Origin of the sequence: Amycolatopsis sp. NPDC051373 (assembly GCF_040689465.1) — a bacterium.
Taxonomy (GTDB): domain Bacteria; phylum Actinomycetota; class Actinomycetes; order Mycobacteriales; family Pseudonocardiaceae; genus Amycolatopsis.
The window spans coordinates 1-55,419 of the sequence record NZ_JBFBAE010000014.1 but is presented as its reverse complement, the minus strand read 5'-3'; the positions used below and the strand labels follow the sequence as shown (position 1 = coordinate 55,419).

General features: G+C 70.1%; 53 protein-coding genes and 1 tRNA gene. 26 read left to right on the top strand and 28 right to left on the bottom strand.

All coding sequences use genetic code 11. The annotated features are described in order from the left end of the window. Positions 1-14 precede the first annotated feature (14 nt). Positions 15-980 carry a helix-turn-helix domain-containing protein gene (locus AB0383_RS26180; RefSeq protein ID WP_364184405.1) on the top strand — a complete coding sequence of 322 codons (966 nt, stop codon included), beginning with the start codon at positions 15-17 and terminating at the stop codon, positions 978-980. Here AB0383_RS26180 and AB0383_RS26175 read toward each other — a convergent pair whose 3' ends face one another. Continuing rightward, complete coding sequence (locus AB0383_RS26175; RefSeq protein ID WP_364184403.1) at positions 981-1,565, bottom strand: TetR/AcrR family transcriptional regulator; 585 nt, start codon at positions 1,563-1,565, stop codon at positions 981-983. It lies immediately after the preceding gene. Between the two features lie 68 nt (positions 1,566-1,633). On the opposite strand from AB0383_RS26175, the gene AB0383_RS26170 reads away from it, so the two are divergent. Next, entirely contained in the window at positions 1,634-2,140 is a 507-nt protein-coding gene (locus AB0383_RS26170; RefSeq protein WP_364184400.1) for a GNAT family N-acetyltransferase, read from the top strand. Positions 2,141-2,285: 145 nt separating this feature from the next. Beyond that, positions 2,286-3,551 carry a lytic murein transglycosylase gene (locus AB0383_RS26165; RefSeq protein ID WP_364184397.1) on the top strand — a complete coding sequence of 422 codons (1,266 nt, stop codon included), beginning with the start codon at positions 2,286-2,288 and terminating at the stop codon, positions 3,549-3,551. A gap of 37 nt (positions 3,552-3,588) precedes the next feature. Here AB0383_RS26165 and AB0383_RS26160 read toward each other — a convergent pair whose 3' ends face one another. Then, positions 3,589-3,987 carry a helix-turn-helix domain-containing protein gene (locus AB0383_RS26160; protein WP_364184394.1) on the bottom strand — a complete coding sequence of 133 codons (399 nt, stop codon included), beginning with the start codon at positions 3,985-3,987 and terminating at the stop codon, positions 3,589-3,591. A 114-nt stretch (positions 3,988-4,101) separates the two neighbouring features. Between AB0383_RS26160 and AB0383_RS26155 the strand changes: the two genes are divergently transcribed. Together AB0383_RS26155 and AB0383_RS26150 are read left to right on the top strand one after the other, a co-directional pair. Continuing rightward, the gene (locus AB0383_RS26155) at positions 4,102-4,953 is read left to right on the top strand and encodes an SDR family oxidoreductase (RefSeq protein WP_364184391.1); all 852 of its coding nucleotides are present in this window, start codon (positions 4,102-4,104) and stop codon (positions 4,951-4,953) included. Between the two features lie 206 nt (positions 4,954-5,159). Continuing rightward, positions 5,160-6,068, top strand: coding sequence for an SDR family NAD(P)-dependent oxidoreductase (locus AB0383_RS26150; RefSeq protein WP_364184388.1), 909 nt, complete (start codon positions 5,160-5,162; stop codon positions 6,066-6,068). Here AB0383_RS26150 and AB0383_RS26145 read toward each other — a convergent pair whose 3' ends face one another. Then, the gene (locus AB0383_RS26145) at positions 6,069-6,656 is read right to left on the bottom strand and encodes a TetR/AcrR family transcriptional regulator (RefSeq protein ID WP_364184385.1); all 588 of its coding nucleotides are present in this window, start codon (positions 6,654-6,656) and stop codon (positions 6,069-6,071) included. Positions 6,657-6,706: 50 nt separating this feature from the next. On the opposite strand from AB0383_RS26145, the gene AB0383_RS26140 reads away from it, so the two are divergent. Together AB0383_RS26140 and AB0383_RS26135 are read left to right on the top strand one after the other, a co-directional pair. Beyond that, the gene (locus tag AB0383_RS26140; RefSeq protein WP_366188774.1) at positions 6,707-8,059 is read left to right on the top strand and encodes a carboxypeptidase regulatory-like domain-containing protein; all 1,353 of its coding nucleotides are present in this window, start codon (positions 6,707-6,709) and stop codon (positions 8,057-8,059) included. A gap of 4 nt (positions 8,060-8,063) precedes the next feature. Continuing rightward, on the top strand, positions 8,064-8,876 hold the full coding sequence (locus tag AB0383_RS26135; RefSeq protein ID WP_366188773.1) for a class I SAM-dependent methyltransferase: 813 nt from the start codon (positions 8,064-8,066) through the stop codon (positions 8,874-8,876). Positions 8,877-8,904: 28 nt separating this feature from the next. On the opposite strand, the gene AB0383_RS26130 is transcribed toward AB0383_RS26135, so the two are convergent. The 8 genes from AB0383_RS26130 to AB0383_RS26095 are packed head-to-tail and all read right to left on the bottom strand — an operon-like array spanning position 8,905 to position 17,382. Continuing rightward, a complete protein-coding gene (locus AB0383_RS26130) occupies positions 8,905-9,648 on the bottom strand; it encodes an SDR family oxidoreductase (RefSeq protein ID WP_364184377.1) in 744 nt (247 codons plus the stop codon). Beyond that, positions 9,645-11,150: a long-chain fatty acid--CoA ligase gene (locus AB0383_RS26125; RefSeq protein WP_366188772.1), complete on the bottom strand. Its 1,506-nt coding sequence runs from the start codon at positions 11,148-11,150 to the stop codon at positions 9,645-9,647. Before AB0383_RS26125 ends, AB0383_RS26130 begins: the two co-directional genes overlap by 4 nt. Then, on the bottom strand, positions 11,150-11,938 hold the full coding sequence (locus AB0383_RS26120) for an SDR family NAD(P)-dependent oxidoreductase (protein ID WP_364184371.1): 789 nt from the start codon (positions 11,936-11,938) through the stop codon (positions 11,150-11,152). Before AB0383_RS26120 ends, AB0383_RS26125 begins: the two co-directional genes overlap by 1 nt. Positions 11,939-11,962: 24 nt before the next feature. Beyond that, positions 11,963-12,721: an SDR family NAD(P)-dependent oxidoreductase gene (locus AB0383_RS26115; protein ID WP_364184368.1), complete on the bottom strand. Its 759-nt coding sequence runs from the start codon at positions 12,719-12,721 to the stop codon at positions 11,963-11,965. Further along, positions 12,718-13,113 carry a carboxymuconolactone decarboxylase family protein gene (locus tag AB0383_RS26110; RefSeq protein WP_220243675.1) on the bottom strand — a complete coding sequence of 132 codons (396 nt, stop codon included), beginning with the start codon at positions 13,111-13,113 and terminating at the stop codon, positions 12,718-12,720. Before AB0383_RS26110 ends, AB0383_RS26115 begins: the two co-directional genes overlap by 4 nt. A 10-nt stretch (positions 13,114-13,123) precedes the next feature. Further along, a complete protein-coding gene (locus tag AB0383_RS26105; RefSeq protein ID WP_364184365.1) occupies positions 13,124-15,052 on the bottom strand; it encodes a hydantoinase B/oxoprolinase family protein in 1,929 nt (642 codons plus the stop codon). Positions 15,053-15,055: 3 nt separating this feature from the next. Further along, on the bottom strand, positions 15,056-17,086 hold the full coding sequence (locus AB0383_RS26100; RefSeq protein ID WP_366188771.1) for a hydantoinase/oxoprolinase family protein: 2,031 nt from the start codon (positions 17,084-17,086) through the stop codon (positions 15,056-15,058). Between the two features lie 29 nt (positions 17,087-17,115). Beyond that, on the bottom strand, positions 17,116-17,382 hold the full coding sequence (locus AB0383_RS26095; RefSeq protein WP_220243678.1) for a hypothetical protein: 267 nt from the start codon (positions 17,380-17,382) through the stop codon (positions 17,116-17,118). A gap of 136 nt (positions 17,383-17,518) precedes the next feature. Here AB0383_RS26095 and AB0383_RS26090 point away from each other — a divergent pair, with 136 nt between their 5' ends. Both AB0383_RS26090 and AB0383_RS26085 read left to right on the top strand, forming a co-directional pair. Next, entirely contained in the window at positions 17,519-18,295 is a 777-nt protein-coding gene (locus AB0383_RS26090; RefSeq protein ID WP_364184359.1) for an enoyl-CoA hydratase-related protein, read from the top strand. 32 nt (positions 18,296-18,327) lie between these two features. Further along, positions 18,328-18,987 (top strand): TetR/AcrR family transcriptional regulator, encoded by a 660-nt coding sequence (locus AB0383_RS26085; protein WP_364184356.1) that lies wholly within the window; start codon positions 18,328-18,330, stop codon positions 18,985-18,987. A gap of 18 nt (positions 18,988-19,005) precedes the next feature. Here the strand turns inward: AB0383_RS26085 and AB0383_RS26080 are convergent, their stop codons facing one another. Both AB0383_RS26080 and AB0383_RS26075 read right to left on the bottom strand, forming a co-directional pair. Continuing rightward, positions 19,006-19,563: a hypothetical protein gene (locus AB0383_RS26080; protein WP_366188770.1), complete on the bottom strand. Its 558-nt coding sequence runs from the start codon at positions 19,561-19,563 to the stop codon at positions 19,006-19,008. A gap of 13 nt (positions 19,564-19,576) precedes the next feature. Then, positions 19,577-21,565, bottom strand: coding sequence for a dehydrogenase E1 component subunit alpha/beta (locus AB0383_RS26075; protein WP_364184350.1), 1,989 nt, complete (start codon positions 21,563-21,565; stop codon positions 19,577-19,579). Between the two features lie 115 nt (positions 21,566-21,680). On the opposite strand from AB0383_RS26075, the gene AB0383_RS26070 reads away from it, so the two are divergent. Both AB0383_RS26070 and AB0383_RS26065 read left to right on the top strand, forming a co-directional pair. Next, complete coding sequence (locus AB0383_RS26070) at positions 21,681-22,739, top strand: alcohol dehydrogenase catalytic domain-containing protein (RefSeq protein ID WP_364184347.1); 1,059 nt, start codon at positions 21,681-21,683, stop codon at positions 22,737-22,739. Continuing rightward, a complete protein-coding gene (locus AB0383_RS26065) occupies positions 22,739-23,896 on the top strand; it encodes an acyl-CoA dehydrogenase family protein (RefSeq protein WP_364184345.1) in 1,158 nt (385 codons plus the stop codon). The genes AB0383_RS26070 and AB0383_RS26065 overlap by 1 nt, the downstream gene beginning before the upstream one ends. Here AB0383_RS26065 and AB0383_RS26060 read toward each other — a convergent pair. Next, the gene (locus AB0383_RS26060) at positions 23,862-24,680 is read right to left on the bottom strand and encodes a TetR/AcrR family transcriptional regulator (protein ID WP_364184342.1); all 819 of its coding nucleotides are present in this window, start codon (positions 24,678-24,680) and stop codon (positions 23,862-23,864) included. The two genes, AB0383_RS26065 and AB0383_RS26060, sit on opposite strands and share 35 nt — an antisense overlap. A 127-nt stretch (positions 24,681-24,807) precedes the next feature. On the opposite strand from AB0383_RS26060, the gene AB0383_RS26055 reads away from it, so the two are divergent. Then, positions 24,808-25,212, top strand: coding sequence for a DUF1992 domain-containing protein (locus AB0383_RS26055; protein ID WP_364184339.1), 405 nt, complete (start codon positions 24,808-24,810; stop codon positions 25,210-25,212). Here the strand turns inward: AB0383_RS26055 and AB0383_RS26050 are convergent. Further along, entirely contained in the window at positions 25,202-26,143 is a 942-nt protein-coding gene (locus tag AB0383_RS26050; protein WP_364184336.1) for a CocE/NonD family hydrolase, read from the bottom strand. The two genes, AB0383_RS26055 and AB0383_RS26050, sit on opposite strands and share 11 nt — an antisense overlap. Before the next feature lie 240 nt (positions 26,144-26,383). Here AB0383_RS26050 and AB0383_RS26045 point away from each other — a divergent pair, with 240 nt between their 5' ends. The 4 genes from AB0383_RS26045 to AB0383_RS26030 all read left to right on the top strand — a co-directional run bounded on the left by AB0383_RS26045 (position 26,384) and on the right by AB0383_RS26030 (position 30,696). Beyond that, positions 26,384-27,520 (top strand): metallophosphoesterase, encoded by a 1,137-nt coding sequence (locus AB0383_RS26045; protein ID WP_364184333.1) that lies wholly within the window; start codon positions 26,384-26,386, stop codon positions 27,518-27,520. Between the two features lie 1,099 nt (positions 27,521-28,619). Beyond that, a complete protein-coding gene (locus tag AB0383_RS26040; RefSeq protein WP_364184330.1) occupies positions 28,620-29,195 on the top strand; it encodes a DUF998 domain-containing protein in 576 nt (191 codons plus the stop codon). Between the two features lie 14 nt (positions 29,196-29,209). Further along, entirely contained in the window at positions 29,210-30,010 is an 801-nt protein-coding gene (locus AB0383_RS26035) for an alpha/beta hydrolase (RefSeq protein ID WP_364184327.1), read from the top strand. 32 nt (positions 30,011-30,042) lie between these two features. Beyond that, positions 30,043-30,696 (top strand): HAD-IA family hydrolase, encoded by a 654-nt coding sequence (locus AB0383_RS26030; RefSeq protein WP_364184324.1) that lies wholly within the window; start codon positions 30,043-30,045, stop codon positions 30,694-30,696. Here the strand turns inward: AB0383_RS26030 and AB0383_RS26025 are convergent. Beyond that, positions 30,693-31,148, bottom strand: coding sequence for an NUDIX domain-containing protein (locus AB0383_RS26025; RefSeq protein WP_364184321.1), 456 nt, complete (start codon positions 31,146-31,148; stop codon positions 30,693-30,695). The two genes, AB0383_RS26030 and AB0383_RS26025, sit on opposite strands and share 4 nt — an antisense overlap. Positions 31,149-31,258: 110 nt before the next feature. Between AB0383_RS26025 and AB0383_RS26020 the strand changes: the two genes are divergently transcribed. Beyond that, complete coding sequence (locus tag AB0383_RS26020; RefSeq protein ID WP_364184318.1) at positions 31,259-31,735, top strand: DoxX family protein; 477 nt, start codon at positions 31,259-31,261, stop codon at positions 31,733-31,735. On the opposite strand, the gene AB0383_RS26015 is transcribed toward AB0383_RS26020, so the two are convergent. The 7 genes from AB0383_RS26015 to AB0383_RS25985 form a co-directional block, all read right to left on the bottom strand. Further along, complete coding sequence (locus AB0383_RS26015) at positions 31,729-32,325, bottom strand: ATP/GTP-binding protein (protein ID WP_364184315.1); 597 nt, start codon at positions 32,323-32,325, stop codon at positions 31,729-31,731. The two genes, AB0383_RS26020 and AB0383_RS26015, sit on opposite strands and share 7 nt — an antisense overlap. After that, positions 32,306-32,677 carry a DUF742 domain-containing protein gene (locus AB0383_RS26010; protein ID WP_364184312.1) on the bottom strand — a complete coding sequence of 124 codons (372 nt, stop codon included), beginning with the start codon at positions 32,675-32,677 and terminating at the stop codon, positions 32,306-32,308. Before AB0383_RS26010 ends, AB0383_RS26015 begins: the two co-directional genes overlap by 20 nt. Further along, entirely contained in the window at positions 32,674-33,090 is a 417-nt protein-coding gene (locus AB0383_RS26005; RefSeq protein ID WP_220243702.1) for a roadblock/LC7 domain-containing protein, read from the bottom strand. Before AB0383_RS26005 ends, AB0383_RS26010 begins: the two co-directional genes overlap by 4 nt. Next, positions 33,090-35,510 carry a nitrate- and nitrite sensing domain-containing protein gene (locus tag AB0383_RS26000; protein ID WP_364184310.1) on the bottom strand — a complete coding sequence of 807 codons (2,421 nt, stop codon included), beginning with the start codon at positions 35,508-35,510 and terminating at the stop codon, positions 33,090-33,092. The genes AB0383_RS26005 and AB0383_RS26000 overlap by 1 nt, the downstream gene beginning before the upstream one ends. A gap of 460 nt (positions 35,511-35,970) precedes the next feature. After that, positions 35,971-36,294 carry a hypothetical protein gene (locus AB0383_RS25995; protein WP_364184308.1) on the bottom strand — a complete coding sequence of 108 codons (324 nt, stop codon included), beginning with the start codon at positions 36,292-36,294 and terminating at the stop codon, positions 35,971-35,973. Between the two features lie 217 nt (positions 36,295-36,511). After that, positions 36,512-37,678: a kynureninase gene (gene kynU / locus AB0383_RS25990; RefSeq protein ID WP_364184306.1), complete on the bottom strand. Its 1,167-nt coding sequence runs from the start codon at positions 37,676-37,678 to the stop codon at positions 36,512-36,514. Then, positions 37,675-38,355, bottom strand: a complete 681-nt coding sequence (locus AB0383_RS25985) for a transcriptional regulator (protein ID WP_364184303.1) — start codon at positions 38,353-38,355, stop codon at positions 37,675-37,677. The genes kynU and AB0383_RS25985 overlap by 4 nt, the downstream gene beginning before the upstream one ends. Positions 38,356-38,555: 200 nt before the next feature. On the opposite strand from AB0383_RS25985, the gene AB0383_RS25980 reads away from it, so the two are divergent. Then, positions 38,556-40,403 carry an AMP-dependent synthetase/ligase gene (locus AB0383_RS25980; RefSeq protein WP_364184301.1) on the top strand — a complete coding sequence of 616 codons (1,848 nt, stop codon included), beginning with the start codon at positions 38,556-38,558 and terminating at the stop codon, positions 40,401-40,403. Between the two features lie 46 nt (positions 40,404-40,449). Here AB0383_RS25980 and AB0383_RS25975 read toward each other — a convergent pair whose 3' ends face one another. Beyond that, positions 40,450-41,343: an SDR family oxidoreductase gene (locus AB0383_RS25975; protein ID WP_364184298.1), complete on the bottom strand. Its 894-nt coding sequence runs from the start codon at positions 41,341-41,343 to the stop codon at positions 40,450-40,452. Positions 41,344-41,733: 390 nt separating this feature from the next. Here AB0383_RS25975 and AB0383_RS25970 point away from each other — a divergent pair, with 390 nt between their 5' ends. The 5 genes from AB0383_RS25970 to AB0383_RS25950 all read left to right on the top strand — a co-directional run bounded on the left by AB0383_RS25970 (position 41,734) and on the right by AB0383_RS25950 (position 49,879). Then, entirely contained in the window at positions 41,734-42,948 is a 1,215-nt protein-coding gene (locus AB0383_RS25970; protein WP_364184296.1) for an MFS transporter, read from the top strand. A gap of 747 nt (positions 42,949-43,695) precedes the next feature. After that, on the top strand, positions 43,696-44,922 hold the full coding sequence (locus tag AB0383_RS25965) for a GGDEF domain-containing protein (RefSeq protein WP_366188769.1): 1,227 nt from the start codon (positions 43,696-43,698) through the stop codon (positions 44,920-44,922). Positions 44,923-45,156: 234 nt separating this feature from the next. Then, positions 45,157-47,316, top strand: a complete 2,160-nt coding sequence (locus tag AB0383_RS25960; RefSeq protein WP_366188768.1) for a phospholipase — start codon at positions 45,157-45,159, stop codon at positions 47,314-47,316. Positions 47,317-47,766: 450 nt separating this feature from the next. After that, a complete protein-coding gene (locus tag AB0383_RS25955; RefSeq protein WP_366188856.1) occupies positions 47,767-49,200 on the top strand; it encodes an LCP family protein in 1,434 nt (477 codons plus the stop codon). Positions 49,201-49,384: 184 nt separating this feature from the next. Beyond that, positions 49,385-49,879 (top strand): helix-turn-helix domain-containing protein, encoded by a 495-nt coding sequence (locus AB0383_RS25950; RefSeq protein ID WP_220247062.1) that lies wholly within the window; start codon positions 49,385-49,387, stop codon positions 49,877-49,879. A gap of 229 nt (positions 49,880-50,108) precedes the next feature. Here the strand turns inward: AB0383_RS25950 and AB0383_RS25945 are convergent, their stop codons facing one another. Further along, positions 50,109-51,569 carry an NAD(P)/FAD-dependent oxidoreductase gene (locus AB0383_RS25945; RefSeq protein ID WP_364187264.1) on the bottom strand — a complete coding sequence of 487 codons (1,461 nt, stop codon included), beginning with the start codon at positions 51,567-51,569 and terminating at the stop codon, positions 50,109-50,111. Positions 51,570-51,639: 70 nt separating this feature from the next. Between AB0383_RS25945 and AB0383_RS25940 the strand changes: the two genes are divergently transcribed. Further along, positions 51,640-52,239 (top strand): TetR/AcrR family transcriptional regulator, encoded by a 600-nt coding sequence (locus AB0383_RS25940; protein ID WP_364187261.1) that lies wholly within the window; start codon positions 51,640-51,642, stop codon positions 52,237-52,239. 220 nt (positions 52,240-52,459) lie between these two features. Continuing rightward, positions 52,460-52,951, top strand: coding sequence for a hypothetical protein (locus tag AB0383_RS25935; protein WP_364187258.1), 492 nt, complete (start codon positions 52,460-52,462; stop codon positions 52,949-52,951). A 105-nt stretch (positions 52,952-53,056) separates the two neighbouring features. On the opposite strand, the gene AB0383_RS25930 is transcribed toward AB0383_RS25935, so the two are convergent. Next, positions 53,057-53,278, bottom strand: coding sequence for a DUF3618 domain-containing protein (locus tag AB0383_RS25930; protein WP_364187255.1), 222 nt, complete (start codon positions 53,276-53,278; stop codon positions 53,057-53,059). Positions 53,279-53,400: 122 nt separating this feature from the next. Here AB0383_RS25930 and AB0383_RS25925 point away from each other — a divergent pair. Continuing rightward, positions 53,401-53,474, top strand: a tRNA-Leu gene (locus AB0383_RS25925). Positions 53,475-53,710: 236 nt separating this feature from the next. On the opposite strand, the gene AB0383_RS25920 is transcribed toward AB0383_RS25925, so the two are convergent. Then, positions 53,711-54,694, bottom strand: coding sequence for a VCBS repeat-containing protein (locus AB0383_RS25920; protein WP_366188767.1), 984 nt, complete (start codon positions 54,692-54,694; stop codon positions 53,711-53,713). Between the two features lie 149 nt (positions 54,695-54,843). Continuing rightward, positions 54,844-55,185 (bottom strand): hypothetical protein, encoded by a 342-nt coding sequence (locus AB0383_RS25915; RefSeq protein ID WP_366188766.1) that lies wholly within the window; start codon positions 55,183-55,185, stop codon positions 54,844-54,846. Positions 55,186-55,419 lie beyond the last annotated feature (234 nt).

The following is a 55,419-nucleotide window of genomic DNA, read 5'->3' as shown; positions in this document are numbered from 1 at the left end:
GCTAGGAATAGCACATGTCGCAAGGATCCTCGCACCGCGTGGTGATGGTCGTGGACGACGGCTCGAACCCGTTCGAGATGGGCGTCGCGACGGAGCTGTTCGGCCTGCGCCGCCCGGAGCTCGGACGGGAGTGGTACGAGTTCACGCTGGCCTCGGCGCGCGAGCGCGTGGGCATGCACCTGGGGATGTTCACGCTCTCGGGCATCGCGAGGCTCGACGCGGTCGACGAGGCGGACACGGTGATCGTGCCGAACCGGCCGGATCCGCAGGTGCCGGCGGAGGCCTCGGTGCTGTCCGCGATCCGGCGGGCCCACACGCGCGGCGCGCGGCTGATGAGCTTCTGCACGGGCGCGTTCACGCTGGCCGAGGCGGGCGTGCTGGACGGGCTGCGCGCGACGACGCACTGGCGGTGGGCGGCCGAGTTCACCGAGCGCTACCCCGACGTGCGGCTGGAGCCCGACGTCCTGTTCGTCGACGAGGGCACGGTGCTCACGGCGGCGGGCAGCGCTGCGGCAATGGACCTGGGTCTGTACGTGATCCAGCGCGACCACGGCGCGGAGATCGCCAACGCCGTGAGCCGCCGCCTGGTCTTCCCCGGTCACCGCGACGGTGGTCAGCAGCAGTTCGTGGAACGGCCGGTGCCCGTGGTGCCGGACGCGTCACTGGCACCGGTGCTGGAGTGGGCGCGCGGCAATCTCGACCGGGCGTTGACCATCGCGGACCTGGCCGGGCGGGCGGCGACCAGCCAGGCGACGCTTCACCGGCGGTTCCGCGGCGAGCTGGGCACGACGCCGCTGGCCTGGCTGACGACGGAGCGCGTCAGCCTCGCGTGCCGGCTGCTGGAACGCGGCGAGCTGCGGCTGGACCGCGTCGCCACCGAATGCGGGTTCGGGACGGCCGCCAACCTGCGGGCACAGCTGCGGCGGCACACGGGGCTGAGCCCGTCGGAGTACCGGCGGCGGTTCGGACCGGCGGCCTGATCAGCTCTCGAGCTCGCGCAGGGCAGCGGCGATCGCGTCGCGGTGGACGGCCGGCGGGTAGGTGGCGGGGTCGGCCGCGGTCAGGGCGTTGAGGCCTTCGACCAGGGCGATCAGGCGTTTCGCGGTCCGTTCGCGGCGCGGGTGGGCCCAGCGGGGGTGGCAGGCGCCGACGAGCCGCGTCACGCGGATGACGAACGAGCGGTTGTGCGCGCGGTGGCGGTCGGCCAGCTCGGGGTCCGCGAGGGCGGCGGCGAGGAAGCCGACCCAGACCCGGGCCTCGTCGGCGGCTTCCTCGGTGAGGGTGGCGGCGTGGCAGAGGACGTCGCGCAGCACGGCCGCGGGTGGGCCGCCGGCCGCTTCGGTGGCGTCGGCGCGTTCGGCGGTGCGCTGGTGCAGCAGGTCGCGGGCGTGCAGCAACAGAGCGCGCTTGGTCGGGAACGCGTGCATGACCAGGCCCGTGGTGCAGCCCGCGCGCTCGGCGACCGCGCGCACGGTGAGGCCGGGCAGCCCGTCCGCGGCCAGCACCCGCCACACTGCACCGGAGAGCAGCTCGCGCTGAGCGCCGACGTCACGCTGTCTTGGCATGCGGGCCTCCTTTCCGTAACATCGGTTACGGTAACACTTGTTCCGAAACCACGTGTGAAAATCCGGGGGTGCCGGTGGTCGAGATCCTGCGTTCCGAGTGGGACGCGCCGGAGGCGGTCGCGCTGCGGGCTGCGCAACGGGCCGAATTGGACGCTCGGTACGCGACCGGCGACCACGAAGCCGGCCCGGCGCCAACCGCCGAAAGTATGGCCGTTTTTGTCATCGCGTGGTCCGGCGGCACCGCGGTCGGCTGCGGTGGCCTGCGGTTCCTCGGGCCGGGCGAGGCGGAGATCAAACGCATGTACGTGGTGCCGGCCTCGCGCGGGACCGGCGTTTCGACGGCGTTGTTGCGGGTGCTTGAAGGGGAGGCCGCGTCGCACGGCATCACGCGGCTACTTCTGGAAACCGGTGTCCGCCAGCCGGACGCGATCCGCTTCTACCAGCGGGAAGGCTACGAATCGATCCCGGCGTTCGGCGCGTACAGCAGTGATCCACTGGCCCGATGCTTCGCGCGATTACTCCATTCGGCGCAGTCGTCAAAAAACCGATCCGCGCCTCCTGTTAAACCCCGGTGAAAATGTCTGATCGGCCAACTACGGATTTAGCGTGGATGGACGAGACCTCGCCGTCTCGACAGATTTGGCGCAGGCCCTCACAAAAGGCGGCCGTCTTCGGCTAGCTTGACCCAAGAGGGTTCGAAAGGCGAAACGGGGAGCGACGATGGCGAAACACCGCCCACGCCGGAGGTCTGTCCGCAGCAAGACGGCAGCCGCCCTCGCGGGTGGTGCGCTCGTGGTGCTGCCGACGTTGGCCGCGTCGGGTCTGCCCATTCCGCTCGCCGCCGCCCCGGCTCTCAGGGCCGCGGGCACCTCGCAGCCGCCGATGGCCGCGCCGTGGCTTCCGCCGAACATCGAGCTCCCGCCGGTCGCCGTGGACGGCAGCCTGCCGCAGCCGCCGACCCCGTTGCCCCTGACCGTGCCGGGCTTCCACGTGAGCACGGGTTCGGCCACGCCGTCCGGTCCACTGGGGATTCCGGGCAGCATGCTGAAGGCGTACCAGAACGCGGCCGACATCATGTCCCGCGAGCAGCCCGGCTGCCACCTCGACTGGCAGCTCATCGCGGCCATCGGGCGCATCGAGTCCAACCACGCGCGCGGCGGTTACGTCGACGCGCAGGGCAACACGCTCGAGCCGATCCTCGGGCCGGTGCTCGACGGTTCCGGCCCGTTCGCCGCCATCGGCGACACCGACGGCGGCAAGTACGACGGCAACGCGGTGTGGGACCGCGCCGTGGGCGCCACGCAGTTCATCCCGTCGACCTGGGCGGGCTACGCCTCCGACGGCAACGGCGACGGCGTGTCCAACCCGAACAACATCTACGACGAAACCCTCGCCACGGCGCGCTACCTGTGCTCCGGCGGCTTGGACCTCTCCAGCGACGCGATGCAGCGCGTGGCCGTGCGGCGCTACAACAACTCGCAGTCCTATGTGGACACGGTCATGGCCTACGCGGCGGCCTACCGCGGCGGCGTGTCGCAGCTGCCCGACAGCCAGGTCCCCATCGGCGCGCCACCGGGCCCGGGCGCCATCGCGGCCGCCGCCGGCAGTCCCCTCGGCAACCCGGCCCCGCCGCCGCCCCCGCTCGTCACACCGCCGGGCAGCCCCACGCAGCTCCCACCGTCGACCACAACGAGCTCGCCCACCACGACTCCGACGACCCCCAGCACCACCCCGTCGGACTCCGGCGACACTCCGCCGCCGTCCGACGGCTCGACCCCGCCGCCTTCGGACGGATCGACTCCGCCGCCCGCTGACAGCTCCACCCCACCGGCCGGCTCGACCCCTCCGTCCAGCTCGACGACGCCGACCACCACCACGTCGTCGTCCAGTTCGGACTCGCCGTCGTCCGGCTCGGACTCGTCCTCCTCCACCAGCTCGGACACCACCCCGCCCCCGGAGACGACGAGCACCACGCCGACCAGCTGATTCCCGTGGCGTGAGTGGTGAAACCGGGCTTCGCCGCTCACGCGTCCGGCTGCGTCACCGAAGCCCGGGCCTCGTCGTAGGCGTCGCGGGCTTCGGTGACAGCGGGGAGCCGGCGTTCGACCCAGCGGACCAGACCGCGGACCTGCTCGGCGGCCTCGCGGCCCATCGGGGTGAGCGAGTAGTCGACGCGGGGCGGGATGACGGGCTTGGCGTCGCGGTCGAGGAAGCCGTCGCGTTCGAGGGTTTGCAGCGTCTGCGCCAGCATTTTTTCACTCACGCCGCCGATTTCGCGGCGGAGCTCGCTGAAGCGGTACGAGCGTTCGAGCAGGGCGGCGAGCACGAGGATGCCCCAGCGGCTCGTCACGTGCTCCAGCACGATGCGCGACGGACAGGTCGCGCGGTTGACGTTGGGCGCCTCGGGCAGTGCTTCGGTCATGTCACCCTCCTCATTACTCGAACACCAGTACCTTACTCTGAAGTGGGTACTTCCCGAGAGAGAGTAACAGTCCTACGGTGAGTGGTGGAAGATCCACCGACCCGAAGGAAAAACATGAGCATCGTCATCACCGGAGCCACCGGGCTGCTGGGCCGGCAGGTCGTCGCCGACCTCCTCGCGGCCGGCGTGCCCGCGGGTGAAATCACGGCCGTGGCGCGCAGTGCGGAGAAGGCGGCCGACCTGGGTGTGCGCGTGCACATCGGCGACTACGACCGGCCGGAGACGCTGGCCGGGGCCTTCGCCGCCGGGGACCGCGTGCTGCTGGTGTCCGGCACGGAGCTGGGCAAGCGCGTCGGCCAGCACACCGCCGTCATCGACGCCGCGAAGGCCGCCGACGTCGCGCAGCTCGCGTACACAGGCGTCTTCGGCAGCCCGGACGCCGACTTCACCCTCGCCGACGACCACCGCGAGACCGAGCAGCGCATCCTCGACGCAGGGCTGCCGTACACATTCCTGCGCAACAACTGGTACTCCGAGATGGCCGTCGCCGACGTCCCCGGCTCGCTCGCCCGCGGAGCCGTCGTGAACAGCGTCCGCGCCGACGCCCGCATCGCCACCGCCCCGCGTGAGGACTACGCCACGGCCGCGGCCACGGTCCTGCGCACGGACGGCCACCTCGGCGTCGCCTACGAGCTCGGCGGCGACACCGCGTGGACGTTCGGCGAGTTCGCCGCGGAGCTCGCGCGCCTCGGCGGCCGCCCGGTGGTCCATACCACTATCCCCGGCGCGGAGTACGAAGCGATCCTCACCGGCGCCGGTGTGCCGGCGTTCATGGCGACGGTCCTGGTCGACGTCGACGACGCCATCTCCCGCGGCCGCCTCGCCGGCACCCCGGGCGAGCTGGCGAAGCTCCTCGGGCGCCCGCCGGCACCGATCACTGAGACGATCGCGAAGCTCCTCGGCTGAAGCCGCGCCGAGTACCATTCGGCGCGGCGGCGATCCCGGCGCCGCACAGACGGGCGATCGGATGCCTGGCACCCGGGAGTTCCCGGCATCCGCGCCCGTACCAAGCCCGGCCACGCACCTCATGAGCCCGGCCGAGAGCCCTCTCGAACCCGATCAACCGGGGCGCCCGGGCTAAGCTGCACGCGGTCCGAGCCCGAGGAGCGAACGTGTCCTGGAACCCCCAAGCGCTGCCCGATCTGTCCGGTCGGACCTACGCCGTGACGGGCGGGAACGCGGGGATCGGCTACTTCATCTCCGAACAGCTCGCCGGCGCCGGCGCGCACGTCGTGATCCTCGGGCGCACCCCGGCCCGGCTGGCGACCGCGGCCGACGCGATCAAGAACCACCACGGACAGGCCGAAATCAGCACGATCCGCCTGGATCTGGCCGACCTCGAGTCCGTCGCGGAAGCCGCCGATTCACTCAATCGGCTCGGGCGCGTGGACGGGCTGGTCGAGAACGCCGGCTCCACCTCCCCCGGCCGCCGACGCCGGACCACGCGTCAGGGCTTCGAACTCGCCGTCGGCACCAACCACCTCGGCCACTTCGCCCTCACCGCGCTCGCGATGCCGGTGCTCACCGCGTCCGACGCCCGCGTCGTGCCCATGGGCAGCCTGATCACCCGGCTGCAGCCGTTCGACCTCGACGACCTGCAGACCGAACGCAAGTACTCCGAGTTCCGCGCCTACGCCCAGTCCAAGCACGCCGTGCAGTCCTTCGGCTTCGAACTCGACCGGCGGCTGCGCGCGGCCGGCTCGAAGGTCACCTGCGTGGTGGCCCACCCCGGCTTCAGCCTCGGCAGCGCCAGCCCGCGCCGCGACGGCATCACCGACCCGAAGCCGCTGATGCGCCTGTTCGCGCCCCTCACGCAGGGCAAGGACCGCGGCGCCTGGCCCGCCGTCCGCGCCGCCGTCGACCCGGAAGCCACCGGGGGCCAGTTCTACGGCCCCGCCCGCGGCGGCGTCGGCCGCCCCGTGCCGAAGACGGCCGTCAAGGTCGACCTGGACCCCGAACGCGCGGGCAAGCTGTGGACCCTGTCGGAAAAGCTGACGGGTACGACGTTCGACGTCCGCTGATCAACCCGGCGGCTCAAGGCCCGAGTCGAGGGCGTCCATCGCCCGGTTCAGCAACGTCACCAGGCCCGGATCACTCCCCGGGTACCAGCTCTTGAACGCCGCCCGGTTGGCGGCGAACGCGACCTCCACCGTGAGCCGCACGTAGAGGTCGTCCACCGAGAGGCCCGTGCGCGAAGCGATCGCCTCGAGCGCGGCTTCCTCCACGAGCTTGTTGACGTGCGCGAGCCGGCCCCACAACTCGGGGTATTCGCGCAGCATCAGGGCCCGCTCGCCGAAGGTGGGGTCGGCGGAGGCCTCCGTGAAGCGCTCCGTGAAGACCGCGCGCAGGGTCGCGAGTGGACGTTCCGAGGCGGGCCGCGCGGCGACGCCCGACCGGACGCCGTCGGGGGTGAGCGCCAGGGAGAAAACCGCGGCTTCCTTGCTGTCGAAGTAGTTGAAGAACGTACGCGCCGAGACGCCGGCCTTGTCGCAGATCTGGTCGACGGTCACCTCGTGCGGCCCGCGCGATCGGTACAGCGCGACGGCCGCCGCGCGGATCGCCTGTCGCGTTGCTTCCTTCTTGCGCTCGCGAAGTCCCGCCCCTGTCATCTTTCTTACACTACTGCACTTTTGCAGTACTGCAATATAACGTGACCACCATGGCGGAAGAACTGGCCAACCCCTCGATCACTCGCACCCTCGCCGAGAACCTTTGGTTCCCCGTTGTCCTTTTTCTCGGCTTTGCCGTGGTCTACCTGGCCGCCTTCCACCGGCCGCAGCCGCACGAGGTGCCGGTGGCGGTCGCCGACCCGGTGGCCGCGACGCGGGTCCAAAGCCGGCTGGACGAGGTCAGCCCCGGCGGGTTCCACGTCGTCGCCGTGCCCGACGGGCAAGCGGCCCGCGAAGCCGTGCTGGGCCGCACCACCAGCGGGGCCTTCACCCCGGACGCAAAGCACCCGGTGCTCTACGTCGCCAAAGCCAACGGCTTCACCCTCCATTCCCTGCTCACCCAGACCTTCACGCCCCTGGCCAACGGGAAGCTCGCCGTTGTCGACCTCGCCCCGACCGTCGCCGGCGACCCGCTCGGCAACGGGCTGTTCTACCTGCTGATCTCGTGGGGCCTGCCGAGCTATTTCGTCGTGATGATGCTGCTGCGCGCGGTCGGGCTCAGCCGCCGCGCGCGGATGCTCACGTTCGTCGGCTGGGCCGCGTTCCTGTCGGTGGCGGGCTTCCTCATCGCCCACGCCATGGACGTCATCCCCGGCAACCCGGCCGCGATCCCGCTCGCGTTCCTGTCGAGCCTCGTGGTTTCCCTGGTCTCCCAAGGCCTCGTGCCGATCTTCAAGCAGTTCTTCCCCGGCGTCGCGGTCACGCTGTTCGTCATCCTCAGCTCCGCGTCCAGCGGCGGCATCATCCCGCCGCAGATGCAGCCCGCGCTGTTCCGCGCCCTGCACCCGATCCTGCCGATGGGCAACCTCAACGACGCACTGCGCGGCATCTTCTACTTCCACGGCACCGGCGTCGCCGGACACGTCCTGGTGCTGTGCGCCTGGCTCGCGCTCGGCATCGCCCTCAACGTGGGTCACGCCCTGTGGCTGCGCCGAAAGCACACGCAAGACGAAACACCGCCCGTGGAAGATCCCGTGCTCGAGATGCCGCGCCCCACGGCACTCCCGACCCACGGCCACCGCTTCGGCGAGCTCGTGCCCATGCTGATCGGCACCGTCCGCTCCACCACCGGCGATCGCGTCGCCGACGCGATCCTCACCGTCACCGACGGAAAAGGCCGGCAGCTCGTGCGGACCACCACCGACGACGAGGGTGCCTTCGCCGTCGGTGGGTTGCCCGAGCAGTTCGTGCACCTCGTGGTGACCGCGCCCGGCCGGCAGCCCACCGCACGGCGGACGTTCTTCCGCGAAGGCGTGTTCCGGCGCGAAGACTTCGTGCTCGCACCGGAGCCGGCGCTGCCCCAGGGGGAAGCCGCCTTCGCGCGTTCAGGTCGGCAATACTGATGTGATGAACGATCCCCAGTTCCGGTCCGATCTCTACCGGGGAACCGCGAATTACTACGACCGATTCCGCGTGCCGTATCCGCAGGATCTCCTCGATGATCTCACCGACCGATCCGGGACGAGTGGCGAGGACAGCCTCCTGGACCTCGCGTGCGGCCCTGGCCTGATCAGCTTTGCCCTGCACGACCGATTCCGGGACGTCTGGGCCGTCGACCAGGAGCCCGGCATGATCGATGTCGCGCGGAACAAGGCCGCGGCAGCCGGTATCAATACCATCCGTTTCATGACCTCGTCCGCCGAGGACTTGTCCGTGCCGGAGAACTCATTCGACCTGATTGCCATCGGTAACGCGTTTCACCGCATGCAGCGCGAGACCGTCGCCGCCCGCCTCATGCGGTGGCTTCGGCCGGGCCGGTGCGTGGCCTTGCTCTGGGGCGGAACGCCCTGGGACGGCCAAGCTCCTTGGCAACGAGCCATGTCGGAGACCATGGAGCGGTGGAGAGCCCGAGCGCAGGCCCATGACCGGATTCCGCCTCGCTATGACGAGAACCGGAAGCGAAGGCCGGACCTGGACATTCTGCGTGACGCCGGGTTCGAGCCGGCCGGCTCCCACCAGTTCCCCGCCACCTGGGAGTGGACACCCGACACGTTGATCGGATTCGCCTATTCCACGGCGGTTGTATCCCACGACGCGCTCGGCGACCTGGCCTCCGGCTTCGAAGAAGACCTCCGGCACGCAGTCCGCGCCTGTGAGCCTTCCGGGGTAATGCGCCAGAGCATCGAGTTCGCCTACGAACTGGCCCGCCGCCCGGCCTGACGTGAGGCGGTCCGGGCGGGCCCGCCGCTCACGCCGTCCAGCCACCGTCCACAGTGAGCGTCGAGCCGGTCGTGTACGAAGACGCGTCCGACGCCAGATACACCGCCGCACCACCGAGTTCCGGCGGCGAGGCCACCCGGTTCTGCGGGATGTTCGCCAGGATCCGCTCGCCCCACTTGCTCGTGACCAGGCCCTCGGACAGCTCGGTGTGGAAGTAGCCCGGCGCCAGCACGTTCACGCGCACGCCCTTCGGCGCCCACTCCACGGCGAGCACGCGCGACAACGCCTCAACACCACCCTTGCTCGCGGCGTAGGCGGCAATGCGGTCGAACCCGGTGCGCGCGTGCACCGACGACACCGTGATGATCGACCCCACCCCCTGCGTGAGCATCTGCCGCCCGGCCGCGCGGGCGCAGTAGTACGTGCCCGACAGGTTGACGTCGAGCACGTGCGCCCAGTCGTCGTCGCTGCCCTGCTCGCTGCGCCGGAACGTCGGGCTGATCCCGGCCGCGGTCACGCACACGTCCAACCGCCCGTGCGAAGCCACGATTCCCGATACCGCACTGTCCGCAAAGGACGGATCCGACACCGAACCCGCCAGCACCAGCGCACCACCGAGCTCCGCGGCCAACGACGTCAAGTCGTCCTCCGTCCGCGAGGTCACGGCCAGCGTCGCCCCGGCCGCGGCCAACGCCACCGCGATCGCCCGGCCCAGGCCCTTGCCCGCGCCCGTGACCCAGGCGACCTTGCCCGTCAGGTCGAACTCGTTCATCCGCGCAGGTTCCTCTTCAGCACCTTGCCCGAAGGCGTCCGCGGCAGCTCGTCGAGGAACACCAGATCCGCCGGCACCTTGAACTTCGCCAGCCGTTCGCGGCAGAACGCCACGAGCGCGTCACGGTCCCGCGTCGCGCCCGGGCGCAGCACGACGAACGCCTGCGGCACCTCGCCCCACCGCGGGTGGCCCATGCCGACCACCGCCGCCTCGACGACGTCGGGGTGCTCGTACAGCACGCGCTCCACCTCGGGCGTCGCGATGTTCTCGCCGCCGGACACGATCATGTCCTTCTTGCGGTCCTCGACGTAGAGGTACCCGTCCTCGTCGAGCCGCCCGACGTCGCCGGTGTGGAACCAGCCGTCGCGGAACGCCTTCGCCGTCGCGGCCTCGTCGCGCCAGTACCCGGTGCTCACCTTGGGCCCGCGCAACGCGATCTCGCCCAGCTCGCCGGCCGGCAGTGGCGCCCCGGACTCGTCGACGATCCGGACTTCCAGGTGTACCACCGGCCGCCCGACCGAACCCACCTTGGCCAGCATGTGCTCGGGGTCGTTGAAGGTGTCGCCCGACACGGTCTCGGTGAGCCCGTACGCGTCGGAGAACCACGCCTTCGGGAACGCGGCGAGGATCTTCTCCACCAGTGGCACCGGCATCTTCTCCCCACCGCCGATGATGAACCGGATCGACGACGTGTCGCGCTCCATGATGTCGGGCAGCTGCAGGATCGCGTTCATCATCGACGGCGCCAGCCAGATGTTGCTCGGCCGCTCGCGTTCGATCGTGTCCACGACCTCGGCCGCGTCGAACTTTCGCAGCACGATCAGCGAACCGCCCGCGTGCAACGTGCCGACGCCGGGCAGGTCGAACCCGCCGACGTGGTACAGCGGCCCGCAGACCAACGTCACGTCCTCGGCGGTGATGCCGAACTCGACGAGGTGGCCGAGGTTCTTCCACGCCAGGTTGCCGTGCGTGATCTGCACGCCCTTCGGCCGTGACGTCGTGCCTGACGTGTACATCAGCCGCTGCAGGTCGTCCGCGCCGACCGACGCCGGCGTCACCGAACGGCCGAGGTTCGAGCCCACCAGGTCTTGGTACGACGTCCAGCCCGAAGCACTTCCACTCAGCAACAGCCGCTGCTTCAGACCCGGCAACGGCAAAGTGTTGACCGACGACCGGAATTCCGGCTCCGTCAGCAGTGCGACCGCACCCGAGTGCTCGAGGATGTAGCGCCATTCCTCGGGCGAGAGCCGGTAGTTGAGCGGCAGGAACGCGGCCCCGATCCGGTTCACCGCGAAGACCGCCTCCAGGAACTCGAGGTGGTTGTACAGCAGCAGCCCGACGACGTCACCGCGGCCGATGCCCAGCTCCGTGAGCCCGGACGCCAGCGCGTCGACCCGGGTGAGCAGCTCGCGGTTGGTCAAGGACCGCGAACCCTGGCTGAGCACCACTTTGTCCGGGTAACGGCCGGTGTTGTGGTCGAGGATCGTGGCGAAGTTCGACATCAGCGCTCCTGTGCGTGGAAGCTGTGCAGCTCGCCCCCGGCCGATCCCCAGTGGATGGTGCTGATCATGCCACCGTCGGCGACCAGGTCGGTGCCGGTGACGTAGTCCGCGCCCGGCCCAGCCAGGAACGCCACCACTCGCGCGATGTCGTCCGGCTCCCCGATGCGGCCCAGCGGCGTGTTGGCCACCGTCGCCGCGCGGATGTTCTCGTTGCCCAGTGTGTCGCGGTTCAGCCCGCTGCGGACGACGCCGGGACTCACGGAGTTGATGCGGATCCCGTCCACGGCCAGCTCCGCGGCCAGCTGCTTGGTCAACGCCAGCACCCCGCCCTTCGCCGCCGTATAGGAGGAAAAGCCGTACCCGGTGTGCCCGGCGATCGACGCGATCTGCACGATCGAACCGCCGCCACCCGCGGCCATCGCCGGAATCACCTGCTTGAGCAGGATGAAGTACCCGGTGAGGTTCACGTCGAGCACCCGCCGCCATTCGCCCACAGTGGACTCCAGCAGCTTCTTGCGGATGATGATCCCCGCCGCGTTCACCAGTACCTTCGGCGGACCGAACCGTTCGACGGCCTGGCTCACCGCGTCGGCCACAGCCTCTTCGTCGGTGACGTCGACCGCGAACGCCGCCGCGGCCACGGAAAGTTCCTTCGCGGTGCGCTCGGCCGCCGCGCCGTCGGAGTCGAGCAACACGAGAGGCCGGCCGTCCTCGGCCAGCCGCAGCGCGCAGGCGCGGCCGATCCCGGAGCCCGCCCCGGTCACGACCGCGCAACCTGATTTGTCCACAGTGGACCTCCTTCCGCAGGGCGCTCAGCCCATCGCGTAACCCCCGTTGACGTCGACCACCGCACCCGTCATGTAGCTCGCCGCGGGCGAGGCCAGGAAAGCCGCCACGCGCGCGATCTCCTCGGGCCGAGCCAAGCGGCCGAGCGGGTTGTAGTCGTCGGAATACCCCTTGCCCACGATCATGTCCGTGTCCACCACGCCCGGGGCCACGGCGTTGGCGACGATCCCGTTGCGGGCCTCGGTTTTCGCGAGCCACTTCACCACCGCGTGGACCGCGCCCTTGCTGGCCACGTAGTGCGGGCCGGCGAGCACGCCGCCGACCTTGCCCGCCACCGAGCCGATGCAGACGACCCGCGCGTCGTGACCGCGCAGGAACGGCAGCGCGCCGCCGATGCACCACAGCGTGCCCTTGACGTTGACGCCGAGCACCGCGTCCACTTCGGACTCCGACAGCTCGTCGAGCCGCATCGTCTCGCCGTAGACGGCCGCACACGTCACCAAGGCGTCGAGCCGCTTGCCGGGACCCGCCGCCTCGGCCATGGCCGAGGCGACGGCGGTGCGGTCGGTGACGTCGAGGACCAGGCCGGCGGCGGAACCGCCGGCCTCGGTGATCTCGGCGACGGTCGCGGCGGGATCCCGGGCATCGAGCACCGTGACGTGGGCCCCGGCGAGCGCGAGCTCGACTGCGATCCGGCTGCCGATCCCGCGCGCCGCACCGGTCACGACCACGCGCGCCCCGGCCAGGGATGCCGGACCGCGCGGGTCGAGAACTCCGTGGCTCACGCCGACTTCTGCTCGTGCGCCGCCAGTTCCTCCATCAGCACGGGGACCCCGAGGGTGCAGGTGTGGATCCCGAGTACGCTCGTGAGCTCCAGCACCTCCATGATCTCCTCCTTGGTGGCCCCGTAGCCGAGGGCGTTGCGGATGTGCTGGCGCAGCCCGGGCTCGTAGAGGTGCGTGGTGGAGGCGTCGATCGCGGTGTAGATCAGCTCCTTGACCTTCGGCTCCAACACCCCCTTGCGCCACGGCACGGCGGAGAAGTTCAAGTACGCCTCGAAGAAGTCCGGGTCGAGGCTCAGCAGTCCTTCCCAGAACGTGTTCCAGTACCCGCGTTCGGCGAGGAAGGTCTCCCTGAGCTTGTTCTGCCGGTCGACGTCCGTCCCGTTCTCGGACAACGGTTCCTCCCTACTTCGCGGCCAGCTCGGCGCGGCGCTTGGCGGTGGCTTCCTGGTCGATCTTGAGGTTCTCCGGGTCACCGTGCGGGTCGCCGGAGATCACCACGCCGTAGTCGCGGTACGCGCCCTCGATGGTCACGTACTCGTCGCGCACGTCGCGGCACACTCGCTCGGGATCGCGCTGCAGCGGTGAACCCCAGCCGCCACCGCCGTTGGTGAGGTAGCGGAACACCGCGTTGGGCTTGGTGTGCCACACCGGGGTGCTGGCGAAGTAGAAGTACTCGCCGTTCGGGTCCACGGTCTTGGTCTTCGGGTCGAGCATCCCGGCGACCGGCGTCGCGCCCGAGTAGACCTCGGGTTCGGTGCCGATGAGGTCCTTGTCCTTGGTGACGTTCTTGTAGTCCGGGTGGAACACCCAGGTCGCGCCGAGCGCGCCGGCCTCACCGCCGTAGACCCCGACCCCGCTCGCGGTCTTGGTGTGCAGCGGGCTCGACCAGTGTTCGGCGTCCGTCAGGTACAGCGTGTCCTTGAGCACGGCCGCGCCACCGCGGTTGTCGCCCGCGCCGCCGCTGTCCGGCGCGTACTCCTTGCGCAGCACCACGGCCGGCAGCTCGGACTCGATGGCTTCCGTGGCCGGGTCGAGGTTGTTGGCCTGGTAGACCACGGAGTAGCTGTCCGCGTCGCCCGCTTCGGTCGCGCCCCAGGGCCCGTGCTCGCCGCCGCACTGCGCGGTGGTGACCCACGGGGTGCCGTCGGGCAGCACGCCGTTGGCGTTGTGGATGTTCAGCGAGCCGTAGTCGCCGCCGACGGCCTTGCGGCCCAGCGCCTTCTCCAGCGCGCGGAACACCGCGAGCAGGACCGGCCCGGTGCTTTCCCAGTACAGGAACACCGCGCCGTCCGGTGGCGTGGCGCTGATGAACGTGCCGGCCGGCAGCACGATGTCGATCGGCCGGTACGCACCGGAGGTGAACGGCGTGGCCGGATCGATGAGGAACTTCAACGCGACCCCGACGGCGGTCTTCGTGTCGAGGATGCCGGCGTTGATCGACGTGCGCGCCTGTGGCGAGGTGCCCGAGAAGTCGAGCTCCATCCGGTCGGCGGCCTTGCTGATCTTCAGCCGGATCTTGTACTCGACGGTGTCGTCGACACCGTCGCAGTCGATGCCTTCCTCGGCCTCGTAGACGCCGTCGGGCAGCTCGGCCAGCGCGGTGCTCATGGACTCGGCCGACACGTCGGTGGAGTAGCGGATCGCGCCGAGGTACGCGTCGACGCCGTAGCGTTCCACGCTCTCGTTGATCAGCTTCTCGCCCAGCAGGAGGTTCTGGTAGATCGTCTTGATGTCGGGCAGCAGCAGTGCGCAGTAACGGGCGTTGTCGAAGATCAGGTTGAACGCCGACTTCACCGGCTTGTCTTTCTTGTACAGCTGCATCGGCGCGATCACGAGGCCGTTTTCGTACACGTTGCGCTTGGTGCCGGAGAAGCCCGCCGGGATCACGCCGCCCATGTCGAGCTGGTGCGCGCGCAGCGTGACGAGCGAGATCAGCTTGCCCTCGTGGAACACCGGGCGGATGAAGCAGATGTCGTTCACGTGGTTGCCCGCGCGGTACGGGTCGTTGCAGATCACCACGTCACCCGGTTCGAGGTTCTCCGGGCCGTACTCCTCGATGGTGTTGCGCACGGCCTCGGACATGGTGCCGAGGAACATCGCGAGGCTGTTGCTCACCGAGGACATCGGGTAGTTCTGTTCCGGCGGGCCGGAGATCGTCGCCGCGAAGTCGTACCAGTCGCGCAGGATGAGCGAGAACGCGTTGTTGAGCAGGCCGGTGCACATGTGCTGCACGATGTAGCGCATGCGGCTCGACAGGACCGACGCGGTGAAGCGGTCGGAGCCGTACAGCTCGGCGAACTGGGCGTCGTCGAGGTCCTTCAGAGAGGTCATGGTTCACGCCTTCCGGATGCGCAGCTCGCCGTAGGTCCCGACGGTCGCGACCTGACCCGGGACGAGGAACGTGGTGGACAGCGGTTCGCGGACGACCGCGGGGCCGGGGACCTGGTCGCCGACGCGGAGGTCGGCGCGCTGGTACTCGCCGGCGTCGAGGACGTCGTCGGTGAGGTAGCGGATCTTCAGTGTGCGCGTCGGCTGCAAGGTGTCGCCCGACGCGCGCTCCGGGATCTTCGGGTACTCGACCTTGTCGGCCTTCGCGACGGCCTGGACGCGGTAGGTGACGCCCTGCACGGGCAGTGCCTCGAACTTGTTGCCCGAGCGCTCGGCGTAGGCCTCGTGGAAGTTCGCGACCATCGTGGCGACGGCCTCCGCGTCGATCGTGCCCGCGGGCACGCCGATGAACGGCGTTTCCCACGTCTGGCCGGCGAGGCGCCCGTCGAAGCTGCGGACGAACTCGATGTTGTCGCGGTCCTTCTCCTGCAGGCGTTCGCGCAGCCGCTCTTCCATGGAGTGGTAGACCTTGTCGACCTGCTCGGCCGCCTCGGCGGTCAGCAGTGTGTAGGCGCTGCGGCTGTCGGCGTAGACGAGGTCGGAGCTGACGAGGCCCAGCGCGGAGAACAGGCCCGGGTGCGGCGGCACGATGACCTCGGCCGCGTGCACCAGGTCGAGCACCGCGGGCAGCAGCATTGGGCCGGCCGCACCGTAGGCGACGAGGCTGTAGTCGCGCGGGTCGACGCCGTGCTGAATGGCGATGTTCACGACGCCCTCGGCGATGTTGTTCACGCCGATGTTGAACGCGTAGCTCACGCGCTGCTCGAACAACAGCTTCGAGTCGAGCGCCTCGAAGGCTTGCCGGGAGAGATCGGGGTCGAGCTTCATCCGGCCGCCGGCGAACCCGTCGGGGTCGATGATGCCCATCAGCAGGCAGGTGTCGGTGGTCGTCGGCTGCCGACCGCCGAGGCCGTAGCAAGCCGGGCCGGGGTCGGCGCCCGCGCTTCCCGGGCCGACCTTGAGCTCACCGGCCGGGTTGATCGTGACGAGGCTGCCGCCGCCGGCGCCGATGCTGGAGACCTCGTTGGACAGTGCGTTCACGATCAGGTCGTGTTCGAGTTCGAACGTCGTGTTCACGAACGGCTTGCCGTCGCTGACCATGCTGATGTCGCACGAGGTGCCGCCGACGTCCGCGCACAACAGGTTTCCGGCGCCGATCAGGCCGCCGAAGTGGGCGCTGGACACGGTTCCCGCCGCGGGGCCGGCGAACACGATGCGGAACGGATGTTCCATCGCGACGTCGGAACGCACGAGCTGCGCGGCGCAGTCGGCGAAGTTGAGGTCACCGGTGAAGCCGAGGTCGCGCAGGCCGGCGTCGAGGCGCTTGGTGTAGGCGTCGTAAGTCAGGCGCATGAAGACGTCGATGACCGTGGTCGACGCGCGCGCGAACTCCTTGGCCAGTGGGGAGACCTCGCTGGAGATCGACACCGGGATGTCGCCGAGCTCCTCGTGCACGAGCTGGCGCAAGCGTTCTTCGTGATGGTTGTTCACGTATGCGTTGATGAGGCAGATGGCCACGCCTTCGACGCCGCACTTGCGCAGCACCGCGAGCTCTTCGCGCACGTGGTCCTCGTCGAGCTGGATCAGGATGCCGCCGTCGGCGGTCAGCCGCTCGCGGATGCCGCGCCGGAGGTACCGGGGCACGAGCGGCCGGTTCGCGTCGCCGTAGGAGCGGCGCCACGCGGGGTTCGTCAGGCCTTCGACCGGGCGCCAGGTGCGGCCGATGTCGAGGATGTCCCGGTGTCCCAGCGTGGTCAGGAAAGCGATCTTCGGCAGCCGCCGCGTGATGATCGCGTTGAGGCCGTGGGTGCTGGCGTGGTTGAAGACCGCGGACGCGCTCACGCCGACCTCTTCGGCACCGCGCAGCACACCGCGTTCGGTGGTGCGCACGTCCGTGGCGACCTTGACGGTCTTGATCTCGCCATCGGCGATCGCCACCACGTCCGTGAACGTGCCGCCGACGTCTACTCCGATCATGGAACTACCCGCCTTTCGGTGATTCGTGGTCAGTAAACGTCGAGGCCGTCGGAGGTGAGAACGATGGGGCCGAGCAGCGGGCCGGTTTCACGGCTCACCGATTCGAGCGTTTTCTGGTGCTTGACGACGGTGAACCAACCGCCTTCCGAGAGCACCGGGTAGCGGCGGAAGTCCGCTGCGGTGGAACCGGGGAAATCCCGTTCGAGGTTCACGCCGAGTGCCTGCAGATCGGCGTCGGTGACCTCTTCCCGGGCTACCGAAAGTCCTTCGGGGACGGATGATTCGACTGCGTCCATGGGCCATCACTCCGGTGTGTTGTGCCGCTGCCGAGTTTCGTGTACCAATCGGTCTAAGAAACCGTGATGGGAAGCACTGTAGGACCCTGATCGCGGCCTGACAAGCCCGGACCGGGTGAGGTGAGGAGCTTCAGTGATGACGGAACGGCTACACGTCGAAACCACCGGCCGGGTCGCGACGGTCCGCCTGGACCACCCGCCCCTCAACGCCTTCGACACCGAGATGCGCCACGCGCTGGCCGACACCGCGGCGCGCTTGGCGGACTCCGACGACGTCCACGCGGTGGTGCTCCACGGCGGCTCGCGGGTCTTCGCGGCGGGCGCGGACATCAAGCAGCTGGCCGGGTTCTCGTTCGAGGAGGTGCTCGGCTGGAACCGCGCGCTGCAGAAGGCGTTCACGCGGTTCGCCGAACTCCCGATGCCGGTTGTCGCGGCCGTCAACGGCTACGCCCTCGGCGGCGGCATGGAACTCGCGCTCGCGGCCGACTACCGCGTCGCCGCTCCCGACGCGGTGTTCGGCCAGCCGGAGGTGCTGCTCGGCATCATCCCGGGATCCGGCGGCACGCAACGGCTGGCGCGCTTGATCGGCCCGTCGCGGGCGAAGGAGCTGCTGATGACCGGACGGCGGGTGCGTGCTCCGGAAGCGCTCTCCCTGGGGCTCGTGGATCGGATCGCCGACGATCCTCTTGCCGCGGCTCTGGAGTACGCGCAGGCGCTCGCGGCGGGACCCCGGTTCGCGATCCAGGCGGTGAAGGAGGCCGTGGACCACGGACTCGATTCGTCGATCGCCGCGGGCCTGGCCCTGGAACGCTCGCTCATCGCCGGCCTGTTCGCCACGCGCGACCGCGACACCGGCATGGCGTCGTTCCTGCGCGACGGGCCGGGCAAGGCCACGTTCGACCGTGACGCCTAGAGTGGTGTGTCTGCCAGCAGCGGAGGGGAAAAATGCCGAGACCACCGGGACACGGCCCCGGCTACGAGGTCAAGCGCCAGGAGATCATCGACCAGGCCGCCGCGCTGTTCGCCAAGCAGGGCTACGCCGCCACCGGGATCGCCGAGATCGGTCAGGTCGCGGGCCTCGCGAAGGGCGCGCTGTACTACTACATCGGGTCCAAGGAGAACCTCCTGGTCGAGATCCAGGACCGCGTACTGCGCCCGCTGCTCACCGCCGCCCGCCGCATCGCCACCCTCGACGAGGACCCGGTCCTGCGGCTGCGCCTGCTGTCCGAGACGCTGCTCGACATCATCCTCGAGCGCCTCGACCACATCTGGGTGTACGAACACGACTACCGCCACCTGCGCGGCGCCAACCGCGCCCGCCTGCTGCGCCAGCGCCGCGAGTTCGAACGCATCGTGCTGGATCTGCTGGCCGCTGCGATGGACACCGGCGCGTTCCGCCGGCTGGACCCGCGGCTGGCCATGCTGCAGTTCCTGAACCTGCACAACCACACCTACCAGTGGGCCCGGCCGGACGGACCGTGGGACGCGGCGTTCCTGTCGCGGGAGTACTGCGCGACGTTGATCTCGGGGTTCTGCAGTCCGGGTTACGACGTGGCTGACCTGGAGGAACGGGTGGCCGCGTTCAGAGCGCGGGTGCCGGCCTGACCCGCTCGATTCGCTCGGTCACGCGCGGACGGGTGCCTCCTCGTCCGGCCCCGTGATCTGCAGGGCCTCGCGGACCTGCTGACGCAGCCCGAGCAGGAGCACGCCCAGGTAGCGCTGGTTCTTCACGGCCGCACCCAGATCGCGCAGGCCCAGCGCGTAGTCGTGGCTCTGGCGGAACTCGAGGTAGACCTCGTCGGCCGCGGCAGCGAGCGCAGCCGGGCCGAAGATCATCAGACCGGACAGCACCTGCTGCACCTGCTCGTCGAGTGCGCGCAGCTCGTCGAGGCCGGCCGGCTCGTGGCCGGCCTCGCGCGCCGCGACCGGCTTCTCCAGCGCGCGCTCCCAGTCGCGGAAGGCGGCGAGCACCGCGATGTGCACGTCGAAGCGCTTCTCTCGCCAGTGGGCGTCGAGGTCGCGCTGGCGTTCCCGCGCCCAGCGCTGGTCCTCGCGCACGGCTTCCCGCGCCCACCGGCGCTCCTCGCGCCAGACGTTGATCAGCTGACCACTCACCACCCCCAGGATGCCGAGCACCGCGACGACGATCGGGACCCACACCGAGACCTGGCCGGACTCCATGCGGGCAGCGTAGTCACGCGCGAGCCGATTCCCGGACGGCGGCGGCGATCCGTTCCTTCGACGGCAACCACACCCGCTCCAGCGAAGGCGCATAAGGCGCCGGCGTCCCGGCCGCACCTACGCGGATCACGGGCGCGTCCAGCGTCCAGAAGCCTTCTCGCGCGGCCACGGCGGCCAGCTCGGCGCCCACGCCGAAGTCGCCGACCGCCTGGTGCGCCACCACCAGCCGCCCGGTCTTGGCCAGCGACTGCAGGACCGTGGCGGTGTCCAGCGGTGCGATGGTCCGCAGGTCGATCACCTCGACGCTGATCCCCTCGGCCGCCAGCTCCGCGGCCACGTCGACACAGTCGTGCACCAGCTTCGAGTACGACACCAGCGTCACGTCCGTTCCCGGCCGGCGGATGGCGGCGCAACCCAGCGGCACCAGGTGCGTGGGCGGCGGCTGCGGTCCCTTCCGCCCGTACATCAGGCGGTTCTCGACGAACACCACCGGATTCGGATCGCGAATGGCGGCCCGCAGGAGGCCATACGTGTCCGCCGGGGTCGACGGCATCACCACGGTCAGGCCGGGAATGTGCGCGAGCAGCGCCTCCAGGCTCTGCGAATGCTGGCTCCCCGACGACTTCCCCGCGCCGAACTGCGTGCGCACGACCATGGGCAGGCTGACGGCGCCGCCGGTCATGAACCGGAGCTTCGCGGCCTGGTTCATGAGCTGGTCGAGGCACACGCCGACGAAGTCGAAGTACATCAGCTCCACCACGGGGCGCAGGCCGGCCATCGCGGCGCCCACGCCGGCGCCGATGATGGCGCTTTCCGAGATCGGCGTGTCGCGTACGCGGCCGGGGTACTTCTCGGCGAGTCCCCTGGTCAGGCCGAAGACGTTGCCGCCGGCGCCGACGTCGATACCCGCCAGGAACACGGACTCGTCGTGGGACAGCTCGTACTCCAGCGCGCCGCGGATCGCGTCCATGGTCCGGAAGATCTCGCCCGTCGCCTCAGCCGGCTCCGGCACGGGCTCGCGTGGCACGCCGACGTAGTGGTGCAACGTGTCCGGCGACGGTTCCTCCGCGGCGCGCGCGGCCTCGACCGCCGCCTCGATCCGGGCGTCCACCTCGGAATCGATCGGGGCGACGTCCGTGCCCAGTTCACGCAGCCGCGCCGCCAGGCGCACCAGCGGGTCGCGTTCCTTCCACTCCGCCAGCTCTTCGGGCTCCCGGTACTTCTCCGGGTCGCCCTCGTAGTGGCCGTGCCAGCGGTACGTGTCGGCCTCGACCAGCACGGGCCCGCCGCCCTCACGCAGCTCGCGCACCAAGCCGTCGACGAGCGAGGCGACGGCGGCGACGTCGTTGCCGTCCACGTGGTGGTAATCCATCGCGTACCCCGGCGCGCGGTCAGCGAGCGACGCGCGCGTCTGGGTGGCGATCGGCGAGAACTCGGCGTACTTGTTGTTCTCGCAGAAGAAGATGACCGGAAGCCGCCACACCGAAGCGAGGTTCGCCGCTTCGTGGAACATGCCCTGGGCCACGGCGCCGTCGCCGAAGAACGCCAGCACCACACCGCCCTGAGCACGCAGCTGCGCGGCCGTACCCGCGCCGACGGCGATCGGCAGCCCCGCCGCGACGATTCCGTTGGCCCCGAAGATCCCCTTGCGCGGGTCCGCGATGTGCATCGACCCGCCGCGGCCCCGGCACGTGCCGGTCTCCTTGCCCATCAGCTCCGCGAACATGCCCTCGACGTCGAGGCCTTTCGCGATGCAGTGGCCGTGCCCGCGATGGGTGGAGGTGATCACGTCGCGGTCGTCCAGCGGCCGGCACGCGCCGACCGCCGAGGCTTCCTGCCCGATTGACAGGTGCAGGAAGCCGGGGATCTCGTTGTTCCGGTACAGCCTCGACGCCCGGTCCTCGAACTGCCGGATCAGCCGCATCCGCCGGTACATCTCGGTCAATGCGCTCGGGTCACCGTCGAATGCCGTTGCCAGGTCGCTCACCCGGGTGGAAGTCATCACGCTCCTGCCCTTGCCGTTCACCGGTTTCCTCCCCGGCCCTTGACATCGCGCCGGGAACCACGATTCTTGTACCGACTGTTCGAAAAAACAACTCCAGTTCGGAGGTGGTCGCGTGCACGCGCTGCGCTGGCACGCCAAGGGCGAGCTCCGCCTCGACGACGTGCCGGAACCGCCGGCACCGGCGCCGGGTCAAGCGGTGATCGCCGTGTCGTACTGCGGGATCTGCGGCACCGACCTGCACGAGTTCGCGCACGGCCCCAATCTCATCCGCACGGGGCCACACCCGTTGACGGGCCTCGAACCGCCGTTCACCCTGGGCCACGAGATGAGCGGCACGGTCGTGGCGCTCGGTTCCGACGTGCCCGGTGTGAACGTCGGCACACGCGTGGCCGTCGACCCGTGCCTGCGCTGCGGCGTGTGCCGCTGGTGCACCCACGGCGAGTACCACATCTGCGCCAAGGGCGGCTCGATCGGCCTCGCCGCCGACGGTGGGTTCGCGTCGAAGGTCACCGTGCCCGTCGAGGGCCTCGTGCCGGTCCCCGACGGCGTCTCCGACGAGCTCGCCGCCCTGGCCGAGCCGCTCGCCGTGGGCCTGCACGCGATCCGCCGCGCGGGTGTCCAGCCGGGTGATCACGTCCTCCTGCTCGGCGCCGGCCCGATCGGGATCGCCGCGCTGCTGGCCGCGAAGCTCGCGGGCGCCGCGGGCCTGTACGTGAGCGAGCCCGTGCCCGACCGTGCGCGCAAGGCCGCCGAGATCGGCGCGACCGAGGTCTACGACCCGGCGAAGACCGATGTGCGGCGCGAAGTCTTCCTGCGCACCGGGCGCGTCGGGCCCGACGTGGTGGTGGAGGCGACCGGCCGTCCGGACCTGGTGGAGCTGGCCGTGAGCACCGTGCGCCGAGGTGGGCGCGCGGTGCTGTGCGGGATCAGCGGCGCCAGCGCGTCCTTGCCGATCACGCAGATCGTGCCGTTCGAGCGCACGGTGCTCGGCTCGCTGGGCTACAACTTCGACATCCCCCGCGTGCTCGACCTCATGGCCACCGGCCGGCTCGACGCGACGCCGATGCTCACCGGGGTGCGGCCGCTCTCGGCCGGGCGCGACGCGTTCGCCGAGCTCGAAGCCGACCGCGGCAGCCACCTCAAGATCCTGCTGAAGCCCGAGGAGCACTGATGGACTTCGACCTGCCCGAGGAAACCGTCGCGCTGAAGCAGCTCTGCCGGGATTTCGCCGCGAAGGAAATCGCGCCGTACGCCGCCGATTGGTCCGAGCGCAGCCACTTCCCCACGAAGGTGTTCCACGACTTGGGCAAGCTCGGGCTGATGGGCATGCTCGTGGACGAGAAGTACGGCGGCACCGACGCCGGCTTCGTGTCCTATGTTGCCGCGATGGAGGAGCTGGGCGCGGCCGACCAGTCGATCGCGTCGGCGTGGAACGCGCACTCGACGATCGCCACGCTGCCGCTCGCCACGTTCGGCACCCACGAGCAGAAGGAACGGTGGCTGCGGCCGCTCGCCTCGGGAGAGGCGATCGGTGCCTTCGGCCTCACCGAACCCACGGCCGGCTCGGACGCGGCCGGCATCCGCACGCGCGCGCGACAAGCCGACGGTGGCTGGCTGCTCGACGGCACGAAGATGTTCATCAGCAACGCCGGCACCGAGATGAGCCTCGGCGTCACCGTGCTGGCCCTGACCGGCGAGAACGACGGCGGCGCGAAGCGCTACGGCACCTTCTTCATCCCCGAAGGCACACCCGGCTACACCAAGGGGCAGCCGCTGAAGAAACTCGGCTGGCACGCGCTCGACACGCGTGAGCTCGTGTTCTCCGGCTGCTGGGTGCCCGACGACCACCTGATCGGCGAGGAGGGCAACGGCTTGCGCCAGTTCCTGGAAGTCCTCGACGGCGGGCGCATCAGTGTGGCCGCGCTGTCGTTGTCGCTGGCGCAGAAGGCCCTCGACCTCGCGGTGCGCCACGCGGGCGAACGCGAGCAGTTCGGCCAGCCGCTCACACGGTTCCAGGCCGTGGGGCACAAACTCGCGGACATGGCCACGGAGATCGCGGCGGCGCGCTGGCTCGTGTACAACGCGGCGTGGCTCGGCGACCAGGGCCGGCCGTTCAGCACGGCGGCGGCGATGGCGAAGCTCTACGCGTCGGAGGTCGCGAACCGCGCGGCCAGCCAGAGCGTGCAGATCCACGGCGGCTACGGCTTCATCCGCGAGTCAACCATCTCGCGCTTCTACGCCGACGCGAAGATCCTCGAAATCGGCGAAGGCACAAGTGAGGTGCAGCGCAACGTCATCGCCCGGGCTCTGGCCCGCGGCACCGCTTGACCTGCAGCTCGATGCCGTCGAGCAGCCGGTCGAGGCCGAACTCCCAAGCCTCGGCCGCCTGCTCGCCCGCGCCCTGGTCGAAGCCGCCGCCGAGCCAAGCCCGGTTCATCGCCGGGTGCGCGGTGAGGTCGAAGTACTTGCCCCAGAAGGAAGAACGCTGGTCCCACCACGCGTCGTTCGACTGGCCGGTGCTGCGTTCGAGGTGGATGCTCTCGGCTTCGAGCGCCGCGTTGGCGTCCACGTAGGCCGTGATGCTGTTCGCGGCGGCCACGGTTTCGCGTGGCGCGAGCCCCAGACCGTCCACGGTGGACAGTACGTACTCCTGTCCGGCGAGCTGACCCGGGCCGAGCGCGGGCCGCACGCGCGACATCTCGCGCAGCCACGGGTGGCGGCGGTGGGCTTCGCGCGTGCGCTCGGAGTAGAGCCGGATCTGCGCGCGCCAATCACCCGTCCGTGGCTGCCCGGGGCCGGGCAGGCCGCGCTCGACGAGGACGTCGTCCACCATCAGGTCGACGAGCTCGGTCTTGCCGGGCACGTACGTGTAGAGCGTCATGGTCCCGGCGCCGAGCTCCTTGGCGACGCGGTGCATCGACGTGGCCACGAGCCCGTCGGCGTCGGCGACCGTGATGGCCGCGGCCACGATCTGCCCGACGGTGAGCGTCGGCCGGCGCCCACGCGCGGGTTCGGCTGCGGACGTGGAACGTTCGCGCCACAGCAACGCGAGCGTGCGGTCGATCTGCTCAGCCTCCGCGGCGCGTTCGTCGCTGTTCTGCTCGACGGTCATCGTCGCAGCCCCTCCCCTGCCCCGGCGCTGATCGGTTGCCGGGGATCCTACCTGCCGGTTCGGGACCTTCGACCCATCCGCGAGGCTCCGGGCGCGGCTACGCTGGGTGGGGATCGGAGGTGTTGGAGTGACCGAGCGCAAACCCCCCGGCGTGTCCTTCGGCTCGTGGGTCGACCGCCTGATCAACGCCGCCCAGTCGCGCGGCGAGTTCGACGACCTGCCCGGCGCCGGCAAGCCGCTGCCACCCGCCACGGGGCGCGACGCCGCCACGGACTGGGCCTTGCGCCGCGCCCGCGAAGGCGACCTGGACACGGGCTCGTTCCTGCCGCCGTCACTCGCGATCCCGCGCGAGATCCAGGACCTGCCGGCGAAACTCGCGTCGGTGCGCACCGAGAAGCGCGTGCGCGAGATCGTGGAAGACCTCAACGAACGCATCCGCGAAACGCACCGCCGGCCGCAGGAAGGCCCGCCGCTGCGCGCGATGCCGTTGGACGTCGACGAAACCGTGGAGAGCTGGCGCGTCACCCGGTGATCGCCGAGAGAGGCGCCAGCGGCAGCGTGATCGAAGACGCGGGCGTCTTCACCTGGTAGATGCCGCCGAGCAGGCGGGGGAGCTGGGTGAGCGTCGGGGTGAGGTGCGGGGTGTCGGCCGTCGTCAGCACCACACGGATCCGGTGCCCGGCCGCGAGCTGCGCGAAGGTGGGGAACACCTCCACGTCGTAACGCGTGATTTCGTTGGGCACCAGCCATTTCTCCGACTGGCGCGTGTACGGGTGGTAGGGCATCAGGAGCTTCCCGTCGGGGCTGTACCAGCTGCGCGACGAGTCGGTTTCCCGCTGCGAACCGACCAGCGCGCCTTCGGTGAGCGGCTTGGACGAACCGTCCGGGCCGACGTCGGTCACGGTCACCACCCACATCGTGTCCAGGGTGTTGGCCTGCGCGGAGATCGACGCGGTGATCGGCCCGGCGAGCACGCTCGGCTGCGTCAGCGGCGCGGACGTATAGACGAGCGAGCCTGGACCGTGTTCGCGGTCGAGGTTCGTGGTGTCACACGCCAGGTTCGGCAGAAATCCGCCCAGCCACTGGGCGGTGGATCGCGTGCAGGTGCTCGACGTCGGCGTCCAGGTGATCCAGTCGGTGCCGCTGCCCGAGGGCGGGCTGGTCGAAAGCGTGCCGTCGTTGGCCGCGCGCGGTGCGGTGCCGGTGCGGCCGGCGCCGAAGTAGTAGGTGGTGGCTTGTGCGCCGGCGAACGGGTACGTCGTGGTGTCGACCCAGTTGTCAGTGCCGAACACGTTGGTGTGCAAGGGTTTCGTGGTGTCGGTGATCCCGGTGTCGACGCCCTTGAGCCAGTGGTCGTACCAGGCCAGCTCGATCGGGTGCAGGTCGATGTCACCGGTCGGATCGTGGTACCACGGGCCCATCATGAGCTGGTAGCGGCTGGTCGCCGTCTGGCCGGCGGCCATCGGAGCGTTCACCGGACGGCCGGCCCACGCGTTCTCCCGTGCTCGGCTCGCGCAACCGACGCAGTCCGGCTCGGCCACAGGACTCGACCGACCTGGTCGGCCAGCTCAGCGACTCGGCCAGCTCAGCGACTCGGCGGCTCGGCGACCCGACCCACCGAAACAGCCCTAACAGCCCATTGGGCCGTTAGCCCCCGAGTCCGGCTACTCTGGGTAGACCATGTCGAAGGGATGGCGACCGTGATGCGTCGGGTTCGTCGGGCGGCCGCCCTGGTTGTTGCGTTGCTGTTGTTGTTCGGGGAGCCCTGGTCGGTGTTCGTGTTGTTGCCGGGGTGGCCGGTGGCGGGGACCGTCGCGGGGACGGTGGTGTTCGCGGGCGCGATGGTGGCGTTTCCGGTGCTGATGTTCCAGGGCCACGGGCCGAGGCAGAGCGATGCCGCGGCGCGGACTGGGGACGTCATGTTGGGCACCATCTGGGTGCTGTTCACGTGGAGCGTCCTCGGGCACGTGTTGCGGCTGGCGCTGCTGGCGGCGGGTGTCGACGACCCCGCGCGGCCGCGGATTGTGGCGGCGGCGAGCCTGGCGGTGTCGGTGGTGCTGCTCGTGGTCGGCAACCGGGCCGCGATGCGGGTGCCGCCGGTGAAGGAAGTGGACGTGGTGATCCCGCGGCTGGGCGCGGGCGTCGACGGGCTGCGCATCGCGGTCATCACCGACACGCACTACGGTCCCCTCGACCGCACCAAGTGGTCGGAGAAGCTGGTCGCCGAGGTGAACCGGCTGCAGGCCGACGTCGTCTGCCACGCGGGCGACCTCGCCGACGGATCGGTCGCCAAGCGCCGCAAGCAGGTCGACCCGCTGGGCGGCGTGCAGGCCGGCCTCGGCCGTTTCTACATCACCGGCAACCACGAGTACTTCGGCGAAGCCCAGGCCTGGCTCGACCACATGGCGAGCCTCGGCTGGGACACCCTCCACAACCGCAGCACCCTCGTCGAGCGCGGCGGCGACCGCATCCTCTTCGCCGGCATCGACGACCCCACCGGCGCGGCCTCCGGGCTGCCCGGCCACGGCCCCGACCTGCCCGCCGCCCTCGCCGGCGCGGACCCCGACGTCCCCGTCGTCCTCCTCGCCCACCAGCCCAAGCAGGTCAAACAGGCCCGCGAAGCCGGCGTCGACCTGCAGATCTCGGGGCACACCCACGGCGGCCAGATCTGGCCGTTCCACCTGCTCGTCCGGCTCGACCAACCCACGCTCTCCGGCCTGACGCCCCACGGGCCCCGCACCCAGCTGTACAACAGCCGCGGCTCCGGGTTTTGGGGGCCGCCGTTCCGCGTGTTCGCGCCGAACGAGATCAGCCTTCTCACGCTCCGTCGCGCCGCCTGACCTGGACACCACCAACCCTCGACCGCCCGGCCTGACGCGAGCAACGCCGGGCCGGGCGAGCGCTTCGGCGCGACCAGCGGCCGAGCGGGCCCGCCTCGCCGAATCCAAGTAGGCCCCACGCCAGATCCGAACAGCGCAGACCCGCCCGGCCTGAGGCGAGCTAAGCCAGGCTGGGCGAGACCTTCGGCGCGATCCGGCGATCCGCCGAACCACATGACCAACGCCATCGCCGACCCCGATCGCCCTCACCTGAGCAGCGCCAGGGCGGGCGAGGACTCCGGCTCAACCCAGCGACGCGCCGCCCGAACAGCACCGCGGCTCCGTGCCTCAACCCGGCCACCGGACCAGGCCTGAGCACCGCCAACTCCCGGCCGGCCGGGCGAGGGCTTCGACCCGACCGGCGATAATCGCGTCGCCTGGCCCGTCCGCCTTCTCCGGCCCCGACCTGGGCACCACCGACCGGTCCGGCTCTCGCAACGCCATGCCGACAAAATGTTTTGGCGTCGCCCGGCGACCCGTCGCAGCCTCTGGTCGGTCCGCCTCTCTCCCACCTCGCCCTGGCCAGCACGCCACCGACTGGCCTGGCTCTCGCACCCCATGCCGGCCACGTCTTTGACGCGGCCCGGCAACCCGACGCGCCGCCCGATCGGCTTGCCCCCCGCCCACCTCGGCACGGCCCGGCAACCCGACGCGCCGCCCGATCGGCTTGCCCCTCGCCCACCTCGACCCGGCCGCTGCGCCTGACCTGGGCACCACCGACCGGCCTGGCCCTCGCAACCCCATGCCAGCCAAGTCTTTCGGCACGGCCCGGCAACCCGACGCGCCGCCTGATCGGTCTGCCCCCCGCCCCTCGCCCACCTCGACCCGGCCACTGCGCCCGACCTGAGCACCGCCGAGCCCGACCCCACTCGAGCGGGCGGCGGGCGTTCCGGCGTGCGACAAGCGATCTCGCCACCCCTCAGCTCTGCCGGGTCCTCGAATGACCGCACCGACGCCCACCCCACCGACTAATATTTTTGTCTTGACAATCAAAACCATCGGTGACAGCCTTCTCCACACCAGACCAACCAAGGAGTCCACCACCCGAGGGAAGCTCGCCATGACCACCACCGCACCGAGACCGACCACCCGCCAGAGCAGCACAAACACCACCCGCGCCCTCCTCAACGCCGGCATCGCCGCCGGGCCGGTCTACCTCGTGACCGCCCTCGCCCAGGCCCTGGCCCGCCCCGGGTTCGACCCCGCGCGAACCGACGTCAGCCTCCTCGCCATCGGGCCCGACGGCTGGATCCAAATAGCCAACTTCGTCGTCACCGGACTGCTCGTCATCGCCTGCGCCATCGGGCTCAAGAGCCGGCTGATCGCCACCTTCGGCGCCGGCCTCGTCGCCGCCGGGATCTTTGTGGCCGACCCCGCCGGCGCGGCGATCAGCTGGCACGGAGCGCTCCACATCGTCACCGCCGGAATCGGTTTCCTCGCCTTCACCGCCGCGTGCCTCGCCCGCAAATCCGCCTACTCCCGCATCACCGGCATCGCGTTCCTCGCCGGGTTCGCGGGCGTCGCGACCGGGTCGACCAACCCCGTGGTCGTCATCGGTTTTTGGGTGGCCGTCGCATTGGCGTTCACCTGGCTCGCCGTGACAGCGGTCCACACCAAGCGCACCATCAACCACTGAAGGAGGCAAAACCCATGCCCACCACCACGTCCGCCGACGGCACCACCCTCGGCTACACCCGCCTCGGCACCGGGCCGTCGCTCGTGCTCGTCGACGGGGCGATGTGTTACCGCGGCTCGACGCCCAACGACGCCATCGCGAAGGAACTCGCCGCCCGCTTCACCGTCTTCACGTTCGACCGCCGCGGCCGGGGTGAAAGCGGGAACACGCTGCCCTACGACGTGGAGCGCGAAGTGGAAGACGTCGCGGCCATCGTCAAGGAGGCGGGTGGAGAAGCCGGCCTCTTCGGGATCTCCTCGGGAGCCGTGCTCGCGCTCGAAGCGGCGCACCGCGGGGTGCCGACGAGCAAACTCGCCGTGTACGAGCCGCCGTTCGTCGTCGACGGGTCGCGCAAGCCCCTCAAAGCCGACTACACCGAGAAGCTCGAGCAGGCCGTCGCAACAGACGACCGCGCGGAAGCCGTCCGCCTCTTCATGCGCATCGGGATCGAGCTGCCCGCGCCCATGGTCGCGATGATGCGCCTCATGCCCGCGTGGCCGAAGCTCAAGCGCGTCGCCCACACGCTCCCCTACGACAACGCCCTGATGGACGGCAACCAGGCCGGCGAGCCGCTCCCCGAGGGACGCTGGTCGGGCATCACCGCGCCGACCCTCGTCATCGACGGTGGCAAGAGTCCCCGGTGGATGCGCACCGGCGTGGCCCAGCTGGCCCAGACGCTGCCGGGCGCCACCTACCGCACCCTCGCGGGCCAGACCCACCTCGTGAAGGCCAAGGCTCTCGCCCCCGTGCTTGCGGAGTTCTTCACACCTCGCTGACACCGCGAACGGCCGTACGGCAAGCTGACCGGGTGGCCACGCGAGCGCTGATCTTCGACTTCGACGGAACGCTGGCCGACACGGAAGCCGCGGTGCTGCAGTCGTGGCAGGAGATGTTCCGCGACCACGGCACGGAGCTCCCGCTGGAGGTCTGGCACACCGTGATCGGCACGCAGAACACGGCCGCCACGATGTTCAAGCTGCTGGCCGAGCGCGTCGCGCACATCGACCCCGAGCAGCTGCGCCCGGGGATGCGCGCCCGCGTCCACCAGCTGCTGGAAGCCGAAGGCCCGCGCGAGGGCGTGCTCGGCTATCTCGACGAGGCCGCGAGCCGGAACCTCAAGCTCGGCGTCGCGTCCAGCTCGTCGGGCACCTGGGTCCACGGCCAGCTCGCCCGCCTCGGCCTCGCCGAACGGTTCGGCTCCGTCGAGACCGGCGACCGCCACGCCGCCAAACCGCGCCCCGACACCTACCTCGCCGCGCTGGCCACGCTCGACGTCCCGGCGGAGCAAGCCATCGCCTTCGAGGACTCGCCCCACGGTGTGAGCGCCGCCAAGGCCGCGGGCATCCCGACGGTCGCCGTGCCGAACGCCATCACCACTGTGCTCGACTTCGGCCACGCCGACCTGGTGCTGCCGTCGTTCACGGCCAAGCCGCTGGCCGAGGTCCTCGACCTCTTAGGCTAGATCACTTCGGACAGCCGGTCGAGGAACGCCCGCTGCCCCTTCACGAGCTTCACCCGCGCGGCGTCCAGCCCGAACCACTCGACGCGGTCCACCTCCGGGAACTCCTGCTTGCGCCCCGAGCGCGGCGGCCACTCCAGCTCGAACGTCCCCGGCACGACCGCCGCCGGGTCCAGGTCCGCCTCCACGGCCCACGCCGTGACGACCTTCCCCGACTGCCGCACGTCACCCATCGCGAACCACTCGCCGTCGGGCGCGGGCAGGCCGAGCTCCTCCGCGAACTCGCGCCGCGCGGCGGCCACCGGCTCCTCGCCGTCCTCCAGCTCGCCCTTGGGCAGCGACCACGCGGCCTCGTCCTTCTTCGCCCAGAACGGCCCGCCCATGTGCGCGAGCAGCACCTCGACCTCGTCGCGCCGGCGGAAGAGCAGCAGCCCGGCGCTGTGTTTGGCAGCCATCGCGACAGTCTGCCGGAACCCGCCCGAAAAAGTTTCCGCACCCGTGTCGATCCGCGTCGAGCCCGCTCGACGCATCGGCAAAAGGGAAAAACACTCGGAGGGAACCGGAAATGACCACCATCACCCGCACCCAGGCCACCCCGTCCACCGTGTCGACCACGAAGCCGCAGCTCGTCGAGCGCGTCCGCCCGATCGTGCTGGCCCTGTTCCGGGTCGTCACGTCGGCCCTGTTCCTGATCCACGGCCTGGCCGGCTTCGGCTTCTTCGGCGGCATCGACGGCCAGGGTGGGGCCGTGCCGTTCGGCAGCTTCCCCGGCTTCTGGGCCAGCGCGATCGAGGTCGTCGGCGCCGTGCTGATCCTGCTGGGTGTGGCGACACGACCGGCCGCGATCGTGCTGTCCGGCGTGATGGCCTACGCCTACTTCACCGTCCACGCGCCGATGGGCCTGCTGCCGATGCAGAACATGGGCGAGCCGGCCGCGCTGTACTCGTGGATCTTCCTGACGATCGCCTTCACCGGTCCGGGCGCGTTCGCCCTGGGCAACCTGGGCAACCTTCGCAACCGAGCCAAGAAAGCCCGTCAGTAGCCCGCGGCCGCCAGGTCGTTGTACTTCATCACGTGCTCCATGAGGATCGTCAGCACCTGCTTGGTGGACTCCCGCTCACGGGCGTCGCACAGCAACAGGGGAACGTCCGGGTCGAGGTCCAACGCGGCCCGGACCTCTTCCGTGCCGTATCGGTAGGCGCCGTCGAAGCAGTTCACGCCGACCACGAACGGAAGGCCCCGGCGCTCGAAGAAGTCCACCGCGGCGAAGCACGAATCGAGCCGCCGCGTGTCCGCCAGCACCACGGCGCCCAGCGCGCCCTCGGCCAGCTCGTCCCACATGAACCAGAACCGGTCCTGCCCGGGCGTGCCGAACAAGTACAGGATCAGCTCGGGGTTGATCGTGATGCGGCCGAAGTCCAGCGCGACGGTGGTGGTGGTCTTCTGCTCCACGCCCGAGAGGTCGTCGACGCCTTCGGAAGCGGCGGTGATCACCTCTTCCGTACGCAGCGGGGGGACCTCGCTGACCGACCCGACCATCGTGGTCTTGCCGACCCCGAACCCACCGGCGATCAGCACTTTGACCGCGGTCGCGGTCAGCGCGCGCCGGGGTTCAGAGTTTCCGGATGCCATCGAGAACCGCCTGGAGTACGTGTTTGTTCGGAGCTTCGGTCGGGGGTGCCGCGGTGCGGAACAGCACGAGGTTCGACTCGATCAGATCACTCAGCAGAACCTTCACCACCGGCAGGGGCAGATCCACCCGCGCGGCCACCTCGGCGACCGACGTCGGTTTCTGGCACAGGCTCAGGATCTGCGCGTACTCCGGCTCGATCGCGGCCACCTCGCGTGCGGTCCGCATGGCGACCACGAGCGTGATCAGGTCCAGCCCGAGCGTGTCCGAGCGGGTGCGCCCGCCCGTGACGGCGTACGAGCGGACCAGCGGCCCGGCCTCGTCGTCGAACCAGGACTCGTGCCGGCCGCTCATGGCGAGGTCCGCTGGACCACTCCGGCTCGCGGTGCCGCCGTGAGCACCGCGCCGACCCGCTTGACCATCAGGTTCATCTCGTACGCCACGAGCCCCATGTCCGCGTCGGCGCTCGCCAGCAGCGCGAGGCACGCCCCGCGGCCGGCCGCCGTCACGAAGAGGAACGCGTGATCCATCTCCACCATCGTCTGCCGCACGTTGCCGCCGCCGAAGTGGCGCCCGGTGCCCCTCGCGAGGCTCTGGAACGCCGAGGCGACGGCCGACAGGTGCTCACCGTCCTCTTCGGACAGGTTGCTCGACCGGCCGATCAGCAGCCCGTCGGAAGAAAGCACCACTGCCCGCTCGGCACCGGCGACCCGCTTGACGAGGTCGTCGAGCAACCAGTCGAGCTCGTTGACGCCGTTGTTGGCCATCAGTCGCGATCTCCGTACCTGTTGTCGTCGTAATCGACTTCCGTCTCCCGGGCGCGCCGGGTGCCCTGCTGGAACGCCGTGAGGCGGTTGCGGGCGAGTTCCGGCGTGTCCTCCCGGGCGTCCTGGAGCTCGTGCGCCGGACTGTCCTCGCGCAGCTGGGGCACGAGGTTCTGCTGACGCCGGCGCTGGGGCAGCGGCGGACGACCGGGTGCTTCCGGCCGGTACGGCTGCTGGGGGCGGCCGTTCTCCGGCGCCGGCCGCGGCTCGTGCGCGGGCCACGCCGGCTGGGGCGGGCGAGGCGGCCGGGCGGCGCGCGGCGGAGCGGGCTGCTCGGCCGGCGGCGCAGGCGGTTCGTACCCGGGCTGTTCCACCGCCGCGACCGGAGCCGCTTCGGGGCGCAACCGCGCCGCCCGCCGGCCGACGCGGCTCATGCGCACCGGGTCCTTCACCGGCTGCTCGGGCACCGGCACCGGGGCCTGCTCCTCGGCGACCTCCGGCGTCGCTTCGGCCAGCTGGGCCAGCAGATCCCGTCGCACCAGCACGATCGCGCGCGTGCCGCCGTAGGCCGACTCCCGCAGGTGCACGGAGATGCCGTGGCGCGAAGCGAGCCGCGCGACCACGAACAGGCCCAGCCGGGGCTCGTCCGACAGCGCCATGATCCCGAAGTCCGGCGGGTCGGCGAGCATCGCGTTGAACTCGTCCGCCTGCTCCTTCTCCAGCCCGAGGCCCTGGTCCTCGACCTCGATCACCACGCCCTTGCCGACGACGTTGCCGCGCAGCTCGACGCGCGCCTCGGGCGGCGAGAACGACGTCGCGTTGTCGATCAGCTCCGCCAGCAGGTGCACGAGGTCGCCGACCACCGGACCGCGCACGGCGATCGACGGCAGCGCGGCCGTCTTCACGCGCGAGAAGTCTTCGGTCTCGGCCGCCGCGCCCCGCACCAGCTCCGCCAGGCCGACGGGGTTGCGCCACTGCCGGCCGGGCTGGCCGCCGCCGAGGATGATCAGGTTTTCGGCGTTGCGGCGGGCGCGCGTGGAGAGGTGGTCGAGCTGGAAGAGCGTGTCCAGCTGGTCCGGGTCCTCCTGCTTGCGCTCGGCCGCGTCGAGCACCTTCAGCTGCCGGTGCACGATGACCTGGCTGCGGTGGGCGATGTTGAGGAACACCGTCTTGGTGCCCTCCCTCGTCTTCGCCTCTTCGACGGCCGCGGCGATGGCCGCCTGCTGCGCTTTGTTGAACGCCTCGGCGACCTCCCCGATCTCGTCGTCACCGTGGTCGAGGAAGTGCCCGCCCTCCTCGAGGTCCACGGGCTCGCCCGCGCGCACGCGCTCCACGAGTTCCGGCAGCCGGACCTCGGCCGCGTCGAGCGTGTCCTCCCGCAGCCGCGCGAGGCGCGCGATGAACCGGCGCGAGAGGCGCAGCGCGATGAGCACCACGATGATCGCGATGAGCAGCGCGGCGGCGCCGGCGATGATCGAGTTGGTGAGCGTGGTGTCGGCGTCGGCGATCGCCGCGTTGGTGGCGGCCGAGCTCTGCGTCACGAACATCGTCATCAACGTGGTGGCGACCTGGTGCGCGGCGTCGCGCCACTGCTGCTGCGGCACGGGCAGCTGCTTTTCGCCCGCCAGGAACGCGTTCTCGACCTGCGTGACGGTGCGCCAGTCCGGTCCGGCCACGAGCTTGTCGTAGCTCGCGCGCACCTGCGGCAGCATCTGCGGCACGGACTGTTCCAGCTGCGCGTGGTACGCGCCGATCTGCCCGATGTACGCGCGTTGCTCGTCACCGCTCAGACCGCCCGAAGCGAGCCCGGCCGCCGACAGGGCATCGCTGCGCTGCATCTCCTCGGCGGCGTTGAAGATCGGAATCGCCGACAGGCGCGCGAAGGCGTTCTCCGCACCGCGCGCGGCCTGCGCGAGCCCGGCGACGCCCTGCGTGAACTGGTCGATGATCTGGTTGTAGAAGGTGAACGTCTGCAGCAGCGGCAACTGCCCCGCGTCCACCTGCTGACGCACCTGCGGCACCTTCGAGTACAGCCCGGCGAACGTGGCGATGTTCTGCTTCACGCTCGCGGGCACGGTGTCGTCGTCGGCGAAGTTGCCCTCGAGGATCGAGCTGATCTGCGCGGCCGCCGCGTCGGTCTTCGGCCGCGCGGCCTGCAGCGCCTGACGCGCGTCGGTCTGTCCGGCCAGCAGGCTCATCGACAGCTGCCGCTCCTGCTCGGCGGCGAGGATGAACGGGATGCCCGGGCCTTCCGAACTGCGGATCTTCTGCGCGTAATCCCGCGCCTGCAGGGCGTCGGTGATCAGGTAACCGGCGAGCGCGACGCCGACGAGCAAGAGAGCGAGACTCGGAATCAACGCGATCGCGAGCACGCGTGATCGAATCGACGAGCCGCGGCTGCGACGAACAGAATTCTGCTTCACCGTGGTCCGTTTTCCTTCCGGCAGTACAAGGTATTCGGGTCTCCCAGGGTTTTCTCACCCGGTTCCGACCAGCCGGATCAACTCACCGTGGTCCATCGCCCGCGACGACGTTAGGCAGGCCGGGCAAGCACGTCAAGTCTGGACGCGAATTTCGATCACGTTCCCGTGAGCGTCTCACAACCCTTGCCAGTGCTTGGGAAATCCGCCACGGCAGACGTGAGCTTGGTCGCAGCAGTAATGGGCCGGACGGCGGTGCCACCGTGACCTGCGGCGCGCTATCGGCGCGGTGAACGGCGTGTGAGGAACACCGAATTCATCGGTGAGGTCGATCACCGAACGCGCGGACAGTCCGTGACGGCGACCTTACGCGCGGCCCCGGACTCCACGCGAGGACGAAAAGGCGTGAAATGGACTACACCGGCCACGGAATCGCTGTTCACACCGGCGCGATTACCACTTTTCAGCGCCGAACGCCGTTCGGACGCGAGTCGCCGTCGCGGTGCAGGATCAAGCGCGGCACGTCGGGCCAGTCGGGGTCGTCTTCGTGGTCGGCCCGGCGAGCGGAGCCGCCGCGCCGGCCCCGGCGGAGGAGGTCGTGCAGCATCTCCCGGCACGCCCAGCCGAGCACGGCCACGGAGCAGACCAGCACCAGCACGAGCACCGACTCCACCGGGAAGCGCACGAACAGGTCGCCGAATTCGGCGAGCAGAATTCCGAGGATTACCCCGACCAGGAGTGTGCCGACATACGAAATCGGCACCTCACGAACCCGTGCACCGGCCATCGCCGCCCCCTTCGCCCGGCAACCGCGCCGACGTTTCCCCGTGCCGCACGAGCACGGGATCGCGCCGGTCCGCAGTGCGCCCACCAGCGGAAAAGCAGGGTCCGATCATAGCGGGCAACCACGCGGAACTGTCTCGGTCGCTCACCCGAAGGGGCTATGCGTGGATCCATTCAGCCGCGAAAACCGCGATTTTCCGTGAATTCAGTTCGCCTTTCGTTCAGCGCGGCTCATGCAACGCCGTGACCGCGCGCAGCACTTCCGCGTACCGCGTGTAGAGCGGCGCGAGCCCGAACCGCAGCACGTCGGGCGGACGGAAATCGCCGAGCACGCCGCGTTCGTGCAACGCCGCCATGGTCCGTGGCGCGTCCCGCACCCGCACCGAAATCTGGTGGCCGCGCGCGTGGTCGCGCGGCGTCGGCACGTCGGCGCCGGGCAGTAGTTCGTCGAGGCAGCGCAGGAAGAAATCGCCCAGTGCCAAGCCTTTCGCGCGCAACACGGCGAGATCGACGTCCTCCCACACGTCCAGCGCGGCGTCGAGCGCGAGCAGCGACAGGATGCCCGGAGTGCCCGCGCGCGCCCGCGAAATCCCCGCGCCCGCGCGGTAGCCGGCCTCCATCGCGAACGGGTCGGCGTGCCCGGCCCAGCCCGCAAGCGGTTGGTCGAACGACTCCTGCAGCCGGTTCGCGACGTAGACGAACGCGGGCGCGCCCGGCCCGCCGTTGAGGAACTTGTAGGTGCAGCCCACCGCGTAGTCGACCTCGTGCTCGTCGAGCCGCACCTCGATCGCGCCGACGCTGTGGCAGAGGTCCCAGACCACGGCGGCGCCGGCAGCGTGCGCGGCGGCGGTGATCGCGCCCATGTCGTGCAGCCGGCCGGACACGTAGTCGACGTGGTTCACGAGCACCGCCGCCGTCGCCTCACCGCACGCGGCAGGCAGCTCGGCGACCGGCACGCGCCGCACGGCGTGTCCGGTGAGGCGCCCGACCTGCTCGGTGACGTAGCCGTCGGTCGGGAACGTCGCGGCGTCGAGCAGGATCTCGCCGCGGCCCGGGTTCGCGCGCACGGCGGCGACGAGCACCTTGAACAGGTCGACGCTCGTCGAGTCGGCGACCACGACCTGCCCGGGCGCCGCGCCGACGAGCGGCGCGATGCGCCTCCCGACCCGCTCCGGCGCGTCCCACCAGCCGTCGGTCCACGACCGGATCAGCCGGCCACCCCACTGCTCGCGGACCACCTCGGCGAGCCGCTGCGCGACGTGCCTCGGCGGTGCGCCGAGGGAATTGCCGTCGAAGTACGCGACGGCCGGGTCGAGGTCGAACTCCGCGCGCTTGGCGGCCAGGGGGTCGGCGGCGTCGAGCTCCGCCGCTTCTTCGGCGAGGCTCATGCCGGGAACTCGTCGGCGAGGGTGCTCCAGAACATCAGCTCGTAGCTCTGGAACAGCCGGGCGTACGTCCGCGCGCGATCCGCGTCGAGCCGCCCGGCGTCGAGCCCGGCCTGGATCGCGGCGAGCGCCTGCTCTTCGACTTCCGGGACGTCGGCGGCGAAGAAGTCGAAGAACGCGCACGCGTCCTCGGAGAAGCCACCGTCCTCAAAACAGTAGTGCTCACGCATCCCCGCGGCGATGGCGGCGCAGTACCGGCCCCACGCGGCGAAGTTCGCGAAGATCGCGACGGTGACTTCAGCCGCTTCGCCGTTCAGCGCCAGCCACGCGAAGTACGCCGGATATGCCTGACAACCCGCACGCGGCAACTCGGTCCCAGGATCATCTCCGACCGCGGCCGCCATCGCGTCGAGCTTGCCCAGCGCGAGCTGCTCCCCCGGCGCGAGGCCGCCGAAGAACTCACGCGCCCGCGGTTCGTCGGCGCGGGCGGCCAGCGCGTGGAAGCTGCGCCAGTCGCTGCGCACGATCCACCGCTCCTCGGCGGCGATCGCGGCGAACACCTCGCGCGGCGCACGGCCGGACACGACGAGCGGCACGAGCCGGTTGTCGTCGTCGCGCGGCGCGAGCTCGCGCTGGATCGCACTCAGCAGTTCACGAGCGGACTGATCACGAGCGGGCACGGGCTCTCCTTCGGCAGGGGCTTCCATTCAAGCAGGATCCGCTGAAGTGGATCTTTTCCTCGAGGCGTGAGGAATAGACCGTTTTGCGTAGTTCACGGTCAGGTCCACGCAGGCACGCGGAGTGGCCGCGATTCTCTATCCACACCGGCCGGGAGCCCCTACAGTGGTCGGTCATCCACACCACTGGAGGAGGGCCAGCGTTGACCACCCCGCAGTCCGCAGCCGCACAGGCCGAAGGTCAGACGATCCCCCGCCTGCTGCACCGCAACGCCACCGAGTACGGCGAACACCCCGCCGTCACCTCGCTCGACCTCGAGGGTCACCCGACGCTGAACTGGAGCGAGTTCCGCACCGCGATCGCCGAGTTCTCGCGCGGCCTGGCCGGGCTCGGCCTCGGCAAGCGCGACCGCATGCTGATCATGGCCGCGAGCAGTCCCGACCACCTGGTCGCCGACCTCGCCGCCGTGCACCTGGCCGCGATCCCGTGCACCGCGTACGCGACGTTGAGCCCGGACCAGATCCGCTACGTCGCCCGCCACAGCGCCGCGCCCGTGGTCGTCCTCGGCGGCACGGGTGAGCTCGATCGTTGGCTGCCGGTGCTCGACGATCTCCCCGCGCTGCGCCACGTCGTCGTGATGGACGCGGCCGCCATCCCGGCCGGCGACGAACGGTTCGTTTCCTTCGCCGAGGTGCGCGAGGCCGGACGCGCGGCACTCGCCGAAGACCCCGCCGCGTTCGAAGCCGCGTGGCAGGCGATCCAGCCGGACGACCCGCTCGCGATGATCTACACCTCCGGCACCACCGGCGACCCCAAGGGTGTCGTGCTGTCGCACCGCAACGCCGTCCACGAAGGACTCGCGGTGCAGAACCTGCACGACGCGCCCATGCACGCCAAGAACATCGCCTACCTGCCGCTGGCGCACATCGCCGAGCGCGAGCTGTCGATCTACCTGCCGCTGCTGTGGGCGGGCCACGTGCACACCGTCGCCGACGCCGCCGGAGTCGTCGCCGCGCTCGGGCAGGTGCACCCGGAGAGCTTCTTCGGCGTACCGCGCGTGTGGGAAAAGATGGTGGCGGGCATGAAGAACATGCTCGGCGGCGTACCCGAGGACCGGCGCGAGGCGCTGCTCTCGGCCAACGCCCTGCTGCAGGAGGGCTACAAGCTGCGCTCCGACGGCAAGGAGGTGCCGGCCGAGCTCGCCGAGCGCATCGCGAAGACCGACGAAGCCGTGCTCGCCCCCGTGCGCGCGCTGCTCGGTCTGGACAAGGTGCTCGTCGCCTCCAGTGGCGCGGCGGCCCTGCCGGTGGAGGTCCTGTACTTCATCGCCGGCCTGGGCGTGGAGATCCAGGAGGTCTGGGGCCTGTCCGAGACGACCGGCGCGGCCACGTCGAACAGCGCCGGCGGCTTCCGCGCGGGCACCGTCGGCAAGCCGCTCGAGGGCGTCGAGGTGAAGGTGGCCGAAGACGGCGAGCTGCTCGTGCGCGGCCCCATCGTGTTCCTCGGCTACCTGCAGGAAGACGGCTCCATCGCCGACGCCACCGACGCCGACGGCTGGTACGCCACCGGCGACATCGGCACCATCGACGAAGACGGTTTCGTGCGGATCACCGACCGCAAGAAGGAACTGATCATCACCTCGAGCGGCAAGAACATCGCCCCCACCCGCATCGAGGGCCTGCTCAAGGAGCACCCGCTCATCGGCCAGGCCGTCGCGATCGGCGACGACCGCCCGTATGTCACCGCCCTCATCGTGCTCGACGACGAGATCGCCCCCGGCTGGGCCGCGGCGAACGGCATCGAGGCGTCCGGCATCGACGAGCTGGCCACCCACGACCAGGTGCTCGCCGAGATCGAACGCGCGGTGGAATCCGCCAACAGCCGCCTGGCGCGCATCGAGCAGATCAAGCGCTACCACCTGATCACGCAGGCGTGGACCCCCGAAACCGGTGAGCTCACGCCCACGCTGAAGCTCAAGCGCCGCGTCATCAACGAGCGCTACGACGCCGCGATCAAGGACCTCTACACCGCTGTCACCCCGGCGTCCTGATCGCCGACCCCGGGCGGTTCGGATGAGCCCCGCCCGGGGTGGGCCGTCAGGCGATCCGGCTGCTGTCCGTCCACTTGCGAAGCCGCGGCGGCACCCGCTTCTCGAGCCCGTAGTTCTCCAGGTGCGCCGAAAACACCTCGTCGAAGGCGTTCTGCACCGTCTCCGTGTCCCACACCTGCCGCTCGAGGATCGGCTGCTTCAGGAACGGCTGTCCCATCACGTGCAGCTGCGGCCCGTTGCACCGGATCATCTGCCCGGTGATCCCCGCCGACCCATCCCCGAGCAGGAACAACACCACCGGCGCGATCCGGGACGGCGTCCGCTCGGGCGGACAAGCCCGCAACGCCCGCTCCGACTTCCACACCATCCGCGTGTGCGCCACCGGGCACACCGCGTTGGCGCGGATCCCGTGCTCTTCCAGGTCCAGGGCCCACGAATACGTCAACGAAGCAACCGCGCCCTTCGAAGCCGCGTACACGCCGAGCTTGCGCTGCCCCAGCGAAGCGCCCGACGAAATATTCACGATGGACCCGCGAATCCCCCCGGCGACCATCGCCTTGATCGCCGCCAGGCCCGTGTACATCACGCCCAGGACGTTGACCTCGACCAGCTCCCTGGCCTGCTCGACGTTGTCGTCCCACGGCAGGGCCTCGTAGTTGAGCCCGGCGTTGTTGACCAGGCCGTTGATCCGCCCGAACTCGCCGACGCACAGGTCCACGATCGCCTGGGCCTGCGCCGGGTCGGCCACGCTGTGTCCACTCGCGACGGCCCGGCCGCCGCGCTGCCGGATCGTCTCGGCCGTGCGCTCGGCGAGCCCGGCGTCGACGTCGTTGACCACCACGGCCCCGCCCGCGCGGGCCACGTGCACGGCGAACGCCTCGCCGAGTCCCCGGCCGGCGCCTGTGACGACCACGGCCTTGTCCTGCATGAGCCTGTCCATAACCATCTCCCCGCTGCCAGGCACCGGAGGGGCGAGGGGTCGCTCCACCGGGCTCTTTTCCAGTGTTGGGCCATTCCGCACGGGGAACAGGGCGACGGCGGCGAACGGTGGGCGTCATGCGACGAGCGAGTCACGCACGATCAGTGCTCCGGTACCTCCGGACTGGTCACCACCGACCGAAATCAGGGTCCGCCCGGCGTGGTCCGGGCCCCCTTGAACAGCCCGACCGCGGAGAACGATCGTTCTACTGTTCGCCCGCGCGTAATCAGCGGCATACTGATTGTTGTCCCGCTGCCCGGACCTGTGACTCCCTCGGGGTCGCCGTCACAGCCCAGGCAGAATGCCCACCGGACACGTTCACCCGATCGGGGAGGGGGAAGTGGTCACCCTGTGACGACCCACGCCACGCCACGGCTGACGGCGCCACTGCGGAACGTCGAGTACCGCGTTCTGTGGGCGGCCGAGGCCATCTCGAGCGCGGGCGACCAGCTGGCGAAGGTGGCGCTCGCCATCCTCGTCTACGACCGCACCGGCTCGGCCCTCTGGGCCGCCGTCGTCTACGCCCTCACGTTCCTCCCCGCCCTGGCGGGCGGGCTCGGGCTGTCCTTCCTCGCCGACCGCTACCGGCGCCGCGCGGTGCTGAGCGTGAGTGCGGCGGTGCAGGCGATGCTCGTGGGGCTGATGAGCCTGCCGGGCATGCCGCTGGCCGTACTGTGCGGCCTGCTCGTGGCCGTGCAGTTGGCCGCGTCACCCGCCAACGCCGCGCAGAACGCGATCACGCGCGAAGTGTTCACCGACGACGAGATCTACCTGCGCAGCCAGGACCTGCGCGGGATCACCACCAACACGGTGATGCTGCTGGGGCTCGCGGGCGGCGGCCTCCTGGTGACATTCGTGGGCACGTCGTGGGCGCTGGCGATCGACGCCGTGAGTTTTGCCGTTGCCTCGCTCATCGTGCGCGTGTGGGTGCACGATCGCCCGGCCGCGGGCGGCGAGCAGTCGACGTGGTTCGGGGCCACGCGGTTCGTGTTCGGGCAGCGCAGGCTGCGGGTTCTGATCGCGCTGTCGTGGCTGGTCGGGCTCGCGGTGGTCCCCGAAGGGCTCGCGGCTCCGCTGGCGCAGCAGCTCGGCGCGTCGTCCGCGGCCGTCGGCTGGCTGCTGGCTGCCGACCCGCTGGGGTTCGTGGCCGGTGCCTACTTGCTCTCGAAGTTCGCGTCCGCCCAGGTCAGGCTGCGGCTGCTGGGCATCCTCGCGACGACGTCGCTGGCCCTGCTCGCATTGTTCCTGCTCCAGCCGAACCTTGCACTGGCTCTCGTGCTCCTCGCACTGGCGGGTGCGATGGGCGCGTACATCATCACGGTCACCGCGACGTTCGCCACCTGGGTGCCGAACGAGCTGCGCGGCGGCGCCGGCGGGCTCTACCGCACCGGGCTGCGGGTCGCGCAGGGAGTCGGGGTCGCGCTGGGCGGGGTGGTCGCCCAGGTGACCGGGTCCGCGGTCACCGCCATCGCGCTCGCCGGTCTGCTCGGCGTGGCGCTGGCCATCCCCACCGCCTTCTCATGGACCCGGGTGCGGCACGCGGTCGCAGCCGGTACCGGGCTCTGAGTCGTGGCCGGCTCGTTCACCGGCCGGGGCGATCCGGTTCTGACCTCCGGATCGAAGTCTGGGGGTGCGTCTTGTTCTCAGGCTTCGCGGTCACGCATCGCGACTCTCCTCTGCTCACGCTGTCACGAACTCTTGGTTGCCGGTCACCGGAATCACGCCTCGCGGTCACGCACGGTCGGACACCTCCTCGAACAGAGAGCACTGAGCACACTGACAATTTCCGGGAAAACAGACAAGAACGATTCAGGCCTCGCGGTCGCGCATCGGGAAAACACCTCCTCGAGGGCACAGCTCAGCGACTGGCGTTGCAATTCGCATTCAGGATTCACCAGCCATCGGGGGAAGGCACCTCAGGGTAAGAGGCACACGGTTGGACGGAACACGAATTCAGCCCTCGCGGAGGGCCCACCGCCGGGGAGTCGGTGAGTGCGATGATACCGGTAAGCGATAACAGCACCACAGTGGATACCACCAGACGCGAACCACCCGAGAGACCGGAGGAGGCCGAGCCCGATGCCCGAGAACGCACGCGCGCACGGTGAACCCACGGACTCCAATCGCGGGGTACCCACACCCTCCCATGATCACGCACCGAAGTTCCAGGATTCTTCCGGGCATGCGCAAGGGGATGCACGCAGTGATGCACAAAAAGCAACCGCGCGGTCGCAGGGTGTCGGCCAACGGCTCGGTGAGTTGATTTCCGGCAATCCCGTGCGGTCGTGGGATCTGTGGACGAAGCCGCGCCCGATGATCGTTTTCCTGCTTTCCTGGGAAGCGCTTGCCATCGGCCTGCTGACGTTCGGGATCGTCACCGGCCGTCCCGCCACCGCCCTGGACTGGGCCCGGTTCGGCATCCTCGCCGTGTGCGCCACGGTGCACATCCAGCTCACGCGCCGGCAGGAGGAGCGGCGGCGCAACCGCGTGACGGCCGTCCACATCGACCTGTCGGGGATCTGGGTGTTCCCTGGCGCGCTGCTGCTGCCGATCCCCTTGACACTGCTGCTGATCGTCATCGTCCGCGGGCAGCGGTGGTTCAACTCGCGGCGGCCTCCGCACAAGTTCGTATTCACCTCGTTCACGCACGCCGTGTCGGCCTTGGCGGCACACCAGCTGTACCAGACCTTCGCCTCAGCGGAGCTGGAGAACCTCACGCCGAACAACTCGCTGAAGCTCTTCGGCATCCTCATGCTGGTCGGCTTCTGCTACGCGGCGCTGCAGGCGATCGTCATCGGCAGCCTGCTCGCACTGGGCGGAACTTCCGCCCCGACGCTGAGCAACGTGCTGGGCACCAAGGATGACAACCTGCTGGAGCTCTCGACCATCGGTCTCGGCACGATCGCCACGATCCTGCTGGTGAACTTCCCGCCGGCGATCGTGATCCTGGTGCTCATCACCGTGCTGGGCAACCGGCTCGCCGAGATCAACCAGCTGCAGTCCGAGGCGCGCACGGACCCGAAGACCGGCATCTTCAACGTGCGCGGGTGGTCCGAATCAGCCGACCGCGCCTTGACGCGAGCCGCTCGCGGCAACGAAATGCTGGCGCTGCTGATGATCGACCTGGACCATTTCAAGTGGATCAACGACACCTACGGCCACCCCGCGGGCGACGACGTCCTGCGCACCGTGGCCCAGACCTTGGACGACATCACGCGCCCCAGGGACATCATCGGCCGCTTCGGCGGCGAGGAATTCCTGATCCTGCTGCCGGACGTGGACCAAACGGCCGCCAAGGTCGCGGCCGAACGGATCCGTCTCGCGATCGCCGAACAGCAGATCGTGACCACCGACAAACGCGGCGGACGCGCCCGCATCACCGGTCGGACCACGTCGATCGGAGTGGCGTTGCTCGGGCCGAACGGATCGACGGTGGAACAGTTGCTGCACGCGGCCGACGCCGCCGTGTATGCCGCGAAGGAAGGGGGCCGGAATCAAGTCCGGTTCGCCGACGCGGATCCGCCGCCGCGCGTGGCCTGAGCGAAATCGCCGCCCGGCCAATTGCGATTAATCGCGTTGGGTGAACGGGCCCCGAAAACGGACAGCCAATTAAGCAGGGCTTGCTCTCCGTGACCGGAAGTCGCGAAAAGGGGACTGTGATGCAATTCACCACCCCCTGAAATGTGGTGCCCGGCCCGGACCCGGGGAGATCCCCACCCCTTCCGGGGGTCATCCCCATGCCGCCGCCCGGGTGGGACTGGCACCCTTGAGCGCATGCCCGCCACCGACGACCGGCCTCCGGCCGCCGCTCGCGCCCGCCGTCCGTGGTCGACGTCGGGCTGGCTGCTGCTGGTGCTCTTCGTCGTGTTCGGCTTCGGGCTCATCGCCTCGCGCCCGGCGTCGCCGCCGGACCAGGGACCGCCGACGGGCGACGTACTGGCCGCGCAGAACGCCATCGCCGCGCTGACCCACCCCGGCCCGCAGCCCACCGCGCTCGCGCTCCTGCCCAAGGACTTCACCGCAGTCAGCGGCGTGACGCCGGGTGCGCTGGCCGCACGCGACGGGACCGTTCGCGCCGTCCACGTCGACGGCGGGTGCTCCACCCCGTGGGGCGACGACAACACCAAGTGGGACTACGCGGTGCCGTGCAAGGCCCACGACCTGGGCTACGACCTGCTGCGCTACGCGGACAAGAAGGGCCACCCGCTCGACCAGAGCGTGCGGGCCTCGCTCGACGCTCGGCTGTCGCAGGACATGCACCACGCGTGCGTGGTGAACCCGATGGGCTCGCCGGGCACCTGCCAGGTCGTCGCCACGCTCTACTCCGCCGGGCTCGTCGTGAACTCGTGGCACCAGCGGTGGGGACCTCCGGTCGCCGACCCGATCGGGCCGATGGTCGCCGGCGTCCTCGTGATCGGCTGCCTGCTCGTGTTCCGGCTGCGCGGCTGGCACACGGCCCGGCGCGCCACCCCCCGACCCGCTCGCGCCGCGACTGGTCCCCCCACCCGCTGGGCCGTGCTCGGCGCTGCCTCGGCCGTGCTGCTCGTGCTCGGCGAATCGGCGACGGCGCTGGCCGACTGGGCGGGCGCGCCCGAGTCCGCGTGGTGGCCGCTGACGTGGCTCGCGCAGCTCACGCCGCTGCTGTTCTTCGCGGGCGGCTACGCGAACGTCACCGGCTGGCCGGCCGAACGCGACCGCGGCTACCGCCACTACCTCGCCGAGCGCGCGAGCCCGCTGCTGCGCCCCGCGTTGATCTTCGCCGTGGTCGCCCTGCTCGTCCCGCTGGCGCTGGAGCTGCTCGGCATTCCCGCAGGCACGAACGCGACGGTCATGCGGATCGCGCTGCACCCGCTGTGGCTGCTGGGCGTGTACCTGCTGACGGTCGTCTGCGCGCCCGCACTGCTCGCGCTGCACCGCCGCGCCGGGTTGTGGTCGGTGGCCGGCCTGCTGGCGCTCGTCGTCGCGGGCGAGGCCACCGCGGCCTGGTCCGGCTCGCCGCTGCCCGGTTACGGCGCCACCCTGGCGCTCGCGCTGCTGGCCCAGCAGATCGCGTTCGCCCACGCCGACGGGGTGCGGCTCCCCCGGCCGGTGCTGGCGGGCGCCGCCGTGGCCGGAGTGGGCGCTCTGGCCGTGGCCACCTTCGCGCTCGGCGCGTCGCCGATCCTGCTGGGCAGCCCGGGCGCGCCGGCCGCGTTGTCAGCGCCGCCGTGGGAGGTCCTGCTGCTCGGCGTGACCCAGCTCGGCTTGGCGGGCGTGCTCGGTGGACGGCTGGTGCGCGTCGCGGCGTGGCCGCGGGTCAGCCGCGCGGCCGGGTTCGTGCTGCGGGCGCCGATGAGCCTGTACCTGGCGTTCCTGGCGGCGATGCTGCTGCTCGTCGCCGTCGTCTACCTGCCGGGCCCGATCGCCGACGGGCTGAGCTGGCTCGTGAAACCGCGCACCGCCATGGCGATCGCGCTACTGCTCGTGCCGGCGGGGTGCGTGTTCTGGTGGTTCGAACGCCACCCGCGCGGCCACGGCGAACCCGCGCCGCCCCCGCCGAGACCGCGCACGGCCACCGGCTGGCGGCCGGTGCTGCTCACGAGAGCGGCCGCCGCGCTCGGCATCGGCTACGCGACACTCGGTGTCTTCGGGCTCGCGCTGGCCCGCTTCGGCGACGTCGCCGCCGACGCCGATTTCCTCGGCCTGCACCTCGACCCCGTGCAGAGCCTCGTGCACCTGCTTCTCGGCGTGCTCCTGCTGCACACCGTCCGCACGGGCGCCACCGCGTCGGCGGGCACGTGGTTCGTCTGCGCACTCGCCTGCGGCCCGCCGCTGATGGTCTCGTCGGCCGGCACGCCGACCGTGGTCCTGCACGCCGCGACGGCGGTGTTTGCGCTGGTCGCGGCCGTTTCGTGCCTGGTTCCCCGGCGCCGCGCTGCGAGCGCGACTTCTTGACGAGAAACTCGAAGCGCGACACGCACACAACCGGCCAGGCGAACGCGCCCGACTTGGCGGACCATGGGTGGTGCAGGCCACACCGGCCGGGGGAGGTGCGAACCCGCCGCAACCCCGTCCCGGCACCATGCGTCTTCAAGGTCCGGGAGACCCGGACAGTGGCAGGCAGACGGACGAGCAGAAGGAGCGGACCGCGTGGATCACCCGCCTCGGAACGGGCAAGGCGACCGACGCCCCGCCCGCCCCTGGCAGGACCCGCCGGGGCGCGCGAGCGGACGCCGGGTGCCACCGCCCGCGCGTGATCGCGCTGGGCCGCGCGGCCCCCGCGACGCCGAGCACCGCCCGTCGCGTCCGGCGCAGCGCCGGTCCGGTCCGCCGCCGCGGCGCTCTGGCCGGCGAGGCTCGCACCGCGGCGCGAAGATCACCCTCGCCGTGGTGTCGCTGCTGGTCATGGCCTTCACCGGCTACGCGTGGGCGTCGCTGCAGGGCCTGGTCAACGGCCTCAACTACGCCGACGTGATCAACCCGCAATCGGGCGGCGACCAGCCCGCCGACGGCGCGCGCGACATCCTCCTGGTCGGCCTCGACAGCCGCACCGACGCGCAGGGCAACCCGCTCTCCCCGCAGCTGCTCGCCCAGCTGCGCGCGGGCGTGGCCGACGGCGAGCTCAACACCGACTCACTGATCTTCGTGCACATCCCGAACGACGGCAGCAAGGCCGTCGCGATCTCGCTGCCGCGCGACTCGTACGTGAACATCCCCGGCTTCGGCGAGCACAAGATCAACTCCGCGTACCCCCGCGCGATGCTGCAGGCGCGCAAGGACCTGCAGCAGCAAGGCGTGACGGACCCGAAGGAGCTCGACGTCAAGGCCAACCAGGCCGGCGCGAAGGAGCTGATCACCACCGTCGAGGCGCTCACCGGCTCGACGATCGACAACTACGCGGCGATCAACCTGCTCGGCTTCAGCGAGATCACGCAGGCCATCGGCGGCGTCGACGTGTGCCTCAACAACAGCGTCGACGACTCCTACTCCGGCGCGAAGTTCACCAAGGGCGTGCACACGATCTCCGGGGTGCAGGCACTGGAGTTCGTCCGGCAGCGCCACGGCCTGCCGCGCGGCGACCTCGACCGGGTGGTGCGCCAGCAGGTGTTCATGGCCGGCATGGCGCGCAAGGTGCTCTCGGCCGGCACGCTCACCGACCCGGGCAAGCTCAACGCGCTCATCGAAGCCATCAAGAAGTCGGTGGTCCTCAACCAGAACTGGGACATCTTCAGCTTCGCCCAGCAGATGAAGGGCCTCACCGGCGGGCAGCTCGAGTTCCGCACGATCCCGGTGGAGGACGTCGCGTACAAGTCGCCCAGCGACGGTGACGCCATCAAGGTCGACCCGCAGGCCGTGAAGAAGTTCGTGCAGGGCCTCGCCGGTCCGCAGCCCGGCCAACAGCCTGGTCAAGAACAGGCGCCCCAGACCAACGACGCGAACAAGGGCATCACCGTCGACGTCCGCAACGCCTCGGGCCGCACGGGCCTGGCCGCGAGCGTGTCGAAGCAGCTCACCGGCAAGGGCTTCACCGCGGGCGACACGGCCAACGCGACCTCACGCAAGACCACCGTGATCTGGGTGCCCTCCGGCGGCGAGGACTCCGGCAACGCCGTGGCCGACGCGCTCGGCACCAAGGCGACGGTGCAGGAGGACAAGAGCGTCGGCGCCGGTCACGTGATGGTGTTCCTCGGCTCGGACTACCAGCCGAGCGCCGACAACGCCGGCTCCGGTGCGCCGGCCGGCGCGGCCCACGCGCCCGCGTCGACCCCGGCACCCCCGCCGGCCGCCGGCGACGACCAGAAGCCGATCACGGCCGATGGCGTTCCCTGCGTCAACTGACCTGTTCAGCGCACCGCGGTTCGTCCGTTCGGAGCAGTCTGCGAAATCGTCACCAAAGACTTGCCCGAAACCGCGTAAGGAAAAGCGCACTGCCCACTTTCATACACGTGAGACGCGCACGCGTTCGCAGTCACGAGAGCGAACGCCCGCGTGTGGGAGCGTGAGCAGGGCAGGGGACGAGGAAGTGGTGATCGACGCTGAGCACTACCAGCGGATACTCGGTGACGAGCTCCGCAAGCTCCGGCGCAGGCGAGGCTGGACGCGCAAGGAGCTGAACACGCATCTGCAGAGTGAGATCTCCCTGCAGACGCTGGCGACGTACGAGCTGGGCACGCGGCAGTGTTCCGTGGTGCGCCTGGTCGAGCTGTGCGTCGCGATGGACGAGCTGCCCCAGGACCTGCTGGCCAAGGTGCACCGGCGCGTGTTCGTGGAAGAGCCCGGACGCGTGCGGGTGGACCTGCGGCGAGTGGTGGCCGAGGCCTCGCCCGAACTGCTGCCCCTGCGCCGCTGGGCCGAGGACCGGCTGCGCCGTGGCGATCCGGGAGCCGGCGCGACCACGGTGAGCTCGGGCCCGGCCGAGGTGTCGCTCGACCTGGCCGCGCTCGAGCGGATGGCCGAGCTGTGCGACCTGCAGGTCGTCGACCTGATCAGCCACCTGCGCAAACTCGCACCCGCCTGAGCCACGGGCGGAGCTGACCCGGGCCGTTTCGCCGGTCCCGGCCGGGGGCTTTCGCGTTGTCGAGGGTCGCGAAAGCCCCCGCCCCCTCATCCCTGACCCGAGCACGCCCACCGCCGTCCGTGGGCTTGTTCGGCGCGCCTTCCTGCCCTCCCCACAAGCTACGAAGGGGACTTTCGCGCCTCCTCCCCTGCCGCGAAAGTCCCCTTCGTACCCCTTGCGCCCTGCGTTGTCAGCCGAGCAGTTCGTAGTCCTCCCGGCGAACCGTGCGCGTGTCGAGCCAGTACCGCCACGTGAAGCCAGGCCAGATCGTGCGGTTCACGCCCTTCGCGTCGAGGTACCAGCTCTTGCAGCCGCCCTGCGTCCAGATCCCCTTCGCGAGCTTGCGCTGCACGTCGGTGTTGAACGCCTCCTGCACCTGTGGCCGCGGGTCGATCGCGCGGTCGCCCGCCAGGCGCAGCGCCTGCGCGATGTAGGAGATCTGGGACTCGATCATGAACACCACGGAGTTGTGGCCGAGTCCGGTGTTGGGGCCGAGCAGGAAGAACAGGTTCGGGAACCCGTTGACGGTGATGCCGAGGTGCGTGCGCATCCCCTCGGCCGCCCACTCCTTGGCGAGGTTGCGCCCGTCGCGCCCGACTATCTCGAGCGTGTCGAACGCGTCGGTGACGTGGAAGCCGGTGCCGTAGATGATCACGTCGACCTCGTGCTCCACACCGGCGGCGTCGACCACGCTGTGCTCGCGGACCTCGGCGACGCCTTCGGTGACCACGTCGACGTTGTCCCTGGCCAGGGCCGGGTAGTAGTCGTTGGAGATCAGCACGCGCTTGCAGCCCATGGTGTAGTCGGGCGTCAGCTTCGCGCGCAGAGCCGGGTCGGCCACGGCCTGGTCGATGTTGCGCTTGGCGATGCGCTGGCCGAGCTGCATCACCCACGGCTGGCCGTTGAAGCCGACGGCGCGGGCCTCGAGCATCCAGTAGAGGACGTCGCGGTAGGCGCGTTGCGCGAGCGGGACCGCCTTGAACAGGCCGCGGACCCAGCCGGGCATGTCGTGGTCGGCCTTCGGCATCACCCACGGCGGGGTGCGCTGGAAGAGCGTCAGGTTCTCGACCTGCCCGACGATCTGGGGCACGAACTGCACCGCGCTCGCGCCCGTGCCGACCACCGCGACGCGCTTGCCGGTGAGGTCCACGTCGTGGTCCCACTGCGCGGAGTGGAACGCCGGACCGGCGAAATTCTCGATGCCGGGCAGGCGCGGGATCTGCGGGCGGTGCAGCGCGCCGACGCCCGCGACCAGGGCCTTGGCGACGAACTCGTCGCCCGACTTGGTGGTGACGTGCCAGCGGTTCTCATCGGCGTCCCAGCGCGCGCCGGTCATCTCCTGGCCGAAGCGCAAGAAGCGGCGCAGGCCGTACTTCTCCGTGACGCCGCGCAGGTAGCTCCAGATCTCGGGCTGCGGCGAGTAGGCGCGCGACCAGCCGGGGTTCTGCTCGAAGGAGAACGAGTACATGTGCGACGGGATGTCGCAGGCGCAGCCGGGATAGCTGTTGTCGCGCCAGGTCCCGCCGACGTCGTCGGCCTTCTCGAGGATCACGAAGTCTTCGCGGCCGTCCTTGCGCAGCTGGATGGCCATGCCCAGGCCGGAGAACCCGGTCCCGACCACGATCACCCCGGTCTCGGTGCGGTTGCCCATGCGCCCTCCCGTTTGGTGTTACTCAAAGTCCATCCTACTTGGAGTAGGTTACCGGCGGTAGAGTGTTCTCGTGACCACCGCGAAACGCAAGCGCGTGCCCCGGGCCGAGCGCGAACGGCAGATGATCGAGGTCGCCGAACGGGTGTTCACCGAGCGCGGCTACGGCGCGGCGTCGATGGACGAGATCGCCGAGCTCGTGGGCGTGTCGAAGCCGATGCTGTACGAGTACTTCCACTCCAAGGAAGGCCTGCTGCTGGCGTGCATCCGGCAGTCGCGGGCGGCGCTGCGCGAGGTGACCGAACAGGCGACGGTCGGCGCGGTTTCCGCCGAGGACGCGCTGCGTCGCGGGCTGCTGGCGTTCTTCGTCTTCATCCGCGAGCGCCGGGAGGCCTGGTCGCTGCTGCGGCACGAGATGGCACTGATCGGCACGCCGGCGGCCGACGAGATCGAGCAGACACGACGGCAGCAGACGGACCTGATCGCGGCGTTGATGAGCGGCCACTTCGACGACTCGGACGAACTGCGCGCCGAAGCGTCGGCCGAGTTCGTGGTCGGCGCGTGCGAGCGTCTCGCGATCTGGTGCGAGCGCTTCCCGGACGTGACCCCCGAGATGGCGACCGACTACGCCATGGACATGCTCTGGTCCGGACTGTCACCACGCGCCCGCTGAGGTGCGCGTGAAAATGCACGCGCATTAGGCCATTCGGTCGTCACTCAGTGCGAATCCCCTCCCGTGTCTTGTGACACAGAGTTTCTTTACGGTATCGAGAACCCTGTAGAAAGACTGATGGACAGTCGCGGGTTGCGCGGGGGCGCAGAAATCGCGTCATGAGCGTGCGGTGGCCGAGTCTCGGCCAGTGACGCATGCTGATGGCGAGAGGGGTGAGGTAGTGGTGGAGACGATCACAGCGACGTACGCGCACGAAAACGACGACTGGACGATCACCGTCAGCGGCCGCGGCGAGGCACGGACCGCGAAGGCGCCGGGCATCATCGCCGCGCGTGACCGCGCGGACCAGCTCGTCGACGAGCTCGCCCCGGACGGGCGACCCACGGTCGTGCACCTGCTCAACGGGAGCGCCCTGGAGTTCACCAGCTCCTACATGACCGCGCGGCTCACCCTGCCGGACATCGAGCCGCTGGAGGTGCCGCCGTCGGGGTCTTCGAAGCCGGCTGCTGCCGCCGCTTCGGCCTCTGCTGGTGCTTCCGCCTCTGCTGGTACTTCCGCCTCTGCTGGTACTTCCGCCTCTGCTGGTGCTCCCGCTGCGGCCAAGCCTCAGCTTCCGCCGAGCAAGCAGCTGTCGAAGGAAGTCGAGGACCGCAAGGCCGAGGAGACGCCCGCCGTCCCCACCTCGAAGCCGACGGTCTCCCCACGCGCCTGACACCGCCGTTCCGGTACGCCGGGCCAGTTGTCGCTTTGTCGATCTTTCATACGTGAATACGTCTGAGCGGACCCGTCTCCGGGCCCGCTCAGACGTATCGGTGGATCAGCGGAACAGCTTGCGCACCAGCAGCGCCACGATCAACGCCCCCACGCCGATGAGCGGGTACTTGACCTTGGGGTCGTCCAGCTTCGCGCGGATGCCGTTCTTGGCCTGGGCCGCGAGCTTCTGGGGATTGGCCTTGGTGCCCAGCTGGTCGAGCGTCGCCGCCAGCGCCGTCCTGGCCTGCTCGATCTCACGCTCGATGGTCTCGGGGTCGCGAGCCACGTGCCCTCCTCGCCGCGTCGGACTGTAGGCGCCCACGTTAGAGGACGACACCCCCATCACGGCCACTGGCCACGCCGAGCCACCCCGAACGTGGCGCGCGCTACGATTCTCCAGGCTTTCCCGGGGCCGTAGCCCAATTGGCAGAGGCACACGGTTTAGGTCCGTGCCAGTGAGAGTTCGAGTCTCTCCGGCCCCACTCACCCGAAGCATCGGTAGCCCCTTCGAGCGCCTTGATCTGCGGTTTCACGGCTCGAAGGGGCTGCCGATCGGAACGCGCGAAGCGTGACACGACGCGAACAGCGCATCGGGCGAGTCCCCCTGGATCCGGGAGCTCGCCGACCGCCGCCCGCAGGAGCGGGCTGGAGACTCCGTCGGCATGGCTGTGCTCGACCCACGGCATTGGCGTCGGATGTCGTGCTGGACTCCTGAGTCCTACTGCGAGCGCAGCACCCAGATGTCGGTGTCGTTCACCGCGACGAGGTCCGTATCGCCGTCACCGTCCACATCGGCCGTGAGGGTGTCCTTCGTGCCGGCGAACGAGCCCGCGTACCACGCTTCGGGCGCGGAATAGCCCGTGCCGGTGGAGCGCATGACCTGCACATCGGTGTCGTTGACGGCGATGAGGTCTGCCTTGCCGTCGGCGTCGATGTCCCCGGTGAAGGTCTTCTCGGTGCCGGAGAACGGCGTGGTCGACCACTGCTGCGGCGGGGTGACGTGCCAGCGGGTCTCCGTGGTGGCGGGCACCACGCGCATACCGCTCGAGTCGACGAGGATGCAATCGGCCAGGCCGTCACCGGTCGCGTCCGCCGCCAGCGTCGCCTTCTCACCGCGGAGGGTGTCCGGGCCCCACGTTGTCAACGGGTTCAGCATCTTCGTGCCGTCCGAGACTGCCGCCAATAGCGGGACCCCCGCGAACAAGCCGATCACGTCGGTGTCCCCGTCGCCCTCCAGGTCCACCGCCAGGCTCCCCTGGTCGCCGGCGATGGTGTTGTTCAGCCATTGCGTGGGCGGCGAGAACCGTTCCACGCCGTCGGTGCCGATGATCGACCTCGACACGAAGATGCCCTGTATGTGCGGGCTCGAATGCGTGTGCGGCCGGACCGTGATGGCGTCCGCGCGGCCGTCGTTGTCCACGTCGCCGAGGAAGTATCCGTAGTACGGGCTGTCGTCGAGGCTATTCGCGCACAGGCTCCAATCCTGCTGCGGCTGGAAGCCCGAGCCGGTCGACAGCTTCACGTAGCACGCGTTCTGGAAGGTGTTGAAGCCGGCGAGGTCGTCCTTGCCGTCGCCGTTGACGTCTCCGGCTCTGACCGCGATTTGCGCGGTGAACGGTCCGGTCGACCACAGCTCCGGTACGCCGGACGCCTCCGCCGGCGCGGTGACTGTCAAGGACAGCAGACCGGCGACACCAGCCATCACAAGTGCTCGAGCTCGCATCACGTCTCCCCTTCGTGTCGGCTTTGCCGTATTCACGTCGCGCGAGCAGCCGGGAAACGTTACGGCGGCACACCACAGCACTTGCTGGGGCGGGACTCCGGTATCAGAAACGATCGTTCGCGGAACACTCACCGAGGCCTGGCGGGTAGGTCGAGAAATGCCAGCAGCCGCAGGACTCCGGCCAGGTGGTCGAGGTCGTGCCAGAGCGCGATCACGTCGTCTGGTCCGCGCTGGGCCGCGGCTGTCACTTCGGCAAAGTCGTCGCTGCTCTGGCCGCAGTCGAGGTGCGCTTCGGGACCTTGGTGGATGTCGAACGCGGCGGCCAGGTCCACGTTCCAGTAGTAGTCGACGGGCACATCAGCCAGGTTGATCGCATCGCCGAATCGGCGCTGTATCTCGTCCAGCAGCAGAGAACAGGTCCGGCGAAGGTCGGCGAGCTTGAGTACTGGGTTTCTCTGCGTCACGCGCATCATCGTTCTCCTCACCCAGGCGATCACCGCGTCCAGACGGCAAGGTCGTGTCGACAGAGGGGTGACCCCGACTGCGAAGGGGTCGAACCACCGGAAGCACCACCAGGCCAAAGTAGGAACCGAAGTTGATCGCCGTTACTCTCGCGGCATGAGCGAGGAGATGAAGCTCGCGGAGGCACTGGCGCTGCGTGCTGACGCGGCGAAGCGGATCGAGCAGCTGCGCACGCGGGTCGT

Bases quoted from the DNA above. Each gene is read 5' to 3' on its own strand.
- AB0383_RS26005 (WP_220243702.1), bottom strand. From the start codon at position 33,090: ATGGCCAACAACGGCGTCAACGAGCTCGACTGGTTGCTCGACGACCTC.
- AB0383_RS26100 (WP_366188771.1), bottom strand. From the start codon at position 17,086: ATGATCGGAGTAGACGTCGGCGGCACGTTCACGGACGTGGTGGCGATC.
- AB0383_RS25945 (WP_364187264.1), bottom strand. From the start codon at position 51,569: ATGGGCAACCGCACCGAGACCGGGGTGATCGTGGTCGGGACCGGGTTC.
- AB0383_RS26035 (WP_364184327.1), top strand. From the start codon at position 29,210: ATGCCCACCACCACGTCCGCCGACGGCACCACCCTCGGCTACACCCGC.
- AB0383_RS26140 (WP_366188774.1), top strand. From the start codon at position 6,707: ATGGCGGAAGAACTGGCCAACCCCTCGATCACTCGCACCCTCGCCGAG.
- AB0383_RS26145 (WP_364184385.1), bottom strand. From the start codon at position 6,656: ATGACAGGGGCGGGACTTCGCGAGCGCAAGAAGGAAGCAACGCGACAG.
- AB0383_RS26165 (WP_364184397.1), top strand. From the start codon at position 2,286: ATGGCGAAACACCGCCCACGCCGGAGGTCTGTCCGCAGCAAGACGGCA.
- AB0383_RS26095 (WP_220243678.1), bottom strand. From the start codon at position 17,382: ATGGACGCAGTCGAATCATCCGTCCCCGAAGGACTTTCGGTAGCCCGG.
- AB0383_RS26020 (WP_364184318.1), top strand. From the start codon at position 31,259: ATGACCACCATCACCCGCACCCAGGCCACCCCGTCCACCGTGTCGACC.
- AB0383_RS26025 (WP_364184321.1), bottom strand. From the start codon at position 31,148: ATGGCTGCCAAACACAGCGCCGGGCTGCTGCTCTTCCGCCGGCGCGAC.
- AB0383_RS25915 (WP_366188766.1), bottom strand. From the start codon at position 55,185: ATGCGCGTGACGCAGAGAAACCCAGTACTCAAGCTCGCCGACCTTCGC.
- AB0383_RS26060 (WP_364184342.1), bottom strand. From the start codon at position 24,680: ATGACCGTCGAGCAGAACAGCGACGAACGCGCCGCGGAGGCTGAGCAG.
- AB0383_RS25955 (WP_366188856.1), top strand. From the start codon at position 47,767: ATGGCCTTCACCGGCTACGCGTGGGCGTCGCTGCAGGGCCTGGTCAAC.
- AB0383_RS26065 (WP_364184345.1), top strand. From the start codon at position 22,739: ATGGACTTCGACCTGCCCGAGGAAACCGTCGCGCTGAAGCAGCTCTGC.
- AB0383_RS26130 (WP_364184377.1), bottom strand. From the start codon at position 9,648: ATGAACGAGTTCGACCTGACGGGCAAGGTCGCCTGGGTCACGGGCGCG.
- AB0383_RS26125 (WP_366188772.1), bottom strand. From the start codon at position 11,150: ATGTCGAACTTCGCCACGATCCTCGACCACAACACCGGCCGTTACCCG.
- AB0383_RS26050 (WP_364184336.1), bottom strand. From the start codon at position 26,143: ATGGCCGCCGGCCAGACGGCGACCAGCCGCTACCAGCTCATGATGGGC.
- AB0383_RS26075 (WP_364184350.1), bottom strand. From the start codon at position 21,565: ATGACTTCCACCCGGGTGAGCGACCTGGCAACGGCATTCGACGGTGAC.
- AB0383_RS26040 (WP_364184330.1), top strand. From the start codon at position 28,620: ATGACCACCACCGCACCGAGACCGACCACCCGCCAGAGCAGCACAAAC.
- AB0383_RS25995 (WP_364184308.1), bottom strand. From the start codon at position 36,294: ATGGCCGGTGCACGGGTTCGTGAGGTGCCGATTTCGTATGTCGGCACA.
- kynU (WP_364184306.1), bottom strand. From the start codon at position 37,678: ATGAGCCTCGCCGAAGAAGCGGCGGAGCTCGACGCCGCCGACCCCCTG.
- AB0383_RS26135 (WP_366188773.1), top strand. From the start codon at position 8,064: ATGAACGATCCCCAGTTCCGGTCCGATCTCTACCGGGGAACCGCGAAT.
- AB0383_RS26045 (WP_364184333.1), top strand. From the start codon at position 26,384: ATGCGTCGGGTTCGTCGGGCGGCCGCCCTGGTTGTTGCGTTGCTGTTG.
- AB0383_RS25960 (WP_366188768.1), top strand. From the start codon at position 45,157: ATGCCCGCCACCGACGACCGGCCTCCGGCCGCCGCTCGCGCCCGCCGT.
- AB0383_RS26010 (WP_364184312.1), bottom strand. From the start codon at position 32,677: ATGAGCGGCCGGCACGAGTCCTGGTTCGACGACGAGGCCGGGCCGCTG.
- AB0383_RS26085 (WP_364184356.1), top strand. From the start codon at position 18,328: ATGCCGAGACCACCGGGACACGGCCCCGGCTACGAGGTCAAGCGCCAG.
- AB0383_RS26155 (WP_364184391.1), top strand. From the start codon at position 4,102: ATGAGCATCGTCATCACCGGAGCCACCGGGCTGCTGGGCCGGCAGGTC.
- AB0383_RS26015 (WP_364184315.1), bottom strand. From the start codon at position 32,325: ATGGCATCCGGAAACTCTGAACCCCGGCGCGCGCTGACCGCGACCGCG.
- AB0383_RS26090 (WP_364184359.1), top strand. From the start codon at position 17,519: ATGACGGAACGGCTACACGTCGAAACCACCGGCCGGGTCGCGACGGTC.
- AB0383_RS26180 (WP_364184405.1), top strand. From the start codon at position 15: ATGTCGCAAGGATCCTCGCACCGCGTGGTGATGGTCGTGGACGACGGC.
- AB0383_RS26080 (WP_366188770.1), bottom strand. From the start codon at position 19,563: ATGGAGTCCGGCCAGGTCTCGGTGTGGGTCCCGATCGTCGTCGCGGTG.
- AB0383_RS26160 (WP_364184394.1), bottom strand. From the start codon at position 3,987: ATGACCGAAGCACTGCCCGAGGCGCCCAACGTCAACCGCGCGACCTGT.
- AB0383_RS25975 (WP_364184298.1), bottom strand. From the start codon at position 41,343: ATGGACAGGCTCATGCAGGACAAGGCCGTGGTCGTCACAGGCGCCGGC.
- AB0383_RS25920 (WP_366188767.1), bottom strand. From the start codon at position 54,694: ATGGCTGGTGTCGCCGGTCTGCTGTCCTTGACAGTCACCGCGCCGGCG.
- AB0383_RS26175 (WP_364184403.1), bottom strand. From the start codon at position 1,565: ATGCCAAGACAGCGTGACGTCGGCGCTCAGCGCGAGCTGCTCTCCGGT.
- AB0383_RS26105 (WP_364184365.1), bottom strand. From the start codon at position 15,052: ATGACCTCTCTGAAGGACCTCGACGACGCCCAGTTCGCCGAGCTGTAC.
- AB0383_RS25965 (WP_366188769.1), top strand. From the start codon at position 43,696: ATGATCGTTTTCCTGCTTTCCTGGGAAGCGCTTGCCATCGGCCTGCTG.